The organism is Aeromonas sp. Prich7-2, from assembly GCF_017939255.1.
Lineage (GTDB): Bacteria > Pseudomonadota > Gammaproteobacteria > Enterobacterales > Aeromonadaceae > Aeromonas > Aeromonas caviae.
The window spans coordinates 1-47,404 of record NZ_JAGKRI010000048.1; the positions used below are offsets into that span (position 1 = coordinate 1).

General features: G+C 52.9%; 46 protein-coding genes. 40 read left to right on the top strand and 6 right to left on the bottom strand.

The window, feature by feature from the left end:
• On the top strand, window positions 1-710 hold a 710-nt coding region (locus J9892_RS09835; protein WP_210538242.1), incomplete at its 5' end, for a methyl-accepting chemotaxis protein.
• A 176-nt stretch (window positions 711-886) separates the two neighbouring features.
• Window positions 887-1,717: a hypothetical protein gene (locus J9892_RS25010; RefSeq protein ID WP_270822672.1), complete on the top strand. Its 831-nt coding sequence runs from the start codon at window positions 887-889 to the stop codon at window positions 1,715-1,717.
• A 76-nt stretch (window positions 1,718-1,793) separates the two neighbouring features.
• On the opposite strand, the gene J9892_RS09845 is transcribed toward J9892_RS25010, so the two are convergent.
• A complete protein-coding gene (locus tag J9892_RS09845; protein WP_210538244.1) occupies window positions 1,794-2,603 on the bottom strand; it encodes a hypothetical protein in 810 nt (269 codons plus the stop codon).
• A gap of 301 nt (window positions 2,604-2,904) precedes the next feature.
• Here J9892_RS09845 and J9892_RS09850 point away from each other — a divergent pair, with 301 nt between their 5' ends.
• The 10 genes from J9892_RS09850 to J9892_RS25015 all read left to right on the top strand — a co-directional run bounded on the left by J9892_RS09850 (window position 2,905) and on the right by J9892_RS25015 (window position 11,772).
• Window positions 2,905-3,780, top strand: a complete 876-nt coding sequence (locus J9892_RS09850) for a hypothetical protein (protein WP_210538245.1) — start codon at window positions 2,905-2,907, stop codon at window positions 3,778-3,780.
• Window positions 3,781-3,951: 171 nt separating this feature from the next.
• Window positions 3,952-4,140, top strand: a complete 189-nt coding sequence (locus J9892_RS09855) for a hypothetical protein (protein ID WP_167566866.1) — start codon at window positions 3,952-3,954, stop codon at window positions 4,138-4,140.
• A gap of 230 nt (window positions 4,141-4,370) precedes the next feature.
• Window positions 4,371-5,267, top strand: a complete 897-nt coding sequence (locus J9892_RS09860; RefSeq protein WP_246876657.1) for a hypothetical protein — start codon at window positions 4,371-4,373, stop codon at window positions 5,265-5,267.
• Between the two features lie 177 nt (window positions 5,268-5,444).
• Complete coding sequence (locus J9892_RS09865; RefSeq protein ID WP_210538246.1) at window positions 5,445-6,302, top strand: hypothetical protein; 858 nt, start codon at window positions 5,445-5,447, stop codon at window positions 6,300-6,302.
• 570 nt (window positions 6,303-6,872) lie between these two features.
• Window positions 6,873-7,763, top strand: a complete 891-nt coding sequence (locus J9892_RS09870; protein ID WP_210538247.1) for a hypothetical protein — start codon at window positions 6,873-6,875, stop codon at window positions 7,761-7,763.
• Between the two features lie 342 nt (window positions 7,764-8,105).
• Complete coding sequence (locus J9892_RS09875) at window positions 8,106-8,708, top strand: hypothetical protein (protein WP_210538248.1); 603 nt, start codon at window positions 8,106-8,108, stop codon at window positions 8,706-8,708.
• 117 nt (window positions 8,709-8,825) lie between these two features.
• A complete protein-coding gene (locus J9892_RS09880; protein ID WP_210538249.1) occupies window positions 8,826-9,200 on the top strand; it encodes a hypothetical protein in 375 nt (124 codons plus the stop codon).
• 496 nt (window positions 9,201-9,696) lie between these two features.
• Entirely contained in the window at window positions 9,697-10,605 is a 909-nt protein-coding gene (locus J9892_RS09885) for a DNA replication terminus site-binding protein (RefSeq protein ID WP_210538250.1), read from the top strand.
• 6 nt (window positions 10,606-10,611) lie between these two features.
• Window positions 10,612-11,325 carry a hypothetical protein gene (locus J9892_RS09890; protein WP_210538251.1) on the top strand — a complete coding sequence of 238 codons (714 nt, stop codon included), beginning with the start codon at window positions 10,612-10,614 and terminating at the stop codon, window positions 11,323-11,325.
• Between the two features lie 315 nt (window positions 11,326-11,640).
• Window positions 11,641-11,772 (top strand): hypothetical protein, encoded by a 132-nt coding sequence (locus tag J9892_RS25015; protein ID WP_265216449.1) that lies wholly within the window; start codon window positions 11,641-11,643, stop codon window positions 11,770-11,772.
• Between the two features lie 47 nt (window positions 11,773-11,819).
• On the opposite strand, the gene J9892_RS09895 is transcribed toward J9892_RS25015, so the two are convergent.
• Complete coding sequence (locus tag J9892_RS09895) at window positions 11,820-13,214, bottom strand: hypothetical protein (protein WP_210538252.1); 1,395 nt, start codon at window positions 13,212-13,214, stop codon at window positions 11,820-11,822.
• Window positions 13,215-13,467: 253 nt separating this feature from the next.
• Between J9892_RS09895 and J9892_RS09900 the strand changes: the two genes are divergently transcribed.
• The 14 genes from J9892_RS09900 to J9892_RS09965 all read left to right on the top strand — a co-directional run bounded on the left by J9892_RS09900 (window position 13,468) and on the right by J9892_RS09965 (window position 29,099).
• On the top strand, window positions 13,468-14,016 hold the full coding sequence (locus tag J9892_RS09900; RefSeq protein ID WP_210538253.1) for a hypothetical protein: 549 nt from the start codon (window positions 13,468-13,470) through the stop codon (window positions 14,014-14,016).
• Window positions 13,920-15,929, top strand: a complete 2,010-nt coding sequence (locus J9892_RS25180) for a TraI domain-containing protein (protein WP_210538254.1) — start codon at window positions 13,920-13,922, stop codon at window positions 15,927-15,929. Before J9892_RS09900 ends, J9892_RS25180 begins: the two co-directional genes overlap by 97 nt.
• A gap of 53 nt (window positions 15,930-15,982) precedes the next feature.
• Entirely contained in the window at window positions 15,983-16,822 is an 840-nt protein-coding gene (locus tag J9892_RS09910) for a hypothetical protein (RefSeq protein WP_210538255.1), read from the top strand.
• Window positions 16,823-17,201: 379 nt separating this feature from the next.
• Entirely contained in the window at window positions 17,202-17,792 is a 591-nt protein-coding gene (locus J9892_RS09915; protein WP_210538256.1) for a hypothetical protein, read from the top strand.
• Between the two features lie 23 nt (window positions 17,793-17,815).
• Window positions 17,816-18,658 (top strand): PFL_4669 family integrating conjugative element protein, encoded by an 843-nt coding sequence (locus J9892_RS09920; protein WP_210538257.1) that lies wholly within the window; start codon window positions 17,816-17,818, stop codon window positions 18,656-18,658.
• A gap of 1,404 nt (window positions 18,659-20,062) precedes the next feature.
• Window positions 20,063-20,527 (top strand): hypothetical protein, encoded by a 465-nt coding sequence (locus tag J9892_RS09925; RefSeq protein ID WP_210538258.1) that lies wholly within the window; start codon window positions 20,063-20,065, stop codon window positions 20,525-20,527.
• The gene (locus tag J9892_RS09930) at window positions 20,524-21,873 is read left to right on the top strand and encodes a hypothetical protein (protein ID WP_210538259.1); all 1,350 of its coding nucleotides are present in this window, start codon (window positions 20,524-20,526) and stop codon (window positions 21,871-21,873) included. The genes J9892_RS09925 and J9892_RS09930 overlap by 4 nt, the downstream gene beginning before the upstream one ends.
• 268 nt (window positions 21,874-22,141) lie before the next feature.
• Window positions 22,142-23,011, top strand: a complete 870-nt coding sequence (locus J9892_RS09935; RefSeq protein ID WP_210538260.1) for a hypothetical protein — start codon at window positions 22,142-22,144, stop codon at window positions 23,009-23,011.
• 26 nt (window positions 23,012-23,037) lie between these two features.
• Complete coding sequence (locus J9892_RS09940; RefSeq protein WP_210538261.1) at window positions 23,038-23,616, top strand: transglycosylase SLT domain-containing protein; 579 nt, start codon at window positions 23,038-23,040, stop codon at window positions 23,614-23,616.
• 14 nt (window positions 23,617-23,630) lie between these two features.
• Window positions 23,631-24,167, top strand: coding sequence for a PFL_4695 family integrating conjugative element protein (locus J9892_RS09945; protein WP_210538262.1), 537 nt, complete (start codon window positions 23,631-23,633; stop codon window positions 24,165-24,167).
• A gap of 101 nt (window positions 24,168-24,268) precedes the next feature.
• Window positions 24,269-26,413 carry a type IV conjugative transfer system coupling protein TraD gene (traD, locus tag J9892_RS09950; RefSeq protein ID WP_210538263.1) on the top strand — a complete coding sequence of 715 codons (2,145 nt, stop codon included), beginning with the start codon at window positions 24,269-24,271 and terminating at the stop codon, window positions 26,411-26,413.
• Complete coding sequence (locus tag J9892_RS09955) at window positions 26,413-27,084, top strand: DUF4400 domain-containing protein (protein ID WP_210538264.1); 672 nt, start codon at window positions 26,413-26,415, stop codon at window positions 27,082-27,084. Before traD ends, J9892_RS09955 begins: the two co-directional genes overlap by 1 nt.
• Before the next feature lie 486 nt (window positions 27,085-27,570).
• The gene (locus J9892_RS09960) at window positions 27,571-28,140 is read left to right on the top strand and encodes a restriction endonuclease (RefSeq protein WP_210538265.1); all 570 of its coding nucleotides are present in this window, start codon (window positions 27,571-27,573) and stop codon (window positions 28,138-28,140) included.
• A 719-nt stretch (window positions 28,141-28,859) separates the two neighbouring features.
• Window positions 28,860-29,099 carry a hypothetical protein gene (locus tag J9892_RS09965; RefSeq protein ID WP_160838349.1) on the top strand — a complete coding sequence of 80 codons (240 nt, stop codon included), beginning with the start codon at window positions 28,860-28,862 and terminating at the stop codon, window positions 29,097-29,099.
• Between the two features lie 306 nt (window positions 29,100-29,405).
• Here J9892_RS09965 and J9892_RS09970 read toward each other — a convergent pair whose 3' ends face one another.
• Window positions 29,406-32,411 carry a Tn3-like element Tn3 family transposase gene (locus J9892_RS09970; RefSeq protein ID WP_001143760.1) on the bottom strand — a complete coding sequence of 1,002 codons (3,006 nt, stop codon included), beginning with the start codon at window positions 32,409-32,411 and terminating at the stop codon, window positions 29,406-29,408.
• A 163-nt stretch (window positions 32,412-32,574) separates the two neighbouring features.
• Between J9892_RS09970 and J9892_RS09975 the strand changes: the two genes are divergently transcribed.
• The 12 genes from J9892_RS09975 (at window position 32,575) to J9892_RS10030 (ending at window position 38,978) form a co-directional block, all read left to right on the top strand.
• Window positions 32,575-33,132, top strand: coding sequence for a recombinase family protein (locus tag J9892_RS09975; RefSeq protein ID WP_033147151.1), 558 nt, complete (start codon window positions 32,575-32,577; stop codon window positions 33,130-33,132).
• A 182-nt stretch (window positions 33,133-33,314) separates the two neighbouring features.
• Window positions 33,315-34,175, top strand: a complete 861-nt coding sequence (locus J9892_RS09980; protein WP_000027057.1) for a broad-spectrum class A beta-lactamase TEM-1 — start codon at window positions 33,315-33,317, stop codon at window positions 34,173-34,175.
• Window positions 34,176-34,582: 407 nt separating this feature from the next.
• Window positions 34,583-34,801: a hypothetical protein gene (locus J9892_RS09985; protein WP_210538266.1), complete on the top strand. Its 219-nt coding sequence runs from the start codon at window positions 34,583-34,585 to the stop codon at window positions 34,799-34,801.
• A 20-nt stretch (window positions 34,802-34,821) separates the two neighbouring features.
• Window positions 34,822-35,058: a hypothetical protein gene (locus J9892_RS09990; protein ID WP_210538267.1), complete on the top strand. Its 237-nt coding sequence runs from the start codon at window positions 34,822-34,824 to the stop codon at window positions 35,056-35,058.
• A gap of 54 nt (window positions 35,059-35,112) precedes the next feature.
• Window positions 35,113-35,346 (top strand): hypothetical protein, encoded by a 234-nt coding sequence (locus tag J9892_RS09995; RefSeq protein ID WP_210538268.1) that lies wholly within the window; start codon window positions 35,113-35,115, stop codon window positions 35,344-35,346.
• 224 nt (window positions 35,347-35,570) lie between these two features.
• Window positions 35,571-35,876 (top strand): hypothetical protein, encoded by a 306-nt coding sequence (locus tag J9892_RS10000; RefSeq protein WP_210538269.1) that lies wholly within the window; start codon window positions 35,571-35,573, stop codon window positions 35,874-35,876.
• 15 nt (window positions 35,877-35,891) lie between these two features.
• Window positions 35,892-36,632, top strand: a complete 741-nt coding sequence (locus J9892_RS10005; RefSeq protein WP_210538270.1) for a hypothetical protein — start codon at window positions 35,892-35,894, stop codon at window positions 36,630-36,632.
• 206 nt (window positions 36,633-36,838) lie between these two features.
• The gene (locus J9892_RS10010) at window positions 36,839-37,480 is read left to right on the top strand and encodes an EAL domain-containing protein (protein ID WP_210538271.1); all 642 of its coding nucleotides are present in this window, start codon (window positions 36,839-36,841) and stop codon (window positions 37,478-37,480) included.
• A gap of 114 nt (window positions 37,481-37,594) precedes the next feature.
• On the top strand, window positions 37,595-38,146 hold the full coding sequence (locus J9892_RS10015) for a zinc-finger-containing protein (RefSeq protein WP_210538272.1): 552 nt from the start codon (window positions 37,595-37,597) through the stop codon (window positions 38,144-38,146).
• 25 nt (window positions 38,147-38,171) lie between these two features.
• Window positions 38,172-38,414, top strand: a complete 243-nt coding sequence (locus J9892_RS10020; protein WP_210538273.1) for a hypothetical protein — start codon at window positions 38,172-38,174, stop codon at window positions 38,412-38,414.
• A 58-nt stretch (window positions 38,415-38,472) separates the two neighbouring features.
• Window positions 38,473-38,733, top strand: a complete 261-nt coding sequence (locus tag J9892_RS10025) for a hypothetical protein (RefSeq protein WP_210538274.1) — start codon at window positions 38,473-38,475, stop codon at window positions 38,731-38,733.
• A gap of 2 nt (window positions 38,734-38,735) precedes the next feature.
• A complete protein-coding gene (locus J9892_RS10030) occupies window positions 38,736-38,978 on the top strand; it encodes a hypothetical protein (protein WP_210538275.1) in 243 nt (80 codons plus the stop codon).
• A 115-nt stretch (window positions 38,979-39,093) separates the two neighbouring features.
• Here the strand turns inward: J9892_RS10030 and J9892_RS10035 are convergent, their stop codons facing one another.
• From J9892_RS10035 to J9892_RS10045, 3 genes are all read right to left on the bottom strand, one after another.
• Window positions 39,094-39,465: a hypothetical protein gene (locus J9892_RS10035; protein WP_210538276.1), complete on the bottom strand. Its 372-nt coding sequence runs from the start codon at window positions 39,463-39,465 to the stop codon at window positions 39,094-39,096.
• 79 nt (window positions 39,466-39,544) lie between these two features.
• Window positions 39,545-39,829, bottom strand: a complete 285-nt coding sequence (locus J9892_RS10040) for a hypothetical protein (RefSeq protein WP_210538277.1) — start codon at window positions 39,827-39,829, stop codon at window positions 39,545-39,547.
• Between the two features lie 4 nt (window positions 39,830-39,833).
• Complete coding sequence (locus J9892_RS10045; protein WP_210538278.1) at window positions 39,834-41,423, bottom strand: DUF2235 domain-containing protein; 1,590 nt, start codon at window positions 41,421-41,423, stop codon at window positions 39,834-39,836.
• 878 nt (window positions 41,424-42,301) lie between these two features.
• Between J9892_RS10045 and J9892_RS10050 the strand changes: the two genes are divergently transcribed.
• Complete coding sequence (locus J9892_RS10050) at window positions 42,302-44,275, top strand: hypothetical protein (protein ID WP_210538279.1); 1,974 nt, start codon at window positions 42,302-42,304, stop codon at window positions 44,273-44,275.
• A 536-nt stretch (window positions 44,276-44,811) separates the two neighbouring features.
• A complete protein-coding gene (locus J9892_RS10055) occupies window positions 44,812-45,456 on the top strand; it encodes a hypothetical protein (protein ID WP_210538280.1) in 645 nt (214 codons plus the stop codon).
• Window positions 45,457-47,404 lie beyond the last annotated feature (1,948 nt).

Consider the following 47,404-nt stretch of genomic DNA (forward strand, 5'->3'; position numbering starts at 1 on the left):
TGGCAAGCATTCAAGAGGTTGCGAGCAATGCACAGCATGCTGCAGATGCGGCCGGAAGAGCAGACACTGAGACGGCATCTGGCCAGCGTCTGGTAGCCCACACAAGCCAGTCAATCACTGCCCTTGAAGGTGAAATTAGGCAAGCCGCTCAGGTTATTCATGAGCTTGAAGGTCAAAGTAACGAGATATCAAAAGTTCTTGACGTTATACGAGGGATCGCCGAGCAAACGAATTTGTTGGCACTCAACGCAGCAATTGAGGCCGCGCGTGCTGGTGAGCAGGGGCGTGGTTTTGCTGTTGTCGCCGATGAGGTTCGCAGTCTTGCTGCTCGCACACAGCAATCGACAACGGATATTCAAAGCATGATCAGCGCTCTACAAGAGCGAGCGCAATCCGCTGTTACAGTCATGGAGCAAAGTAGTCGGCAAGCGCACACGAGTGTAGCTCACGCAGAGGAAGCAGCTACAGCTCTTGATGGAATTGGCCAACGCGTTAACGAAATTACCGACATGAACGCGCAAATAGCGACTGCGGTCGAGCAGCAGGGAGCAGTAAGTGAAGACATAAACCGCAGTATTATCAATATACGCGATGCTGCTGATACCAATGTACAGACCGGGCAGAATAATTTGCAAAGTGCGAAATCTGTCGCTCAGTTAACTAGCGCTCTGAGCGAACTGGCAAAACAGTTTTGGGAAAAACGAGGATAACGCTTTTCAGTATCTCGACAGGGATAACTTACTTTACCATCGGTTATCCCTTTTAGCCGCACAAATTTTAGCCATGGCTTTTCAGGAAGTCAGGGCTATCAGAATGGCCTTAGAAAGCCTAGTCAAAGAGCTGTCACGAGAACACCGTTAGCTTAGCGTACGATTTTTTCCGAATTCTGCGGTTCCCCCTAGTGGCGGCCCACCGCCTGCAGTTGCCCGAGTGGGTTACCTGGCTTGGACACGAGCTCAATGGATACGGGCCGGATGATGCCATCCCAGTCTATCGGCATGTGCAAGGAGAAGTCCTGATCGATGGGCACCATGGGCTGAAGGGGGTGGTCTTTCCGTCTGCAGAGGCTGCATTTCGATGGCAACTCTGCCACTTTGACACGCCTGTTGACGAGATTGAGGGGTGGTGCGCTGAATCTGACGATATTCATATGCAATTTTCCCCGCGCGAAGCTGATGCTTTGCGGGCGGCATGTGATACGAACTGTACCCCTCTTCGTCGGTTCACGTTGGCCAGCATGAACCGGATCTTGGGGGCGGTCAGAAATCAGGTCTTGAATTGGGCACTGCAGCTTGAAAAGGAGGGGATCTTGGGGGAAGGTATGAGCTTCACTTCCCAAGAGCGGCAGCAAGCCCAGCAGGTGGCGCCGGTGACCCACATTCACATCAATGGAGATGCTCATGGTCTTCAGGTGATGCAAAACTCGCCCGGCGGTCAGCAACAGCAGACTGTGACCAGTGAACAGAAGGAAGCTGCCCTGGCGGCCTTGTTGCCGTGGCTACAACAGGTGATCGCGCAAGGGCAACTGCAGGGAGAAGCGTGTGCGGAGCTGCAGGCCGAGCTGGATACCCTCAAGGCCCAGGCCGCCTCCCCTAAGCCCAAGTGGCCGGTGATCGGCGCCGTGGCCAACAGTGTGCGGGCGATCCTGGAAGGGGCCGGCAGCGGGGTACTGACGGAAACAGTGTTGGGCAGGCTGGCCGCCTTGAGCGGCAACTGAGCGATATCCGGGGGGTGGGCGGCGCAACGGCATTGCGGTGTATGCTGGGTGAACGGTCAACCCCACGGTTCGCGACCTACTTCTGCCGTGATTTGGCTCTCGCTCGCTCCTTCTGTCGAAAGCTCTTGATGTATTCGGCTGTGACCAAGGAGTCTGCATCGAGCTCCGTGATACAGTTCAGGATGGTGGCCATGGCGCTGTCAGACAGTCTGAGTTTGGATGGAAGTTCGCCGCCGAGTGCGTAGTCATCGAGTTTTGCTTGGAACGCGCGAAGGACGTCGTACTGTGATGGCTTTCTAGATGAGGTGCCAGCCTCCGTTTCCGCATCGTGGGCATACACCTCCGATTGTTCCGCATCGCTTGCGAGCTCACTGAGCAGGTCTTCGATACTCGGCCAATACTTGTGCTCGTATCTGTGCGTAAGGCGTATAAATTCATCCTGGGGGTACAGGGTATAGAGCGGGTTGTGCTCACCCGCACGATCAAATAGCGCCGCCAGACCGGTTTCTCTTTCACACCCAAATCCCGCTCGATTACAGATGTCCTCTCTCTCCCTCAGCAAATCACCCAAGCGAGTTGCGAGATCCGCTATGTCCTCGTTGATTTGGATGAGCCTGCCACGTTCTTCCCTAGCCTTGCGCATGTCATCTTCATCCCAGAAGGTGAATGTGCTGATCAGCGCATCCAAAAAACTCGTCACGTACCGTTCTAGGGGGAGCAGCTCGCAGAGTTCTTCATAAACGGGGGCCATGGTCCGGCTTTGCCGGAGCAGTACCCTGACCGTGGCGTTGATGGAAGGCCATATGTTGTTCTTCTCGTTGTTTTCTATCTCCTTTCTGAGAATACCTTCGCACACTTCGACGGCATCGATTCTTCTCTTGGTCATTGGGCAAGTCTCCTTCATTGAGTCCATGCCTATGGTACTTATGGCAGGAGCCATGTCGGTATCTATAAGAAAAAACAATCAGAAGAAATAGATACCAGCCTGCCAGCTACTATGATCAGTTGCATAGCCAGCTTGACGCGCTGACCTGCTCTCCGACCCGTTTTGCACTATTGGTCAGTGGCCAAAGCCCGCCCCCAATCGGGTCAGCGAGGGCGAGCGGGGTCCGCCCCGCTTGCAGCGCTGCAAGCGAGCAGGCCAAATCGGGTACACTGGGGCTCTTTTGTCGCCTAGGAGCGCCTCGATGCCTGCCCTACTCCCTGAACTCATCGCCCAGGCCAGCGATCCAGCCGTCAAGACCGCCGATCTGCTGCGCAAGGCCAAGGTGATCGCCCACCGGTGCCAGCTATCCGACCAGTTAGCCTGGATCGACCTGGAGCTGCGGGGCTACCGTGAGTCAGATCCTCTTCCTCTATACCGTTTTATCCGTGCCCCGGTGTACCTGCGGGATGTCCAGACAGGCAAATTGACTGATCTGTTTACGTTCCAAGCTGACGGTGAGATTCCCGCTCAGGCTCACCTCTGTTTTGATTCGATCAGCAAGTTGGAGGTTCTGGGGTCACAAGGCTCCCTCTATGTGCAACTCCCCTCTGGGCATCGCGTTTACGATGGCTTGTCAGCGAAAGCCCGCGATCAGTACCAGGTCGTGCATCAACTGGACGCATCACAACTGCATGCCGTCGTAGTTCAAGTCCGTGACAAGGTGTTGGACTGGGCACTCGAGCTGACCAAGGCCGGGATCGAGGGGGACGAGATGCCCTCCCTACCCCAGCCGTTGGTACCGGTGACCGTTCACATCGAGGGCGGAGTCCACGGTGGCCAAGTCATGGTGAGCTCGCCGGGAGGCCAGCAACAGCAAACCGTCACCGGCGAGCAGAAGGCCGCTTGCCCGTCCGGGTTGGCGCAGGGGAACGCGGATGCACCACTGCAGCCGGCAGACCGCGACACGCGGCAGAACGAGCAGGACACCCTCAAGCCCCAGGCCGCCACCGCCAAACGGAAATGGCCGCTGATCGTCGTGCTGGCCGGTAGTAGCGTGCTGGCCGTGCTGCAAGGCGCCGGCGGCGGGGTGCTGAGCGAGCTGGTGCTGAAGTGGCTGGCCAGCTTGAGCGGCGGCTGATCGCTATCGGTCGGGGTATGAACGGGGCTGCGGCCCCGCTTTGTTTTCTGGGCCAACGGCCAAAGTGCCTGGGAAAATGGAAGCTGCCGCGCTGCTGAAATGATGGCATCTGTTCTGCGTCGTGATCGTAGCATTTCGGTGAGTTGAACATCACGTGATAGCGAGGTTTGTATGTTCGTATCAAAGCAGGACTGGATCGCGATAGACGGTGAAGTGGTTGCCGTGTCGCTGCAAGGCAAAGGATCTTCAGTGAAAGTGGTCGGTCTGTTCAGAGGACACTGGATCACCGGCACAGGCTGCACAGAGTCAGCCGCCAAATCATGTTGGAAAAGGAAAGCCGAGTACGAGGCAAATCGTTAAGGGTGAATATCCCTGACCGTCCAGTGCAGATCTGGAGCGCCGATCATATACCTTACTTTAAACGGGTTATGTGATCCGTTATTGAATGACCAAGCCCCGCGTTTGCGGGGCTTAGTTTTCTTGGTCAGCGGCCAAAGCCCGCCCTCAAACCAGCCAGCGAGGGCAAGCGGGATCCTCACCGCTTGCAGGGCGGCTAAACTAGAGACTCTATCGTCGCCCAGGAGCACTCTATGCCCGCCCTCATCCCCGAACTGATTACCCTGGCCAGCGATCCGGGGGGGGCCACCTCTGATCTGGTGCGCCGCGCCCTGGTGGCCGCCAGCCGACTGCAGCAGACCGAGGCGGCCGCTTGGCTACAGCACGAGCTCGATGGCTACGACACCTTTGATGAGCTGCCGGCCTACCGGCGCCCCCGTGGCGTCTTGTATGCCATCCACCCAGGCGGGGACACCACTCCCTTGCTGGTCGAGGATGGAGGGGTAGCAGAACGCCTGTCGATTACCCCCTTGAACAACCCGCTGCGGGAGCTCGAAACATTGATGGCCGCCGGCGCGTCTGTGCGTTTTCGGCGGCCGCCTGATGAGGTACTGCATATCCAGCAGATACTGAGCACTAACTTGGAGCCGGTGATTGCACTGACTCATGGCCAACTTGCCGGCTGCCTCGATGCGATAAAGAACCGGGTGTTGAACTGGGCGTTAGCCTTGGAGGCGGCTGGGATCCAGGGGGAAGGGATGACATTCACCGCCCAGGAGCAGCAACAGGCGCAGCAGGTGCCCTCGATGAGCATTCACATTGGGGGGAATGCCACCGGTGTACAAGTCCAGCTGAACTCGCCTTGGGGCCAGCAACAGCAGACGGTGACCGGCGAGCATAAAACCGAGGCGCTGGCTGCCTTGTTGCCGTGGCTGCAGCAGGTGATAGACGAGGGGAAACTCTCGCCACCGGTGCAGGCCGAGCTGCAGGCCAACCTGACTGCCCTACAGGCGCTGGCCAATGCCTCTACGCAGAGCTGGCCGGTGATTGGGACGCTGACCAACAGTGTGCGGGGGATCTTGGAAGGGGCTGGCGGCGGGGTGCTGGCTGCGCAGGCACTGGGGTGGCTGGCCACCTTGAGCGGCAGCTGATCGATATCGGAGGGCATGGGCGGGGCTGCAGCCCCGCTTTGTTTTCTGGGCCAACGGCCAAAGCCAAACTGAAATCCAGTCAGAGCGGACCGGCTGGATCCGACCCGCTTGCAGCGTTGCAACTAACCGGGCCAGATCGGGTACACTGGGCCTCCCTCGTCGCCCAGGAGCACCTCGATGTCCACCTCGCTATCTGACCTGATTGCCCTGGTCGGTGATCCGGCAGTTAAGACCACCGATCTGCTCCGCAAGGCCAAGGTGGTCGCCCGTATGCTAAAACAGGCTGAGTGGGCTACCTGGATCGACCATGAGCTGCGGGGCTATCCGGATGATGCCAAGCTGCCCTCCTATCGTGTCATACGTTGTGAGTTGAAAGCTCGGAATCCCTTTCGAGGGCTGATCCCAATCATCATCAACCACCCTGAATTCGCAGAAGTTGTCTCGACATGCAGCATTGGTCAGCCCATCAGCGGGTTGGAGGACGTGGCTATTCCCGGGAAAAATGTGAGCATGGTTCTCCCGCCGGAGATGATGGCCATGCTGATGCAAGACCTGAATATCTCAATGGAGCCAGTACGGGTGGTTGGCGGCAATCAGATCCGCGCACTTGTTGATGCGGTCCGGGACCAACTGTTGACCTGGGCGCTCGACCTGGTTGAGGCCGGGATCGAGGGGGATGAAATGCCCTCCTCACCCCAGCCGCTGGCGCCGGTTACCATTCGCATCGAGGGCGGGTTCAACGGTGGTCAACTGATGGTGAGCTCGCCCGGGGGCCAGCAACAGCAAACCATCACCGGCGAGCAGCAGGCTACGGACCAGCCTGGGGTGGCGCAGGAGATGCCACTGCAGCTGGCAAACGGCAATGTGCTTCAGAGCGAGCTGGATACTACTAAGGCCCAGACCGCCGCCCCCAAGTGGAAATGGCCGGTGATCGCTGCGGTGGCCAGCACTGTTGTGGCGATTCTGGAAGGCGCCGGCGGCGGAGTTCTGAGCGAACTGGTGCTGAAGTGGCTGGCAACCCTTAACGGCCACTGAGCAAGTCCGGCAGAGGCAGCAGGCCACGTTTTCTTCGTGCGGCGGGTGGCGTTGCGAGATACAAGCCAGATCAACTGGTGCCGCCCATATTGTGGGCGCGGGGAATACTTCGTAGATAAACAGGGCTGGTCAAGTATTGGGGGGCGAGTGATGTGATACCAGCGTGAGAATTATATTTTATCTGCATGATTTATCTGTAATTTATGAAAAATGTTGGGGGGCATGGCGTATAATGTCAACACGGGCACAAGAGCGAGTCTTTATGGCTAGCCAAGAGGCCAATAACCCACAGGTGAACGGATTCGCCTGATTTGATATGGAGATCTATATGCTATCAAGCATGATTATCGCTAGCGGTTTGATGCTGATCTGCGTGTATCAAGTGAAGATTTCTCTTCACTTTCACCTACACGTAGGCCAGTGAAACTGGTTCAAAAAGTGACTTTTTGGAGGGAGGCTTCGGCCTCCCTTTTTTTTGACTCGGAGCGGATCCTCTCCGCTTGTAGCACTACAACCCGCACGACCGAACCCGGGTATAATGAGGACCCAATATCGCCCAGGAACGCATTGATGCCCGCCCTTATCCCTCAACTAATCACCATGGCCAGTAATCCCGAAGTCAAGACAACCGATCTACTGCGAAACGCACTGGTGGCCGCACGTAAGCTCAAGCAGCCTGACTGGATTAGCTGGATCAAAAACGAACTTGATGGCTACCCAGAGTCGGCTGTTATCCCTCCGTACCGGATTTTGACGGGGCAACTCTACGCCATTAACCCGGGGAAAGGTCTTGTACTGCTACCGGTCATGAATGCAGAGCTTCACGAGGTGATGACAACATGTCCCTTCTATTACCCCATCGATGGAGTGGAACCATTGGCTTCAGGGACAGAATACGTAGTGTTGCCCATGGACCCGTCTCAATCGAAGATGGTAGCGGCTCTCTATAAAATGCCAATCGCACCACAAGTTCGATTTGGAGCAAACCAGGTCCAGCGTTTGATCGGCGCGGTGCGTACTAAGGTCCTTGAATGGGCACTCGATCTGGATGAGTTGGGGATCCAGGGTGAAGGGATGAGCTTTACAACCCAGGAGCAGAAGCAGGCGGAATCGGTGACCAATATTTTCATTGGGGGGGATGTCATCGGAGGTCAAATGATGTTGGGCTCGCCCGGCGGCCAACAAAAACAGACGGTGACAGGCGAGCAGAAGACCGAGGCGCTGGCGGCTTTGTTGCCGTGGCTGCAGCAGGTGATCGCGCAAGGGCAGCTGCAGGGAGAGGCGTGTGCAGAGCTGCAGGCCGATCTGGACACCCTCAAGGCCCAGGCCGCCTCCCCTAACCCCAAATGGCCAGTGATCGGCGCCGTGGTCGGCAGTTTGCGGACGCTCCTGGAGAGCGCCGGCGGAGGGATACTGACGGCGCAGGCACAGAGTTGGATGGCAACCTTGAGGGGTGGCTAATTCGATCAGGAAACTCTGCACATTTGTAGGGGGGCAGTGCCCCCCCATACATTGCTGCTTTGCCTCGCTTAGGGCAACCTAAGTTGATGTTGATGCTGTTGCTCCTGTTCATGATATTCGGTATCCTGCAGTTGTCCTCGGTGCCCACGTGGGGACAGGCCGCCCGGCCAGGCACCAACTTCAACTCTCCCTGCATTCTGCAGGTACCCCACCTGTCATATATCACCCAAGCCCTAGTTGGCTGATTCTGCATGTCCGTTCACCGGAATTTCTCCGGCGTCAGCGCACATGCAGAAACAGCCCAAGGCTGTCTTATGGCACTCGGTCCGCAATGTGCCACTCGTGACCAACATCAACCCGGGCGTAAAGCCCAATTTCAACGAGGTCCAATTTATGAACCAAGCAATCGATGATGTGCTTTTCGCTCATGCGATGGCTCAAGTATTCCCACATATTGATAAACAACAGTGGCTTTCTGCGTACCAAGATCTTCTGAATTCTGTCAAATCAGGCGATTCCCTATGTAGCTATGTGCCTAGCGAAACCTATGAAAACCTCGCTCTTCCAGAGCTTCTAAGGGTCGTTGAGAGTATCGCGTCGTTAATGCGGAACGCAGTAATCGAGGTCATTGCTCTCAGAGACGGAAAATTTCGGATACCGGCAGTCACTGCCGGCCGTATCTGTCACGTGCTGGAAATCAGCATGCCTGAAACCGTCGGAGATTATGACTGCGCATATGACGTCCCGGAGTGGGATTGGGTGCGTGAGCACGCCTCCTTCTCTCATAAGGGCAACCATCACCATGACAACCCAACTTATGAGTTTCTTTTTAATATGGCGAACTACGACGCCCTCGATGAAGGAGTAATCCCAGAACGATTGTGGCCGGTGTTCAGAGATGCCAGCAAAATCGGAGCAGGATATGTTCTTTTCCATAACGAATAGGTCGTCAGTCTGATTTTTTGGGCGGCTATACCTCTATTTCATCAACTAGGCCAACGGCCTTTCGCCTCAACATTCGTTTTGAAGGCTTAACCAGCCCTCTGGGCTTTTGGAATACAAATGCACAACTCATTGCAAGAAACAGCTACTAACACAATGGCTACCAAACCGATGTTCGATAGCACCATGGGTTACCTGCTTGTTAACACTTGGCAATTGCACTTACGCGACCTCTCAATCACGACAGGGGGGGCAAGCGATATAATGGATGCCTTGGTCACTGCCTGTGGCAAAACCTCAGCCTGGCTTGTTGAGCTAGTTGATTACACCCGTCTTGGATGCATCTTCGACTACGATCATGCGAATAACAATGATGGAGATTGCTTGGCTCAAGTTATTCTCGAGTCTGTACTGAATATAGAGTCAGATCAGAATCTGCGTAAGGCGGTACTGAACTGGCTCAGAGTAAAAGGTTTACCTCTCATTGAGGCCTGATCAACATTGGATGCAGTGATAGACTGATATCCAAGAGAGAGCCCCGCATTGCGGGGCTTTTTTATGTCGTGAGTAGGCAGTGATAACCACTAGGTGGTGCCATAGGGTGGTGGGACTTGCAGAGTAGAGCCGGACGAAGGATGTGGCCAAAACAGAAATCTCAACCAACATTCCTATATCCTTAAATGCTACAAGACACCAACCTGCTGAACCGGTGTTCATTTCGTGTAGCCCGAGAACTAAATTAGGATCTCATTTTTCTCTCTTTCTCTTCATTTTCTCCCCCTTTCTCTTCGCGCGAACGCGGCACAGCAGAAGTGTCGGTTCGAGGTCTAACCTGGCACTCGGGGGCAGGTATAGAACAAAATAGCCCAGGGGGAGCTCACAGCCCGAAGGGCTGTGCTCTGGTTGAAAATAGTCACTAGGAATGTTGGTTGAGAAAGTGCCCTCTACTGGTCATAATAACACCAGCTTGAAACCCTCGATGGAATGCCTCATGAATAAACACGAACTGGCTGCACAGCTCCGCGTTCTGGAGCGGCGTCAACACCAGCTGTTGGCCATGCTGCGAGACTTTATAGACGATAGCGAGCTCATCCAAGGCAGCACCTTTGCCCTCCCCCCGCACGATCCGAGGCAGGATACCCGCCACGACACTCCCTCTATTACGGTGACTCCCGCTCACGGTCTTGAGGCTCTGTATGCTGCTCACCATGCCTGGGGCCATCTCTACGCTGACGCTGGTGAAAACACTCGCCTAGTGTACCGCTTGCCGGGAGCAATTCAGATTCACTCCAGGCACAGCGAGGAGCTGTTCGGTATAATTGAGGCCATAAATGCAGACCGAAAAACCTTCCGAGACTTGGTGACAAACTCAGGTCCGATACTCGGGGGACCCAATACCCGGTGGGAGTTCCTGCATAGCAAAGGCATGTTCGAGGGGTTGATCACTTTGCAGTTTTACCGACAAATCACAATCGCCGGCGACACGGCCCGGTCAATTTCGTTCTGTTGGGCTCATAAAAACACCATGCAGAGAATGACCAAACAACAGATCATCGGTACGCTCAGAGCATCACAGGACTCACCCCCGCGCCATGTACTCGATCCAGCTGGTTGGGTCGCACAGCTAGAGGATGAAATTGTGCTGCTATCCGCCCTCTCCGATGATGCTCGCCTTGTCATCCGGCGCCCCAATCCAGTCCACCCACAAGCCTGGTTGGTGGAAGGAAACAGTCGTCGTATGCAAGTAGCATCGACCCCGGTTCTCATTCTCGGAGCTCAGAAAGTGAAGATCGGTCTTCTAAAGAACTACGACATCACCCAAAAACGCCCTCCGCGGCAAGCAAAAACAACCGCCAATGAGCCGCTTATCTCGCGCCTCTGGCTTTACCAGGAGCAGTAGAAAATCATGAGCATCGCATTTGGCCCTCTACGAGGCTTTGTCGTTGGTACAGTGATCAATGATACAGGTCCCATCGGCACCATCGCAGACATCTCCGGCGTCGATTACTTCATTACCCCTCAAAACTGGCTGGGGGAGACCCCCCCCGAAGTCGGCATGATCGTAGAGTTCAGCGCACGAGCCATACAAAAAGGGTATCTGGCGGTCAACATCAAGCCAATCAACGCAACAACCTTATGTACCCCAGGTATGAGTGCCACCAAACTAGAGATGATTGAAGCCGACCGGCGGGCAGAACGAGCACGGCAGCACATCACTAGGCTGCGCCAGTTTGTCTTCGATATGGGTTACTCTCCAGAGCAAGCGATCCTGGAAGTATTCGACATCACCCCTCCAACAGGCATCATTATTCCAGACGGGCCCAGCGACCGTGACCTGCAGTTTATGGAACTGCTGACGCATAATCGCTCACCCAAAGACAAGCATGAAACAAGCCGCAGACTGTGCCAGGCATTTTGCCTCAGCTTCAACGCCTTGATTGGCTTTATGCGCGGTAGTATCACTTATCGCGTCGCGTTGGATCGGGCCGAGCGTGATAGGCAAGAACGTTCCCGCCGACATTTACCAAACAGTGAACAGAGCCATCCCCTGCCCCTGGAGGGGAAACAAGAACCCGGGATGATCAAGAAATTGGTTACAAACATCATGGGCAATAAATAACTGTCGTTGCATGGCGACCGCATATAGGCTAACTTAGCCAAAGTGCTCATTCTCCTTCGGTTTATCCGCATAGCACACGCAGAAATGCATCGGAGTCACCTCAATCACAAAACGCAGCCTTGGCTGCGTTTTGTCGTTCTCAGACTGTCATGTTTGGCCTGAGCACACTCACATGTGCACAGCCCAAACCGCTCTCTCCCGAGAGTGAGTTGACAGGCGATGGCATAACCAGCCTGTACCGCTAACCGCGGCTGCCAACCTCCAATCCGCCCATCTGGGCTACCTCAACCAGGCCTTTCGGCCAAGGATCTCATTATGTGGATCAACATTGTTTTAGCACTTGAAGTCGTCGGCTTAGCCTTTGCAATTCGTTTCTGGTTTATGTGCCGGGAGGATGCAGCCGCTTTTGAGCGGTCACGCATCCTGCGAATTAAGGCCCGAAGTTAAAAAACAAAAAACCACGCCCATAGGCGTGGTTTTTTTTTGCCCGCAGCTCAGTAGTCAGGGTCTTCAATCGTTCGCTCCAACTCTTCATCATAAGGCATGTCATACTCTGGGGTGTCCATCGGCATAGGGGGAATATCTAGATGACCAGCTGAAGTTCGCGATAGTTCCTCACGAATTTCAAGCTCCCTATTCTGCATTCGATAGGTTAACTTCTTCTGTTCTTCCATTGCTTCTAATTCAGCCCGTTCTTTGTCAAGAGCCCGATAATGACTGTCAATCACCCCCTTTCCGATTACAAACATCTCTTGGCATGACTTAGCCAACGTACTGGGGCTATCCAGATCCAAGGTATGGACATGCTCAAAGGTTCGTTTGTAAGCCTCGATATTATCACCCTCTCCCTGGAGCCTGAAGGCTACACGGCAACGCTCACCGCGAAGGTCCTTGGCCATCAACGTGATCGCGGGCTGGATCCAGACCCCAGTCATCCGGTCGACCATTGGCAAAACAGGCTTATGCAACCAGAGCTGGTAACGAGTGCTGATGTTGGGATCAATGTTGTCCAGGCAGCGGGCCATCTCAATGACAATCAGGCGCTCTGGCCAACTGGCAACAGGCAAAGGGGTCTCTGCACTGGCGAGCGGTTGCAACGCCCAACGGAGGATTGAGGGTCCCTCATCGGTTGGCTTATCGTATGCAAAGGTCACAGCCAGCATGAACGGACCATCACCTGACTGCATTCCATTGAGCAACAATGGAGGTCGCTTAGCCTGCCCCAACATTAGTGCAGAGCCGTTGAGCAAGACGCAAGATGCCGCTCCATTAAACAAGGTGTAGTCAGCGATCACGCACAAAAAAAGGAATTGGTGCCGGGTCTTCGGATCGCGTTTATGGGCACGATTCAGTTGGCCAAGCAGCATGTCCAATCCCTGCTCCCCAACAAATGTGAATTGCTGCAAGCATCCAAACCCCTTGAGATTGAGCGGATACGCTGCAGCACGTATCTTCATCTGCAGAGAGTTGATCGAGATCTTCTGCCGGTGATGACGATAGGTACAGAACGAGTCGTCCATCAGTTGCCAAAGGAGTTTGTAAAGAACATCTATCTTCTGAGCGGGGTTCTCAGCCTGAGTTCGTTTCGGTTTGTCCGAATTATCAACGGGTGATATGCCCAATTCATCAAGAGCAGCACTACGCTGTGATTCCGCATCATCAATGACATCCCCATCCAACGAAAGCAGGTCAATTTTGCGGTATGGAGAGATCAAGCGGTACTCCGGCTGCTTCATCGCCGTCGTGTTATCGCCGGCATCAGGGCCGGAGTCCTCCGATGCACCACCCAATCCAAGAGACGTGCGCAGAGGGCAATGCGGGTCGTGGTGACCATGTTCATGATGATTGACTATCAGGTACCTATCATCCGCAACCTGGCGCACAAACATCCTTGCGTCCGGCTTCTTACACCCACAGAGCAGCCAATACTTATTGTGATGCAACGTTGCAAGAAGCTCTTGCGTCTCAAGGCTATCGCGGTTGTCCGGATGCAGGATTATAGACTTCTCGAGACGTCTAATGGGCTGAAGCGTCCCCCCCTTTACAATCCAAACACCCGCCATAAAAACCCCCCTCAAAATTGACAGCCGTTTATTCGTTCTCAGTTGCTAGATAATGCCACAAAACTTAAAGGGGGGTGTTGTGTTGGTTAAAGAGAAAGCGGTGAACCCTTGGGGTGAGTTATACGAATTTCTGACCGGGAAGGACAAACTCAACTTTGCTCTTGAGCCAGAGATGAGAGTCCTTTACACAGCGATCAGAGATTTCTCCGCCCACTGTGCAATTTTTGACTCAGCAACGCCCAGCTCTATGGCCCCCAAAAATGAACTTCCGTTGCTGCTTGTTGCAAGCCATTGCCTGCAAACCGAGAAAACACCGGAAGCCGCCGCCCATATGGCAATAGCAAGCTGTTCATTAGGGAGGCTGCACTTCTACTGCCAGGGGGAAAGCTGGAACCCTGAAGATGAAGCCCTTCACTCTTTCATCGGTCGAATGTACCCAACCCAAGTCCAGAGAAAAGTGATGCCAGAGGCTGACCCCAGAGTGATCAGTGTTTGGAAGAAAATACTACAAGAAGTGAAGGAGAGGCAGGCGTGCGTAATTGGTGGTTCAAATGGACAACAAGGCAACAAGTCGGACAAATCAATAACAAATCACACGCTGAGCCCACACAGCAAGCAAATGCACTAAGCGGTAGCGCCCTCGTCGCAGAGAGCCCTGAGGCCCTGTTAAAACGCCATATGCCCCTGCTGCAGAACTTGAGTGCGTTCACGCAACTCGATGAGACCCGGTTCAATCAAATTTACATGGAGCTCTTTCGAAATCTTGCTGCCTGGTGCCAGCACCTGCCCGCAAGTGAACGACATCATCATGCTCACCTTGGTGGTCTGTTAGAGCACAGTATCGAAGTGGCTGTGTACTCAGCTCGAATCGCAGGTCGATTCTTATACATATCTGATGGAGAGGAACAGATCTCTCAATGGCAGGCCTTGTATATCTTCGCGATGACTTCAGCGGGTGCATTGCACGATATTGGCAAACTCCTCACAGATGTGGATGTTGTGGTTATGAAGGGGTCAAACATGACGCCCTGGTTGCCACACCTCGGCCCCATGGCACCGGGTACCAAGTATATCTACCGATACAATGACCGCCGCCAGCATGGCGTACACGAAGTCGCGAGTCTTCCACTGATATTCCAGATCATGCCAAAAGCAGCGCTGAGTTGGATCTGGAAAAAATCAATCATCCGCGATGAATGGCTTGCCACTATCGGCGGTAAAGCAATGGAGCTAGGGGGAAATATCGGTCGGTGCGTAATTGAGTGCGACTCGCAATCAACAGGCGACGCCATGGCAGATGCCCCAGTTGCAGTAGCCGCACAAGCCACTGTGAATAGCTCTCTTGCAAAAAGGCCGCAAATCCATGCTCTGGCCATCAAGGGAATTACACTGTCACTACGTGACTTTGAGCCGAACAAGAAAAATTCACCCTATTGGGTATCCCAACACTTCATTGCTTGTGTCGCCCCGCGGTTCGTTGAGTGTATCCGATCTGCGCTCGGTACCGAGAACCAGTTCCTGCCGGATAACACCAGCCTGATTTACGACACCATGGGTGACAACGGCATGTTGATCCTGAACGTGAATGGGAAGGCGATGCACTCGCTGATGTTCACGCCAAATCAAAAGCCACTTGCTGTTGTGCTGGTCAAACGCCAGGTACTAGACCCAGATGCAAAGCTTCCGGTCTACACCGGTAGGCTTCTGTGTCCATCTGTCGATGAACAATATCATCATCAGATCCCTGGAGAAGTTAAGCCGGCCAAAACTGGTTCATCAACAAGCGATGCGAAGCCGATTGCTAAACCTGCTCAATCACAAGTTCGTTCGGAACAGAAGGCTACTTCTACTCAGACGACGCCGAAGATCATCACTGCTCCTGATGCCAAGAATCCGAGCATGGAGTTACAGCCTCAACAGCATCATGAGCAGGTCCAGCCTAACCTCACCGGTGATCAGAGCTTCACTGAAGTTGCCGCCAAAGAAGAAGCAGGTATCGTTGAATACCCATTAACAGTCAAAACTACAAGCGACGAATTCAAAAGGTTTGTTCAAGGAACCGAGGCGCCGGGTGCAAGTCAGGAGACGCAGCAATCCGCGGCACCCTCTATTAAAAAATCGATTTCTGGTCGATCTGATACCGCACACCAATTTATTGAGTGGCTACGTGCACAGATCATGACTGGAGCACTCCAGGTAAATGCAAGAGCAGGCGTGGTACACATCGTTTCAGAACGTAGGCTCTGTTTCGTCAGTCCGGGGCTGTTCTACACCTTTCTAGATCAAAATGGCGCAAACAAGAACCTGGATCCAAAAGCGAGACGAGAAGCGGTATCTAAAGTTCAGCATGCCATTGCATCGGTACTGACGTTCGAGCGTTCTATCTTGGGTAGCACAATGATCACAGCTGAGATTGTTGGAATGCGAAAACGAGCTGATCTTCACGTGATGGTGCTAACAGCACAGGGTACTGAGCAGCTAATGCTTGACCTCGACTTTGACAATGCAAACAGATTCATAACACTAGGCGATATCAGATAGATATCGCAAAAAAAAAAGACACAAAATTTGTGGTGATTGCGGGAGGATAATCAGTGAACGGGCTTGAAGAAGAATTGGATCTTAGAAGGCTTGATGGCGGGGAGAGACTGTTAGCAATTGCAGAGCTCTACGGCAACGAGCAGCTTGAAATCCCAATTGATACACCTAGTAGTTACGAAGAGGTGATGGCCTCATCGAAGCGGTTTATTCGCGACTACCGAGCAAGCTGGAACAGCATCGTTAAGTTTGGTGCGGATAAGCTCCGGTCAGCATCTGCCATGGAAATCAAGAACGTGGCCGCTCTTCTCTCGCAGATTTGCGACGGTCCGGATATGTGGGACAACAATCCTGCAAGTCCCATCGAAGGTTACAGTGTTGGCCAAGCCATTTCACTTCTGGTCGCCAAAATGCCGGACATCACGATCACCACGGCACCAGAACATATCTCTGAAGCACAACAAGACCTCACATTTCTTGATCACGCAATCTATCTCACAGCCGAATCAATTTCCTCAACATATGGAATAAAGCTATCAACGCTCACCCATGGTGGCTTCTGTGTTGATCTGCGTAGCGTCACCACCAGAGTGCAAATGGTCAGAGCAATCCCCCTACTTCTACTCGGGGCACAATCATCACGAAGCGAATCACTGGCGGCCGGCCTGGACAAATTAGCTCTTCGAAATGGATATCGCGATGAAAACGAGATGGCAGAGTCAATTCATATGCGATTCAACCTATCACGATCGTCTTGGGCCAACGCCACAATCATCTCCATGATCGATGAATCAAACGACAACACAATTCACGCAGCTTGTGGCAGACTAATGCGGTTGATACGACGCATGTCGATCAGTGTGGCACTAAACAGCGGAGAGTGTGATGTCGAATAAACGGGACAAATTGATCGCATGCTGTGGCTCACTCCTGGCAGAGATAATCAGGCACGCCATCCTACATCGTTCATATGCGACCCCCTTTTCTCACAACCTAACGGGGTATGGGCTTGAGCAATTTTGCCAGAATGAATTCTGGATAAAGACGCTTCAATTCAAACGCCGAGTGATGGATGACATTCATGATGACCCAAGCGGATGCTTTGGGACTATCGATCTTCGCCCAGTATACAGTGCCATCGCCAATGGTATGCCTGCACGCGACGAAGATGCAAATGCTCAGTTCCCCCGAGCCCTTCTACTGCATCTGATCAGCAGCAGCTTCACAAATTGTGATTTCCTAGCTGATGTATGCCTTCTAAAAAGGGATGAACTTATGTCAGTCGTTCAATACTGCAGGATGAATCCAAGCAGGCTGGGCTCACTTGCAACATTGATACTTCCGGAGCACATAAGGTTGTCGCCAGACATCGCTATGATCATCGGGGAGACATCAGAACAGCATAACGAAGTGATCCGAACTCAACAGCTTCTGTCCATGCTAAAGATTCACAGAAAGAAGATAGGGATCATTACAGGCTCACCAATTTCAGCCATTCAGTGGATGGGGACGCAAAACACCCCCGGGCGACCAACGTCGAAAATAGACCCACGTCTTGAAGGGCTTGTGATCCATACTCTGAATCTCTTCCAACCAAATTTCGATGTTATGGACCCTCTGGATCTTTACACGCAGATCGTCAGGTTCATCGTTGAATTTTACCAAGGCGATGAGCGCGAAGAAATTTCACTAAAGCATGCAGGGCAGCATCTCGGCGTACTTATGGGTAGGATTTCAAAGTGGAATCAGGCTGACGTCAGGAGATGTACCAATGCATGTAGTGGCATGGGACTCAACATCACTATCACACCCAGCATCAAAAAAATGGCTACACAGGTATACCACGCTGTCGACATCATCATTTGATCAACAAACGGAGAAATAGAAAAATGAGCAGCAAACTGATTCTTGGAGCCCTCAGCAATGAAGAGGCCTCGAGCACACCGAACAATCGGGTAACCGAACTGGGCAGACTCAGATCACATATCAAAATCGAGATCCATACCTATGAGGGTGCCGCACTGTTCTCCGGCGTAAAGCGTGAATCGGATCAGGACGGTACTGACGACAATGGTCAGAAGAAAAAATTCACCCCACACAATCTGACCATGTTGGCGCAATCAATGATGATCCTTGAAGGGGATATCCGACTCGACAATCCCTACGCAGACTTCTGGTTTGATTCAATCTGGACAGCAATCACAGAGTTCAGAGAAGAGTTGAAAACTAAAAAGCAGTCACTGATTAGCTACATGGAAGACCGGGTACCAGAGAACTTCACCTCATCTGAATCATTTTCCGTGAAACCCATAGTCTACCAGGTTCGTAGTGGTAGCCAGCTCTACTATCAGTTCCTGTATGCAGTCCTGGAAATTGATTCCTTCATTCGTCTTGTCATGCTTGCAAGCCATGTCGCACTGCTGAGCCCGAGTGCAAGAACCACTTACATTCGGGATGTTATGCGGGGTTGCCGAGCACTCATTTCGCGCGCTGCATCCTATCGACACACCCCTGTCACACGAGATGACGTTTCAGCAAATAACGAGAAAGCTCGCATGGCTGCTGAGCGCTATGAGTCGATTGGGATCTCGCCATCGATTGGTCACATGCGTGGTGAAACCCGGCATGAATTTGCCCCTGAAATCCATAACGTTGCTGAAAGGAAAAGCAACCCTGCGGACGCGTATATCGAACCTGAAATCGTGAAGGAAACAGCAGCCGAAGAGGCATGATGAAAGGAATGGGTGGCCTCTGTCTAAACTCTTTGAAGCAGATGAGCGATGACTATATAGAGGCCGAGATTTCAAATATCGTCAATGAGCTTAATTTGAAGATTCGTAATGTTCTTCCATTAATAATAATCCCACATCGGAGTTACAACAGGATTTACCTCAGATGGAAAATTATCGATGGTAGTAACAGAAGGATATCGAATTACAGTGGTTTCGATCTCCAGCTAGATGAAACAGAGAGCACTCTGGCCATAGAAACCCAAACTCAGCTCGACTATATAAACTCTCAACTAAGCCTGTTCGCCAAGCGAACAAGAAGATAGGAAGGACCCGCAATTATTGCGGGTCTTTTTTATTAGGCGGCACAGTAACAGCACGCCGCCCACGCCATTTGGGGTCGCATGCAACTGAAAAAATATGTGACACAGATCACATTCATTGCACTAATAATCCCAGCCGGTGGGGGTTATCGCCACAAGACAAGCGGCCAATAGCACGGAAGTGATCATGAAGAACGGGCCGGCACACCTCCTCAAGTACGTGTTGGCCTCACAAAGTAGACCCCATTGGGGCCACACGGATTGAGCTAAGCAACCCGCCGATTCCCATTCGGAGCCATTTATTGCATATTACGGTCCGCCAGGCTTCTGGAATGGAAGATCGCCGCAAAGTCGAGAAACACGCATAAAACATTAGAATTCAATATGTTATGATAACACGGCAAGCATTGATCGGTCCGCTTACAAGTGCCGGCGGCAATACAAGCCCAATCCGCCCTGGGGATGTGCAGGCCTACGCCAGCGCATTGGTGCTGGGCCCTCTCATTTCCCCCACACCCCCTTTAATGGTTAAGGGCAGCGCAGCCTGCCCCCTTCCTTTCGCCATTCCCCTTGCTCTTTGGTGGTCGATTAGTTCCCTTGATCAGCCCGGAGTGATCCGATAGCATTGGAATCGTCATGGTGAACATGACCTCAACAACGCCGCGCAGATCGTCGGCAAAAACGATCGGCCAGTTAGTCAGAGTAAATCTGGCCCGACGAAAGGCCCAGGGGGTGCCAGAGGCCGGAATGTAAATTCCTCCCCAACATCAAATAAAATGGCCAGGAAAAGAAACCGGCTTTTTAATTTCAAGATAAACACGAATATTATTAGGGCGCCTGGTGGCGCCTTAACTTTACCTGCAATATTGTCTATCCAGCTTTCCTTCCTATATTACTTGTTTCCCCTCCGTAGAACCCATCTCTCGCAATACCCCACTCTGCTAGATGTCGCAGTTCTTTCCGTCAAGGTTCCTCGTATAGCTCATTGCCTATTGCTGAAAAAATCACTGCCAAAACTGCACCCATTTTCCGGTATCACGTCATGGTAAAATTGGCGACTAAAATCAACCATGGACGCATTGAGATGCAGACAGTAAAAAGTGCGCTGGCAGTAGCGACAATCTGGATGATGATTGCGCAGGGTGTCACCGCGGCAACACAAGAAGATCGGTATGCAATTTCGCGTTACACCACTATCGACACCACTCCTGAAGTGCGCCAATCCAATCCGCTTCTTACCGTTGTGAGCTTTTCATTTCCGCCCACCGTTGAGACAGTAGGGCAAGCAATTAACTACACTATTCAGCAGACCGGGTACACGCTGGCCGAGATGTCTAATCTGCCGGAAAGCACGAAGGTGATGCTTACCTTACCCTTGCCAAGCGTGCAAAGAAAATTCTCATACGTCACGGTCCAAGCTGCGCTAAAGACACTTGCTGGAGATGCCTTCCTGCTTCTTGTCGACCCCGTACATCGCGTGGTCACATTTGTCCCATTACTCCATGATGCAGATCCTTCCATTATTGAAGATAACGGTGCACAACCATGAAAAAGGATAGCAATTTCCTCAGTCGAAAGAGCAGCGAGACAGATAACCTTCTTTCTTCATTTGGTGTTAAACCTACTCTTAAAAACAATCAGGACGACGACATATTGGTTAGCAACAACCAGGTTAATGACGATGCCTATCTCCAAACTGACACCGGCAAAGATAAGACAGATGATATCGATGTAGTCCATGAGATCGACCCGATGGATGTTGCCAGAGAACTTATGGGAGAAGATTCAAGTGCGGGTTGGATTGTTGGGGGAGTAGTAGAGAGCACGGAACAGACAGTCACTGATGAACACACCACAGGTACTGCACAGCATCAAGACATTCAACCTGGCAGTGACGAATTCCTTCCAGAGATTTCCCAGGATGCTTCACTCAAGAATAGTGCCGAAGAGTTAGTAGAAAGCCTTGTGCCCGTCGAACCTTCGTTGGAGTCTATTCATGCAGAGTCTAGTGATAGGCAAAAATCAAATGGCAACATCCTCCGTCGAATGAGAAAGGACAAAAAGCCTACGGTGCATCCACTCACGGAACATGAGCCTGAAAACCAATCGACTCAGGAACGTAATCAGGGACACGTACATGAGAGGTATGATGGTGACCCTATTGGTGGAAGAACCATTGCGGCGGCGTATGTCAGTTTGGCTCTTGGAATTTTCAGTTTTGGCTTAGCCAGTTACACATTTCTATCACTCCCAAAGAATCAAGACACTCAACAGATTTTCGATGATCTACGAACTGAGATGGTCGCGAGGATGGATAAAATCGAATCTAACACCGTAAAGAAAACCAATGAAACAGATGCGGTTGTAGGTGAAATTTCGCGGCATGTGCAGCAACAGGCAGCAGATTTGTCAGCTCTTAACTCAGAGCTTAACTCACTAAAGTCATCTACCGAAAAATTGTCAACGGACACCGATCTTAGTTTGACCTGGGCCAGACAGACTCGTCAGATGGTGGACAATATTCAGGAGTCTGTTGATGCATTGAGGGTTAGTCAGGAGGCCTCTCAGGCAGCCATCAATAAGATTAAGAGTGCCGGTAACCAGACTTTACCTCAAGCAGCACGAGCTGCAGAGTCACATCATACCGCCACAAAACTCCAACCAGTCAGCAAACCTGAAGTAGTCAAGGTCATCGATGGCCACACGCTCTTCGATGTTGATGATTGGGGTGGAATCCTGCTTGTCACCATGATGAATGGTGACGAAGTTAAGCGCCTTCAAATTGGTGATGAAATAGGAATGTGGCGTTTGGAGAGCGCTGAACGTCAATCGAGACAGGCTGTATTTATCCAGGGGGATAAGGTTCTCACGATCGTGGCCAGTGGGGGCTACTGATGCCAAAATGGATTTTACTTTCTGCGACAGTCTTGTTGCTGAGTGGGTGCAGCACTATCCAGAACCTTTCAAGTTCGCTAGCAAAAAGCTTCGAAGAGAAGGCTCCTGAGCCGAAGAAAGTAGCTACCGTCCCCGCTTGCTCACCACAAGACATTGCTGGCCTCCGTTCGCTTTATATTGACTCATCAAGGCCCTACTACTCTGGCGGAGCAATCTTCATTTATGGCCGGGATGGCTCGCGCTGCCTTCTACCACTGAGGTACTTACGATGAAATTTAAGCATGCAATCTTATCCGCCACTTTTGCAGGAACACTCAGCATCTCAGCACAAGCCGTAGAACTGAGGTCAGGAGCAAATTCCAATCTCACAACCATTGGCCAATCTACAACACAGCGGGATTCCGTGCCTGCAGTTAACGAAGTGCCGTCGTATCTGCAGTGGACGAATGAGGATCTGCGGCAATCAAAGGCTTGGGGGATGAAACAATCAGAATGGATGGAGTACAAGGAGTTGATGTCCACCGGACCGAATGCTGCCTATTACGCCAATAAGCCAGAACTGACTCCACCCATGGTCATGGGGATCAACGCCAAGACTGATTATGATCGCACCCGATATGCCAAGCTTTCAGTCGAAATGGAACGCGCCCGCCTGGCAAGGGAGGTTCAGTTTGATGAAGCAGTTAATCAATACATTAAGACGCTGATCCCGAACCACCCGGTTTGGATGTCTGATTTGGAGAGAAGAGCTTGGGCCAAACGTAATGCTGAATCTGGGGTGGACAGCGCCAAGGCCGCGGGCTTAAGCAACAACAGTGTAGCGGTACCGATCAAAGACACGAGAACAGTTGCCTATGCTGACGCAGAAAACTGCGATGTCAGGTGCACCGGATTCATCAAGAATCTTGCCACCCGTTCGAGCAAGCTCAACCGCCTTGATCTTTTCGTCATCAACGCCAGATCCGATGAAAATCTGTTGTCCTTCTCTCGTGCTGTCGGGATCTCAACTCAGATGCTGGCTGATGGTAAAGCGACCGTAAACTATGACAGTGGATACTACGCTCGCCTTAAACCCGCCCCAGGGTTGCCGGTGGCATATAGGGTCCAACTCAACAACACGGTTGAGTTGAAGCCATGAGGACTAGGACGATCAGTGCAACAGTCATGCTGGCCATACTCACCTTTGCCAGCCCCTCACAGGGTAGCGCCTCAACCGATGTTCAAGGCCGCCATGCAACGAAACTGGTAAAGGGAACAAAGCCCCAAGTAGCTCCAATTCCACCAGCCTACTATGAAGTAGCCATGATTAAGCGTGTGCCGGCGGATCTTCTGTATTCAATCTCATTGGCCGAAAGCAAGTTGTCGACAAACAAGGGGCGGATCGTGCCTTGGCCATGGACGGCAAACTTCAAGGGGAAAGGGTATAGGTTCAAAACTCGCGTTGCGCTGTATCAGTTTTGCAAACAGCTAATTGACCAGGGACACCGATCCGTAGACATCGGCATTGCCCAGGTGAATTGGCGTTGGCACTCTGGAAGGTTTGGCGGTGACCTTTGGGCGGCCACGGATCCATGGACGAACCTCAACGCGGCTGCTGAGTACCTATCAGAGCATTACCAAAAATCCCGAAACTGGTGGCAGGCAACCGGCCAGTATCACAATCCAAAGGATGCGGCGAAAGCCGCAGCCTATCGCAATTCGGTGTATAAACAATGGCAATATGTAAAGCAAACCATGCAATAACCGTTGTGGGGATCATGCTGGCGATGATCGCTGGCAGTGCACATGCAGAGGTGCCATCTCCAGGGGTTGTGATCTACCAGAATGAGAGTGCCTTCCCTATCAAGAATTGGGTTGATGATCAGTTTTACTCCGACTTGAAGAAACCGGACTCTCTGGATCAAATCAAGTCTAACCTCAAAACTGCCATGGAGAATTTCAAACCCTCATCTGCAGCACTGCCAAGGATCTTCCCTATTGAACCAAAACTCATAAAGCCGGTAGTTCTTCCCGGTACCCAGATGATCAAAGAGTTGCCGGACCTCCCCCAACCACTGTTCGTCATCGGCACCGACGAGTACAGCATTCGCTGGTTCCAGGCAAACCGAAAGGTGTTGGAGCAGTATGGTTCGTCAGGTGTGTTGACGAAGGTAAGGAACCAAACAGAGTGGGAGTACATGCAAAAGCTGGTGGCTCCCATGCAACTCTGGCCAATGAATGCTGATGCACTGGCCGATCAGCTAGGCGCCCCAGGCTACCCGCTTATGATCACCAAGTCTGGTTTTTTTCAGTAGCTAGTCCGAGATGGCAACCCCCCATCTGCCGCCACCATGCCGGAGCCCCTTGCTCACCGGCGGGATCCCCTCCCCCGATATCTCATATATGGAATGCATCCATGACTGCCAAATTTGAAATCGAATCCCTGCTACGCCCGCCTGTTGAGCTCTATAGCTCTGCGATCATGTCCGGGGGAGCAGCACTGTGCATGTGGGCGCCTCACACTCTCATGATGACGCCATCGGTCAGCTATGCCTGTGGCAGCATATTGGCGGCCGGGGCCCTCAGCAGGTTTCACGACGGATGGACCGTCAGCAAGTATCATCGCAACCTTACGCGCCTCAGTTACTACGAGATGAAGCCCCAGGACGTTCCATGTTCGCAACGTCTCAACTGGATCGGCCGCGGTTTTGAGTGGAAGCCCATTCACACACAACGGATGATTGAGGCGCAATCCATCAAGGCGATGAAGTACCTGGAGCCCAGCAATCTAAGTAAGCTGGCCCGCCGGGCAGAAATTACCTTGGAGGGGAAAGGGCTGTTGGCAGAGTCGATCGCCAAAGCGCTTCGCAAAGACAGTCCATGGAACCCTGTCCGCCCCCTCCCCCCCGTTGGGGGATCGCCGATCATGCATGCAGTTGAGCCTCATGAAAGGGATGTCTACGAAGACCTTGGAGAACGGGTTGCTCACAAAATCGTGATTGGTACAACGCGTGTAGGGAAAACCCGAGCCGCCGAGATATATGTCGCATCAGATATTGCCCGCGGCGACGGCTGCACGGTCTTCATGGACCCCAAATCTGACGCAGGCATCCTTAAGCGCCTCTATACGGAAGCCAAGAGGCATAACCGCCCGTTCTACATCTTCCACTTAGGGTTCCCCGACATCAGCTGCCGCTATAACGCCGTGGGCTCATTCGCCAGGATTTCAGAAGTGGCCACCCGAGCCACCAGCCAACTAGCCAGTGAGGGAAACAGTGCTGCATTTGCGGAGTTCTCTTGGCGATTCGTAAACATCGTTGCACAAGCCAGGGTTGCAATGGGTAGTCGGCCGAGTTATGTGCAGATCCAAGGCGATATTGCTGACATGGAGCCGCTATTCAACGACTACAGCGAGTATTACTTCGAGAAGCACCGGATTGCTCGCTGGCGTGAGGATGTGAGCACTATTGAGTTGAACATGAAGGCTCCACCCCGGCACATGCAAAGCCGGACCAAGCGAACAGCAGCCCTGGAAGCCTACATAAAGGGGAAACGTATCTTTGATCCTGTGCTGCTGGCCCTGCTATCCGCAATTCAGTACGACAAGACCTACTTTGACAAGCTGACTGCATCCTTGCTGCCGTTCGTAGAGAAGGTCACATCTGGCCGGCTGGTTGAGCTGGTGGCCCCAACATACGACGCTAAAGACTCTCGACCCATCATCGACTGGATGACCATCATGCGGCAAAAGGCAGTGGTCTATATCGGTTTGGATGCCATGACAGATAAGACCGTAGCTGAAGCCATTGGCGGTTCCATGCTGTCCGACCTGCTCTCTACCTGTGGCTATCTGTATAAATACGGGATGGAGAAGGGGCTTGTGGACGCAAAAAATGGCGTGTTGCCGAAGGTTTACCTCCACTGCGATGAATTCAATGAATTGGCGACAGACTTCGCTATCCCGATTCTCAACAAGTCCGGTGGCTCTGGCGTGAGGTTTACAGCCTACACCCAGTCAGTGTTCGACCTAGAGGCCAAACTAGGCGATGCTGCCAAAGCCCAGCAAATGCTGTCAAACTTCAATGCGATCATCATGCTGCGTGTCAAGACAATAGAAACAGCTGAGCTTCTCACCAACCAGTTGCCAGAGGTCACGATCAGCGAGTTGGGCGCATTGAGCTCTGCACGTGATAACTCCGACGTGACCAGTACCATTCACTTCGAGTCGAACAACTCGGACACCATCGCTACACGCCAGGTTCCACTACTACAACCCTCCGACATTATTCGCCTGCCCAAGGGGCAGGCCTTCGCTCTACTCGATGGCGCCAAGCTCTACAAGCTGCGTTTCCCGCTGATGGATGACAAGAAAGACAACATACCGATCCCGAAAGACGTGGAAGAGATCTGTGCATTGATGGAATCGAACTATCAGACCTCGGATAGCTGGTATAACAACTTGAGATCCTGGAAGAGCATAGACAGGCCAACCGCGGCCAATAACCCGTTTGGTCAGACTGCAGCTGGCCTCCCCGATGAACTGGCTGCGAGGGTTGCCTGATGGCCACACCGAATGAACGGATCGATATCCTCTCGTTTGTCATCATCTCCATCGGAATGGTGGTAGGGGCCACCGTCACCGGCGTCATTATTGAATGGTGCGGCATGATATGGTTCTGGCCTGAGCAAGGAGCCCAGCACGCCCTCAAAATGGTGATCGATGAGGCGGGATATCTGAATGAAGACTTCGTTAATGCAGCGCTGTTTGGTTGGACACCGACTGAGGCTATCCATTACATCACACAGGCCGTAACCGGTTCCCCTATGGGCCCCGATGTTTTAGACCCCGCGAGGTACCGATGGCTCACCTCTTGGTCTGCTTCGATTGCTGTTTTCGAACAGTACCTGCTCGCGGCCATCTACATCACAATCGTCTGCCTAATCCGTGCGGTGATCTTGCTGTTTACGTTGCCACTGTATGGGCTATTCATGTTTGTGGCCTTCTTTGATGGGTTGATGCTCAGGGATCTACGCAAATACGGAGGTGCCCGGGAGTCTGGGTTAAGGCACCACTACGCCAAGCGTATGATTTTACCGTGCATGTGGTGTGGGTGGGGGCTGTACTTGGCCATTCCATTCACAATCCACCCCAACTGGATATTGGTACCGAGTGCAGTGCTGTCCTCTGTATCCCTCTGGTTGGCTGTAAGGTTCTTCAAAAAGCATCTGTAATGGAGGTACCCATGACCAGATCCCAGGTCGTAGCCATCCTATCCAGGGTGAGCAGTCTGGAGACATCGCAAGCATTGGAGTTGCTTGCTGATAGCCACGAATCATCCCTCAGCATGAAAGAGTTGTTGTTTGTCTGGGACCGAATATCTACGTGCCTTGATCATCAGCATGCAGGGAACGACTCGGATGCCCTTCTGCGGCTAGAGCAACTAGGGAAAGTGCGAACAAGTATCCCACGAACAAAAAATGAAAATTTTAGTCATTTAATATCAATGGGTTACCAGTAAATGCTCTCGTGCCATATGACTTATTCGCACCTTCCCTAGAGCAAGAGTTGGCCGCCATCGGTACCTACCAAATCCTGGACGCCGGCGAATAGCGCGATCCGAAACTCACTGCGGGGCAAAATGCCCCGCCTTCTTCTCACATACGGTGCTTGATAGGGGGGGGCCTGCCTTTCGTCAACCACCCACCAATGGTGTTACCATGATTGTTCTTCCTTCCCTACCCTCATTCACTGAGCCGCTTTCCTCTCTTCTTCTACACCTGCAGGCCTGGCCGATTCTGGTTCTACTTGTACTGCTCGTCATGCTCGCATTTGTAAACCCAACCCGCAGGCCAAGGGGTAAAAAAGGAAGACATGAGGTACGGATAGAGCAATCGGGTTCTGTACTGGCAAAAATTCGGGGATTATCGACGTGGCAGGCCCAGATAGCCTACCTCCGCAAGATCGACCCATACACATTTGAGGAGCTCATTCTGAGCGCATTGGAACTGAAGGGAATGATGATCATCCGAAACAAAAGCTATTCCCGAGATGGGGGGGTTGATGGAAAGGCGGTCATAAGCGGTGAACTGGTACTAATCCAGGCAAAACGCTACCAAAAATTCATCAGCACAGACCATGTGAGAGCATTTGCTGAGCAATGCCGGCAGCAGGAATGTAAAGGCCTGTTCATTCACACTGGACGAACGCCGAAATCAGCTTGGCACGCGGTCAAGGGATCCCCTGTCACTATCATCAGCGGCCCACAACTCATCGAGTTTCTCACATAACTGCCGGTGATCCATCAACTGAGAGAGCCAGGGATGGTCCACCAGCCCCCCCTTCTTGCTAGACCTCTTGGGGTTGCGTTGTCCAGCATCATGGTAGGTTCATCCCATCGAAATCAGCCTAGAAGAGGTCGGAGATCATGAGACATGGACCAACGAGTAAAGACATCGCGAAAGCGCATGTAGATGTGATTCCCGGGTGGGTCATTACCATCTCTATCTGTATGGCTGCGGCCATAGTTCGTCTTGCCTGTGGCTTGGATGATGTTTGGCAACATGAAGATTTCGTTGGATACTTTTCTCTCTGGTCAATTCCGTGGCTAATAGCTGCGGTTGGGATCTTGGCGAGCTTGTCACACAACGGAGAAATCAATAAGCGGGCCCGGGAAATTTACCGACATAGAAAGGGCCAGGAATTCGCCGCTCGCTATTAATTGTTGACATCGGAGCTGCGTGCTCTGGCGTGTCCCAGCGCAGCGCAAAGCCCCCATCGTAGGGGCTCGCGCCACCGAGACTTTAGGATGGCCACCCATTAGTGGCCCCCCCCCAACTATCCTTACTCCCCCCCCCCGACATGATCACGACAGCAGATCCTCATTCGTGATTGCGACCTGTCATTCCTAGATTAACCAAGCCGGGAGCGCACCAGGAGTTGCGTCATTCAGCAATATGGTACATTCAACTAATCGAAATATTATCTATCCGACCAAAGAGAGAACATCATGAGCATCAAAGGAATTCCCAAAGTACGAATGCAAGCAAAGGGTCTGTACCATTCCGGAAATGTCGACGCAGCCCAGACCCTGACTGACATGGCCGATGCTTATGAATACCTGGCAGCTGAGTATGGACGGGTCATGGTGCAGGCCGGGTACAGCGCGTCTCGCGAAGAATGCAAGAATGAAGCTCTGGCTTGGCTAGATCCGACAAAGCGCCCGGTAGTTGAAGAAGGTGGTATCTGAATGGCCACAAAGAACGCTCCGTTTTACAGCCTGCGAGCAGGCAAAGACCGTGATATAAAAAGCCACCGAACCCGTGATGCAGCAATTAATGCCGCTAAGGAACATGGACAAATCTGGATAACTCAAACAGGGACTCAGCGGCAAGTTCACGAAATTTCTGGCGGGGGGTGGAGGACTTTTAAGCCTGACGGCCTTGCCCCTGACCTCCGTGCAGAGCTCGAGCGCCTCGGGCTGATTTAATGAGGGGAATATCATGACTGCTGAAACGGATAAGGGGTCTGACGCTCAGTGGAACGAAAACTCACGTTAAGCAACGTTTTCTGCCTCTGACGCCTCTTTTAATGGTCTCAGATGTCCTTTGGTCACCAGTTCTGCCAGCGTGAAGGAATAATGGCCGAGCATATTGATATGTCCGTGGCAAAGCGGGGAGAGGCGTGCGATATCTTCATCATTCAGTGTTTCACCCTGCGCCCGGAGATGATCCAGGGCTGCCTGCATATAAATAGTGTTCCATAACACGACGGCGTTAGTGACCAGCCCCAGTGTGCCCAGTTGATCTTCCTGACCGTCGGTATATCGTTTTCTTATCTCACCTTTTTGACCGTGACAGATGGCTCTGGCAACGGCATGGCGACTTTCTCCCCGATTAAGCTGGGTCAGAATGCGCCGGCGGTAATCTTCATCATCAATATAATTAAGCAGATACAGCGTTTTGTTGATGCGCCCCACTTCAATGATTGCCTGAGTCAGTCCGGAAGGACGTTCACTTTTCAGCAATGAACGGACCAGCACTGAAACCTGTACTTTGCCCAGCTTCAGGGAGCCAGCGGTCCGGATCATTTCGTCCCACTGAAGGACTATTTTTCGGGGATCTGATTGCCCTCTGGCAATATCATTCAGCACGCCATAGTCGGCATCATGGTCCATTCGCCAGAAAACCGAAGCACCGGCATCAGCCAGGCGTGGAGAAAACTGGTATCCCAGCAGCCAGAAAAGGCCAAAGACAAGTTCGCTGGCACCTGCTGTATCGGTCATAATTTCGGTTGGATTCAGCCCGGTCTCCTGTTCCAGAAGACCTTCCAGCACAAAGATAGAGTCCCTCAGCGTCCCCGGTATAACGATGCCATGAAAGCCGGAATACTGATCGGACACAAAGTTGTACCAGGTGATCCCTCTGTTATTACCAAAGTATTTGCGGTTCGGTCCGGCATTGATTGTTCTGACTGGCGTAACAAAGCGCATTCCATCTGCAGATGCCACTTCTCCTCCACCCCATATCTGTGCCAGTGGCAGCGTTGCCTGAAAATCAACCAGTCTGGCATTAGCGCTGGTGATAGTTTCAGCCCGCAGATAGTTCGCTTTTGTCCAGTTCAGCCGGTGTCGGGTCAGTGCAGGAACATTTGATCTGATCAGTGGTTCCAGACCGATATTGCAGGCTTCAGCCATCAGCACGGCGCTGATGCTGACGGGCAGATCATCAACTCTGGCACTGGCTTCACTAGCATGGAAAAACTCATCAGCAAATCCGGTATGGGCGTTAATTTCGAGCAGCAACTCCGTTAAATCCACCGGAGGGAGTAGATCACTGATCATTTTGCTCAGTCGTTTCAGACTGTCCGGCTCATCAAGACTGGCGAGGGGAGAAATTGTCAACCGGGGCTTCGGGCCAGAAACATCGAGTTCGACAGCCTCATTTTCGCAAAGACGTGCAGCAACCTGTCTGTAACGACTATCAAGCTGATGACCCAGAGATTTTATTGCTTCCTGCGGGTCTGTCGGGTGCCCCAAAGAACGATAAACCTTAATCCGGTTTGCCTGCCAGTCAGCACCCTGTAGTAATCTTGCACGAGGATCTCCCCACCGGTTACTGCCGGTAACGTAGACATCCCTCCGCCTCAGACTATCCTGCAGTTTACTGAGAAAGCAGAGCGTGTATCCCCTGCGGGTGATATGTTTTTCCTTGTTAATCACCAGCCGTTTCCATGACCGACTGATAATTTCCGTTGGTGCGTCGTCAAAAAACTGCCGCCGTGAGCTGAACTCCCGGCTGAGGTAGTCACAGGCATTCAGAGTGGTAACCCCGGCAGGTGCGGATGAAAATTTAACGGTATTCAGCAGATGGGGCAGGAAACGACGAACGCGCCCGTACTGCTCCACCATTTCTTCATGAAAATTATCGTCTGAGGGCCGGGCAATTTCACGGACAAGCGTGATGATTTCAGCCAGCTTTTGCCTTGGGATGTAGCTGAACACCTCAGCACGAATCGATTCGTCCGGTGTTTCTTCTTTCAGCAGGTACGAACATGCGCTGGCGAGCGCCAATGCAGATTTATCCAGATCCTTCAGCGAGCGGAGCCGTTTTTTCTGCCCAATCTTTCTGGCGTCACGGATGATAACGGCCAGCATGGCGTCCAGAACGTCCAATGCATCATCCAGCGCCAGCGTTTCCCATGCAAGGACAAAGGCAACCAGAACCGCCATCCTTTTCTGCGGTGACATCCTGGCAATATTGAACACCGAAGTCATACCAGCATAACGTGCGAGATTTTTCAGGCGCACAGCCGGGAGTGTACTCAGGTTTTCAGCATGCAGGCCAAAATCGTTCAGAGTTTTCCAGCGTTCAATTGCTTCATTAAACGCCGGACCACTGATGGTCACAGGGCCCTTTTTCAGTGATTCCAGTAAAGACAGGCGGCTGCAATCAGTTGGCCCCAGCAGCATCTCCAGCTGTGAACGCTGTTCGGCTGACGGTATCAGTGCCAGTTTGTTCCACAGGCGCAACGTCGCCTTTTCCCTTACCTCTGAAATCAACCGGGTCAGCGTAGTGGCTCCGGGGAGAATAATACGATGTTGCATAAGCCACCCTGTCGCCAGATCGAAAAGCAGGCCAGGACGTTCGTTGCTTATCCAGCTCCGGGTATATAAAAGACGGGTAAGGCGAAATGTCCAGGGCCAGGCAAATTCACGATACTGATAGTGCTGACGTATCAGCGCTGCATGCTCACGGCGGGTATTTTCCCTCTGACCGTATTCTGCAAGAACGGTGATATCACGAATCCCGAGCTGTCTGGCGGTAAAATGCCGGACGCCGGAAGGAATATGATTCATATCGGTGAGGAAGGTGCCCAGAAAACGGACACATCCAATTTGCAGGGCAATGCCCAGACGGTTGTGATCACCTCTGCTTTTTCCGATAAATTCCTTGTCTGCTTCATCAAGGTGAAAATATCGTGCCAGCTGAAGCTCATCCGGTTCACCGGTGAATCTGCCATAGCTTTCAGTCTGCTCAGTGGTCAGAAAGTCAACGGGCATATCGGCCTCCCTGCCTGACGGGCATTTAGTAACATTTTTCCAACCGTACGAAATGTTATAAATTATCGGACATCGTAAAACTGTTACATTAATATGTCTATTAAATCGTAAATTTGTAATAATAGACATGAGTTGTCCGATATTCGATTTAAGGTACATTTTTATGCGACTTTTTGGTTACGCTCGGGTCTCAACCAGTCAGCAGTCTCTTGATCTTCAGGTCAGAGCACTCAAAGACGCAGGTGTGAAAGCAAACCGTATATTTACCGATAAGGCATCCGGCAGTTCAACAGACCGGGAAGGGCTGGATTTGCTGAGGATGAAGGTGGAGGAAGGTGATGTCATTCTGGTTAAGAAGCTCGACCGTCTTGGCCGCGACACTGCCGATATGATCCAACTGATAAAGGAATTTGACGCTCAGGGCGTGGCAGTCCGGTTCATTGATGACGGGATCAGTACCGACGGTGATATGGGGCAAATGGTGGTCACCATCCTGTCGGCTGTGGCACAGGCTGAACGCCGGAGGATCCTAGAACGCACGAATGAGGGCCGACAGGAAGCAAAGCTGAAAGGAATCAAATTTGGCCGCAGGCGTACCGTGAACAGGAACGTCGTGCTGACGCTTCATCAGAAGGGCACTGGTGCAACGGAAATTGCTCATCAGCTCAGTATTGCCCGCTCCACGGTTTATAAAATTCTTGAAGACGAAAGGGCCTCGTGATACGCCTATTTTTATAGGTTAATGTCATGATAATAATGGTTTCTTAGACGTCAGGTGGCACTTTTCGGGGAAATGTGCGCGGAACCCCTATTTGTTTATTTTTCTAAATACATTCAAATATGTATCCGCTCATGAGACAATAACCCTGGTAAATGCTTCAATAATATTGAAAAAGGAAGAGTATGAGTATTCAACATTTTCGTGTCGCCCTTATTCCCTTTTTTGCGGCATTTTGCCTTCCTGTTTTTGCTCACCCAGAAACGCTGGTGAAAGTAAAAGATGCTGAAGATCAGTTGGGTGCACGAGTGGGTTACATCGAACTGGATCTCAACAGCGGTAAGATCCTTGAGAGTTTTCGCCCCGAAGAACGTTTTCCAATGATGAGCACTTTTAAAGTTCTGCTATGTGGTGCGGTATTATCCCGTGTTGACGCCGGGCAAGAGCAACTCGGTCGCCGCATACACTATTCTCAGAATGACTTGGTTGAGTACTCACCAGTCACAGAAAAGCATCTTACGGATGGCATGACAGTAAGAGAATTATGCAGTGCTGCCATAACCATGAGTGATAACACTGCTGCCAACTTACTTCTGACAACGATCGGAGGACCGAAGGAGCTAACCGCTTTTTTGCACAACATGGGGGATCATGTAACTCGCCTTGATCGTTGGGAACCGGAGCTGAATGAAGCCATACCAAACGACGAGCGTGACACCACGATGCCTGCAGCAATGGCAACAACGTTGCGCAAACTATTAACTGGCGAACTACTTACTCTAGCTTCCCGGCAACAATTAATAGACTGGATGGAGGCGGATAAAGTTGCAGGACCACTTCTGCGCTCGGCCCTTCCGGCTGGCTGGTTTATTGCTGATAAATCTGGAGCCGGTGAGCGTGGGTCTCGCGGTATCATTGCAGCACTGGGGCCAGATGGTAAGCCCTCCCGTATCGTAGTTATCTACACGACGGGGAGTCAGGCAACTATGGATGAACGAAATAGACAGATCGCTGAGATAGGTGCCTCACTGATTAAGCATTGGTAACTGTCAGACCAAGTTTACTCATATATACTTTAGATTGATTTAAAACTTCATTTTTAATTTAAAAGGATCTAGGTGAAGATCCTTTTTGATAATCTCATGACCAAAATCCCTTAACGTGAGTTTTCGTTCCACTGAGCGTCAGACCCCGATAAGCACTGCCTTGCACCGAATGTTGACCATTATGAATCTGTTCAGACCATTGTCGACACTGATGGTCTGCATCTGTGTTGCGAATGCCATTCAGACGTGTCTTTCACCAGCGAACCGCTGGCTGGCGGGTTTCTCTTCGAATGCCAAGAGTGCGGTCGCTTGTACCACAGCGGGCCTACTCATAGCGACGAAGACATGGTTAGGGTGAACAAGCTTTTGGCAGCGATCAACATAGAGAAGTAAACTGGGGAACAGATATGGAAGTGCGCGACATTATCGAGCTTCTGCGTGCCGGATGGAAACTTGCCAACCGGGGGACGGGGTGGTACCTGTCCTCCCCCCATAAGCCATATCAGAAAAGCGAGCAGCATCTCATTTGCGACGAATTGGTGAATGAAATTGAAAGGGCTGGAGTGATCAAAAAAGCAATGCCGCACAACACCATTCACGCCGTTCTTGTAGATGAACAGAGTTAATCAGGGAGAATAGATTTGCCATGAAGTTCATCACTGATGTTTTACCTGGTGAATGCGTGATTCTGACCCCCTCATTAATTCACTGTCAGTTGCAGATCGTCGACCTGTTCGACAAGGCCGTAGTCATCTTTGAATACTCCCCTCCGGCGGAAGGTTGGACACATGAAAGCCTGTGTGCTCTCGATATCCCCCTGGAGCGGCTTCAGGGAGCGAATGCATACCTTGGCGATGCCTGGGTAGGTTCAACAGAGGTATAGGGAGCAAACGCTTTGCAAACACCCGGGTTTGACATTGTGTACCAGGACGAGACCATGCTGATCCTTCTGGATCTTGACCGCGGCGCAACTATCACCAACAGCGCCGAACAGGTAGTGCGCTTAGTTGATGGGTTGGTCGACGGAATTGGAAAGCGACGTCTGATTTATAGAGATACCGCAGGGCGTTATGACGAAATCCTTGTCGATAGTGGTGTGTTTCGCGGGTTCAAAGCCTGCTCTATCTCACAGCAGGACTTTCTCCGTGGACTGTTACTGAAGTCCCTATAGCATCCCGTTCGCCGAGAACCGCCGGCAGGATGAATTTGACTCCCCCCCCTCCCCGCTCTTCCCATCAATCACACAATCCCAGGCACCGGCCACCACATAGGTCCGGTGCACTCACCAAATCTTTTTGAAGCTGTCCAGGTGCTTGCCGCCCGGGGGGCCCCCCTTGCATTGCAAAAAAGCACTTTATCCTGTCACCAACTTATCAAAAACAATGGGGGGACCCTATGGACTTCAGCAAAGCAATCGCCACCACCATAGACCTGCCGGTGCAGGTTAGCGAACGGGAAAAAATTCTGAACTACGCAGAGTGCAAGCCACTGACGTTGGCTCAGCGTGATGATTTCCTATCAAAATGCCGGCACTTCCCAGGTGATATTTTCATTATCAACGACCACTGTTTCTCCATTATCTGTCATTCAGACGTGGAGTGGGTATTGGTGCCGTTGAACCAACAGGCCAGCGAGCTATACCGGCATCGATACTTGATCGACTCCAGCGAACTGCACCATCGCAGCCTTACTATTCACTAATGTTGAGAGGAATAAATGACCGCAATACACGCACTACCCAACACCACTGACCAGGGGGATTCAAGGGTCAGAGCTGGTTCCCTGTGGCTTACTAAGAACGGCTTTGTCGTCATGGTGCACAACATCATATACCTCGATGGCCGGCCGCTCGTAACTTACTCCTACTCTGACGCAGACGATGCGGAACTGAAGTCCCATCCCTTGGCCACCTGGCATAAGGAACTCATTCCTCACAGACCACTGACTGCTTGTGTACGAGCAGTTCACGCCTCGTATCAACTGATCCTGATGTCCATTGAGGAGCAAATCAAGAACGACGTGTTGCAACAACTGGGTGATCAGGGGGCTGGGTATTCCCAGGAGTTTCTGAATTCAATGCTGGAAAGAATCGAGAAAATCTCGAGTGACTTGTCCTGCCAGGCCGGTTCCGTCATTGCACCATATTTTGGCCACAACATAGGCTCAACTCTGGATGCATTTCCGGAACTGGCCTTTGAGTCCATATCGCGGCTGGCTTTGATCTACGATGCCATTCATGACGCTGCCAGGCTGCCCGATTTCAATCACTCCTTTGACATTTTATCCGCGGCGCGTAATGGCGAAAGCTGTTGCACCGAGGTGGTTGGTTTCACGGCTTTGGCTACCAACCTAATCAAGCTGCAAATAGCTCTTGGCCGGGCAGCACAATCTGAATATGAAGACCTGCTTGCGGATGTCATGACCTGGCCTCTTACCGGCTTCCCTGGTGCTAGATAACCCATATCAACGGCGCTGCAGCTAAGTGCTGCCAGTAATGCAGTCCTGGCAATGGCTGCAGCGAACTGTCCACACGTTCGCAGGATACTTATCCAGCAATTCTGTGGATAACTAACACCAGAAATAGGTCACGATTTCACCATAGGATTTACTCGGCGTCAGAGGGGTAGACTCTCTCGCGGCAATTTCAGAGGGGACCAAAGTTAATGCTCATTGCTAGGCAACCAGTGTTCGACACAGAGAAGCAGGCGATTCATGCCTATGAGTTGCTTGCGAGAAATAGTGGCCTATCAAGGTTCTCCCCTCCTACCTCCGATTACCACTCTTGGTTCGACATCGATAAAGCCGTTCTCGAGCTCGCAGACCAGCTCCTTAAGGGAGAATTAAAACTACTGGTCAATGTGAGTGAGCATACCTTGGCAATTGAGCACCAGTTCCATCAATGGCGCACTCTGATCCTCAAGCTGGCCCGCAAGCACCACATTTTGGTAGAAGTCACCGAGCTGGTCACAGCCTCTACGCTCCAAAAACGATGGGATAGCCTTAGATCGATGGGTGTCGAACTTGTCATGGATGATTTCGGCACGAAATACTCCACGCTTACACGACTGCATGATTTTGAATGGGACATAGTGAAGTTTGAGTGTGGGCAAACGCACGGCTACCCCCCCTCTATGCTGGAAGGGATTGATGCCTGTATGAAGAAGGGGATCCCCATCATCGCTGAACGCATCGAAACCTACAACCAAGCGATCTCATCTCAAATACTCGGATTCAATCTGCAGCAGGGGTATTTTTGGGCTAAACCCGAGATTGTTTTGCACTCCCAACTTCACACCCAGGTGTAGACCCCCTTACCCATGCCTAGTATGAGTTATCACAGCCGGCCTGGCTGCAACTCAAACTTGCATTCCTGAGTACCACGAGACAATGGCTACAACCCTCTCATCAGGATTGTGCATATGGCTCGCAACACAGCATATAGTCATTTTCATCCAAAGGACTGCCGGTTTTGTGGCTCTCCTCTGGAGCTCGTCAGCAAACAGGTGGTGTATCCTGCCGCTCCGGCTAAAACGATGATCTACCGTTGCAACCGTGATGCCTGCGATAGCTACATTAGCTGCAGAGAAGGGACTGACATCGCGATCGGTTCTGTTGCCAACAGAGATACCCGATTGGCTAGACGCGAGGCGCATGCCAGCATCAACACCCTGGTCGACTCCGGCAGAATGAATAAGCACGAAGCCTATGCATGGATGCAGCACCTTCTTAGCCTGCCATATACTCGTCGGGGCATCGGCTGGCTTGATGAGCACGAGTGTAAGGTTGTTGTCCGTGAAGTAAGGGAAATCCTGAGGCGGTCTCGATATGAAGCCTCCCAGAGAGGCATAGCCAGCTTGAGAGCGCTTTTTGATAAGAATAATATAGAACTGGATGACTCCTCTCAGAGCCAGGATAGCAAAGCTCAGAGATTATTGGGTCGCCTCCAGCTTCTGAACCGCTTCAGCGCTTGATTTTTACGAGGAACAAACGCCACAAATGAACAGAATGATTGCCAGACTTCGAGCCCATGGCATTGTAACTGCCAGCCACATGATCGGCATCAGCATCATGCTTCTGGTTCTTGGTCTAGCAAACTATGGGTCAAATCCATGGCTGTCTGCAGTCGTTGCCGCGGCGGGGCTTTTGTCTTCCGTCCGTATTCATATCGCTGCGGTTCGTTACCAAAACGCGATGGTTGGATATACCGCTTCCGGGTTGGATGATGAGAATCAGAGCTAATTGATCACGAATATGTACTCCTACGCCGATGCGGACGAGTTAGACCAAAGGAGTAGTGATGGCCAAGGTATTTTCTGAACATGTCGAGAAGGCGGTGACCGAGGCCAGCGCTTGCCGGGTTGCGGTTTATCCGCGCCTCCATGGCTGGGTCTCTGAGCGCATTCAGCTGGAGTTGGGTGATTCGATGGCGCAACTGGGGGAGACGACCCCTAGTCGCGGCGGTGGTCATTACCTAGTGGAGGGGATTACCGCCGAGGAAGCCGCCAAAGCGGCCAGAAAGCTGCGCGGCAAACCGGTAGAAGTAGTTCGGATGGAATAACGATGCCATCAGATAGCAAGCTGGCCACTCAATGGCGGCAGGAGCAGGGCTATACAGGCCGTGGCGGCGTGGTTGTGGTCTATCGAGGCGAGGTGCAGGGTTGGGTGAACGAGTTGCGTGATCCTGCTCATTGGGTCGCGGGCTGTGTCGCTGTTGATGAGGCTGGCCAGCAGTGGCAAGCCATCGCTTGTAACGAGGCCGCTGGTGCCATGATGTGGCAGCCCCTGGACAACCACGACAAGTAAGAGGAAAAACAGGAGGCTGAACAGAACTGAGGTTGTTGTGGGTCTCGGTTTGAGCCCCTGAATGGGCAGGATGCCGCGAGCGGTGAGACATGGGCGCCACAAAGACGCCCTTTTCTCATTCATCAAGCCCCAGCGTTCTCATTAGGGCTTCGCCGTTCTCCATGGCCTGCCGCTCCCATATGGCATACGCGCGGGTAGGCTTCTTGGCCAGCTCGATGGCTCCGGCCAGCTCATCATGGCTGCCTATGAACGTGGGACGGTCCCATGCGCCGCCATCGAGGCATCTAATCTCCCAGTGCCCTCTTTTGTTCCATTGCAAGTACGGCTGGCGCCACCAAAGTATCAGCTCTTCGGTTTCGCGCTCGTCATTCTTGATGTCTCTGGCTGGTGGATCGGCAGGATTGACCGGTATCCCGTCTATGACGCCGGACAGTTCAGTTGGTTCAATGGCCTGGGCGGCCTCAAGGGTGATCGCAGTAAAGGACATTGCTTGCCCTCCGTGTTGATTGATTAGTTCATCATTGCAGCTTGCCGCTCAGGTGTCACCAGTATCCGCCCGCGAGCTCTCATTTATCTACACCAGCAGCCTCGCTTGGCTTGCCCTCTTGTTTGCTGATAGTGGTATCTTCCCAGCGATCCTCTGGGAGAGTCACCTTAAAGCCCGGACTATCAACTGGTGTGCCAGGTGGAGTGTAGTTGGGGTCTGGCTTCCCAAACAGGACTCCAAGCCCATGGGCTGGCTCACTGATCACCTGTTCTTCTGGAGGCTTGCGGTGCTGCTGCTTCTCCTGGGCATCTCCACAAGCCACCAGCGTGATGGAAAGGGCTATGGCAATCGCTATTCGCTTCATCGTGTCACTTCCCCGGTGATTGCTGGTAGATGCGACGAACCCGGCCAGGGGCGGGGGCGTTCACGTAGAGGGGGCCGACCGGCGTCCAGTTATCGGAGCAGTGAACATACTCCGTCATCAGCAGCTCGGTTTGTTCCTTGGATAGGGTGATGTCACCGCTCCCATGCCACAGATCAAGGTACTTGCTGAACAGAAAGGCCAGTTCCCCAGGTACCGGGTCTGATAGAGGGGAAAGCGGCGCTCCGCTCTCCTGCGCTATGGTCTGCATGAGGTGGCCGGCAAGAAGCTGCAGATCCGGTTTGACTGTGCGAGTCATGATCGCATTGGCTACATAGCCCACCATTGGCGCATCGCTCTTGGAGACAACGGAGAAAGTGCCGATGGTCGGCTTGATCTGGCTGCTGTCTTTCACGTACTCCATGTATTGGGCAGCAGCATCTTGGAGCCTAGCATTGGCTGCTGCCTCGAATCTCTTGTAGGCCACATCGTCCCCAAACTTTAGGACGGCATCGAGGGGGCGCATGATCGGCGTCTTTTCGACTTGGGCCAGGTAGCCGCCACCAATATCGCTATGGGTACCGAAAAGCGTGAGTTCCGTGTGCTCTGGCTGTACAGAGTTAAGCGCAAAGTTGAGCCGGTACTCGTCCTTGGCTGCCAACTGGACAACCCTCTCCGCCGCCCCTGGGGCAATGTAGAGGCGAACCGGCGCATTGTCGTCATCAGTGGTGTCCAGGCCAATTGCTGCCACGGTATCGAAGAGGCCGACGAAGGCGACGCGCACCTCGCGCCCCTGGTTGGATTCCAGAAGGATGTTGACGAAGTGCCGAGCTGCGGCAGCACCCCGGCTAAAGCCGAAAACATCCACCGCCACCGGGCCGGACGAGAGGCCGGCGATCATGGTGCTGATCTTGGCCAGGCCTTCCTCTGACCTGGATATGACGCCAGTTGCGCCAGTGCCGAAGGCCATGTCTAAATTCGAGTCGGCTTTGCCGGTACTGGTGCCGATCCCCTCGATGTAGATTGCTGAGCCGCTATAGACCTGATGCAGACGGGCTACGTTGGTGGCGCCGCCGTCGTATGACGATCCCTTGCCTATCAGCTTCTCTATTGATTGGCAGGCCGCGGTGCTTGCCTCTTCACACTGCTCCCTGAGCTTGCTGTTGTACCGGTTGTTCTGGGTGCCATCAAAGAAGATGCCGATCCGATGTTCCGTGGGGTCAACCAGCGGGACAAGAGGGGTCGCCGGCGAACTGGTGGGAGCTGGTGCCGATGGTTCTGCGGGGACGCTGGCTGCTCCCGCTCGGGGCCCTTGATTGTCGCCGACGGTCGTCCCCTGGGCGGGGAGTATGGTGTTGCTCATTGGTGGACAGCTGCAGGCGACATAATCACCCTGCAGCGCTACCGGCCCGCCCGGGCCGATGATGGAGCGGGGGCCAACGGCGACGATAGGGCCCTGTCCGACTTTGCAAGCAGGGCAGTTCGCCATCATCCCGATATATGTGGTTGGGGAGCCTTCGCTGATCCAGCTGCTGTCCCCGTCTTGGATCTCGCCACCAGTGCTGGTGGGATCGCCTTTCCTTGCTACGTTTCTCATAACATGCCTCCGCACCGAAAGTTGTATGTTAACCCCATCGGATCTTACGAATGCTGAATGAGACCAAGTTTTGAACTTAGGGCGCCTGTTTTTGTCGCTCCAGATCGTCGAGCTTTGTCATACCCTGTCAAGGATCGAACCCAGAGTATTGGATTTACGTGTCTTGGATCCATTTCGGGTGGTTTTAACTCAACGATTAGCAATTGGTTATTGATGAGATGAGATAAACAAGGCCTGTTAAAAAACGGATCAACCATAGATCCAGTGGATCCATTTGGTGGATCCAATAGGATGGGACTGTTTTTTAAGCAGATTTGCACCTATCCATAAAATCGCAGGAATGGCGGTTTTTAGGGCGTTCGTAGCCGGGGTATGCCAAGGCATTGCCTCAGGCCCAACCCTCCACCAGAGCGCTGTATAGGGGCTAATTTTAGCTCGCTTGGGGGCTGCAACCCGATTCTGAGTCCGAAAAATGACTCCATCGAGAAGAGAACGATAGCACCTTATTATAGATCATTGATCTCTTTCTTTATGATCTCTTGATCTAGTGATCTTTTAATATCTTTGATCTGTTTAAGATCTTTAAAGATGGGGGTTGGCATAACATCATGATGTAATTAGATTTTTTTTGCTCTATGTTATATGCCGTTAACTCGTATGTTATATGCCGTGTTCTCCTATCTACTATGCCGTGTTCTCCTATCTACTATGCCGTGATGCTCTATGTTATATGCCGTGATATGCTATCTACTATGCCGTGGTCTCTTATCTACTATGCCGTAAAGCCTCTAATGAGGCTGAAATTGTAGATAGCAACAGCTTACGAACAGCTTTTAAACAGGTTGTGCTCAGCATATGCACAGGTGAGGGTGACAGACATGAGTGTTGATAAAATTGGCTGCGCAAACGCGATTTTAGGGGCGTATTTAACCAAGCAGGGCTTCCCTGCTGACGTTATTAAAGTGATGGCTCCCCCGCTTTTACCAAAAATTAACAAATCGGCGGTGTCAATGCTGCTGAATTTCGTGTCGACGGCACCGGAACTGTCAGTAGAGCAAGCCCTGGAGATCATTTGGCCGGCAATGGACAAAATGACGTTGCTGGTGGATGAGGCCAATGAATCGACTGTGGGGGGGGCTGAAGAAAAGGGACCGCCTGAAGTCACTGTCGTGGCGAACTCAAGAGCACCGGTTGTGATCGAACACGATACGGACTTCTTGGTTGAGTACGATAAGTTTCAAGCCCGTTCCTTGTACCCAGATCGAAGCCCTCCCCCGGAGAACATTGATTTGCACCTGGATATGACCTTGAAAACGGGGATGTTCCGAGTGTTAGCAAGCGGGAAGACGCCACCTGCATTGGATGAGCATAGAATTTACCACCTGACCACTCCGCTTAGCAGTGGTCACGCCTATATGTCTTTGAGGGGGCCAACGCTCAACACTCAGATGGATTTGGTCTCTTATATCTGCATCACGCATTGGTTGGGGCGTCTGTCTAAGGAGAGGTTTGAACAGGCCATCATCAAGCCTATTCGTATGACCATAGAGCGATTTTTTTCACCGATTCCTGAGGATATGCGGCCATCGGATTACCTGTTGGACAAAAAAATCGTGGACTCGCTTGCAAGACTCAAGAGCGTTGCCCTGCTCTTTTACCCAACGCTTGATGATGCCGATGAGACTACCCGTAAGAGATCGGTCATGATTGCGAATATCGTTGGTACTCTGAGGTTAGAACCTGATGGGACCATAGAGATATCTCCGACTCCAGAACTGCGGACCTTGTACCTGAGCACTAAAAAGCTCGTGCCAATAAACCGAAGCGCAGTCATTCAGTTGAACTCACAGATGGCCCGGCTGCTAGCGTTATGGATCGCAGCCAGGCCGGGCAAGCTAATTGGACGCCGGGTGTTTCTGAATCTACGGCCTATGACGGTTCTGGAGCTCCTGCGAGAGATTCATCCACGTGAGACCGGTCGACACAACCACAACGATCGCCGGCAACTCTCACTGGCCCTTAACGAGCTGCTGAGTGCGGGACTGATAGATGTAGATATTAATTATCGCAACGTAAAGTCAAAGGACAGCGACGAACGGCTCACTCTGGCTACGGAAGTTCACTTCAAATCGCATTCAATTGGGGATGCTCGGTCCGTAGCGAATACGGATCTTGCACTTCCAGTAATCGATGTGCCCAAAAAACGGGGCCGCGGTAAGGCGTATAGCACTGAGGTGGCGGAGGAACTGCAGGGGCTCAGTTTCACGGCATCAAGTACGAGTCCATCAGCCAGAACCAAGCCTAAAGAGTGGTTATCAACCAACTTGGATGTTGTTGAGCGGATAATGTCAGGATTGCGAAAGGCTGCCAAGAAGTCACCGGCCGGCGCTCGGCTCCTGCTCAAGGGGGGCGATGATCGCAAATTGACCAGCCTAGCTAAGGTGTTTGAGTCGGTGGAGCGTGATGCCGATGCCGCGCTGCTGCGTCAGATCGCGAGCCATGATCCACGTAAAAGCAAACAGTCAGAATTTGAAACGATACTCCGCTCTATACCGCTTAAACCGGCTCATCTTCGAGTCACTTTCTGGTATAGAGATAACGCAGAAACTATCGCCATCTTGAAAAAGATGCTCTCTTCTTCTCGATCGCCGCTTGAAGTTGCGGCTCAGATTCACAAGAGGGTGTATTTTTCGCGCTTGGTGACCCCCTTAATCGCTGTTGGTCGAATAGATGATGCCAACTTTTTCAGCGGAACATGGGAAGCAGGAAGGGAATCAATTGAGAGCAATAAGCGGGATGACTGGAACCGGGCGGCTGCGGGTAGTCGTAGGAAAAAGGTCATGAAGCTTTAGGGCCAAACATCGTTGTTCTAGGGGAGGTACAAGTGAGTCAAATGCGGTATGTTCCAGTTATCTTGTTGGCCGGAGGGTGTTGGCTATGGATGGCGATAGGGGTCATCCATTTAGGGGTGAAATGGCACTCTGTTGGCTTTGTTCGCCACAATGTTGAAGTCGTGCTTCCGAATGATATAACTCTTTCAGGTGACCTCTCTATTGACTGGGCTGGGGCTTATTTTCTGACTGATGCGGACGGAAAATCGACGAAATTCAAAAACTTCAAGATAATGTCTATTCCGCCGACGAGCATGGTTCCTAGCACCTACCCATATCGGACGGTGCTGCCCTTCCTACTCTACTGCCTGGGGTCCCTGGGAGCTTGTTATTACCTTCGGCTCAAATGCACTAGGCCTCGGGATAAAATAAGTCGGTGATTTGCCTGACATAGTTCGTTTTGGTCGTCCTGCCCCTCTTTGCGGGGCTTTGTCTATTCTTATGGAGAGTGGTAGAGTAGGCGTGAATCAAATATGAGCAATCAACTACGAGACGCTATGCCGCAACTCATTATCGATGCAAACAAGGTCACAGAAACATTCCGTGATCTGGAAGTGACCGCAACCAACGGGGCTATGTATCAAGCTCTGGTGGGGCATGAGCACATCCAGGAGATTGCGCCGGAGTTGGGGCTCGCTCTACCGCCCGGCTACCGCCTAGTCTGTGTGACTACTCGACTCGGTGGTGACAAGTTCGAGATCGCCTTGGTCAATGATCAGACGGCTGAGGTCGCCTATTACAACCAGGTGATCATCGTTCACTATGAAGACTTGAAATGTCGCCCAGCCACCCAGCAACGGGTTTGGCGCTCGTTCAATCAGCACCACAAGGCAGCTCTTCGAGACCTGCCGTCAGCGGTATTTTTCGGCTATATACTCGCCCGTTACGATGTGATCCTGAGTGATAACATGCAGACTGGGGAGGGTATGCACTTCTGGAAGGCCAGAATGTCCGAGGCGCTTTATCGTCGGCTGTACGTGTACCACTATCAACTGATGACCGGCGAACTGCACCAGATCCGTTCAGATGAAGAGTTGGCCTCATTGTCAGATCAGATATGGGGTAGCCCTCAGCACCATGAATGGCAGCTCGCAATCATCGCCTGTAAGCCGTTGCCGCGCCCAGTTAAGATCTCTACATAGACATATGACAGACGCAAGATCCAAACAGCCCCGCCTCGCGGGGCTTTTTGTTGATGGAATGTCGGAGATATCTTAGAGATAAGGGGCTACATCAGTAGTTTCTACCGCATTAGCCGCGTCAGTGTCGCAGCATTGATAGATTCGCCGGCTCTTGCCTATTACTTCGCGTTACTCTAATGCTTCCCTTCCCTTCCCTTCCCTTCCCTTCCCTTCCCTTCCCTTCCCTTCCCTTCCCTTCCTCTGGTGGTGGCCAATACTTTTCGGTGGCCATCAGACTTGATATTCAATCACTGGATCCACGTTCGGCTAGATGATCATCAGCTTTGGATCCTTACTGACTATCCAGATTGGGAGTCCGTTATGGTTCGTAGCCCAAGACTGCGAGCACAGGTGCAGATGAGTTGGTGAGTGGCGGTAGGCGTAGCCGGCGCCGTGGGCCGCCCTGAGATGGGTTGGCGCTAACGGGCCTTAGCTGCTGTCGAACTCGAGGCCCAGGGCAGCCAGCTCCAACGGTTGTGCTCAGCTCGATGTCCTTGGTCGACACCGCTGGTGGTTTTGTTCGGGCCGCAGGACGGTTCGATATCCTGGGTGGCTTGCTCTTTGCCGGGGACCAGGTGTGCGGCGGGCCCCGGGCAGGTGCCGGGATGTGGTGCCCCGGGTCACCGCCGAGCTCGGGACTCATGGTGGCCACCGGCGGCGGTGCTGTGTCCAGCTGGCCGGTGCCGGTGATCCGGTGCGTAGTGGGCCCCAGGCCGCCGACGAGCTCGGGGCCCAGGGCGGCTACTGCCGGCCGCCAGGTTGGTGATCCGGTACTACAGGTGGCCAATGCCGGTGACCGGGCGGGTGATCCGGTGCTGCAGGTGGCCCCGGGCCGCCGACGAGCTCAGGGCCCAGGGTGGCCACCGGTGGCGGTGCCAGTACGCAGTGGGCCCCCGGGCCGGTGCCGGGATCTGGCCCCCCGGGTCACCGCCGAGCTCGGCGCTCAAGGTGGCCACTGCCGGCCGCTGGGTGGGTGATCCGGTGGGCCCCCGGCCGGCGCCGGGGAGCGGAGGGGCCTGGGTGGTGGTGGGGTTTTGTCGGTGTGCATGCTGAGTACGGGATCCCGGGTCGCCGCCGAGCTCGGCGCCCAGGCAGGTGAACCGGTGCTGCAGGTGGCCCCGGGCCGCCGACGAGCTCAGGGCCCAGGGTGGCTACTGCCGGTGGCCGGGCAGGTGAACCGGTGCTGCAGGTGGCCCCAGGCCGCCGACGAGCTCAGGGCCCAGGGTGGCCACTGCCGGTGGCCGGGCGGGTGAACCGGTGCTGCAGGTGGCCCCCGGGCCGGTGCCGGGATCCGGTGTCCAAGGTGGCCCGCGGCGGCGGGTGGGTGATCTGGTGCGCGGTGGGCCCCGGACCGCCGCGGGCTCGGTGCCCAAGGTGACCAATGCCGGTGGCCGGGCGGAGGATCCGGTGCTGCAGGTGGCCCCCGGCCCGCCGACGAGCTCAGGGCCCAGGGTGGCCACTGCCGGTGGCCGGGCGGGTGAACCGGTGTTGCAGGTGGCCCCCGGGCGGGGGGCGGGACCTGGTGCCCAGGGTCGCCGATGAGCTCGAGGCCTAGGGTGTCCGGTGCTGTAGATGTCCAGCTGGCCAGTGCCGGTGATCCGGTACGTAGTGGGCCCGCGGGCCGGTACCGGGACCTGGTGCCCCGGGTCACCGCCGAGCTCGGCGCTCAAGGTGGCCACTGCCGGCCGCTGGGTGGGTTATCCGGTGGGCCCCCGGCCGGCCCCGGGATCCGGTGCCCTGGGTCGTCGACGAGCTCGGGGCCAAAGGTGGCCACTGCCGGCGGTCAGGCAGGTGAACCGGTGCTGCAGGTGGCCCCCGGGCCGGTGCCGGGATCTGGTCCCCCGGGTCACCCCCGAGCTCGGCGCCCAAGGTGGCCACTGCCGGCGGTCAGGCAGGTGAACCGGTGCTG

Excerpts from the sequence above, each read along its gene's own strand:
- J9892_RS10025 (WP_210538274.1), top strand. The coding sequence starts at position 38,473 with ATGGCCAAGGTATTTTCTGAACATGTCGAGAAGGCGGTGACCGAGGCC.
- J9892_RS10040 (WP_210538277.1), bottom strand. The coding sequence starts at position 39,829 with ATGAAGCGAATAGCGATTGCCATAGCCCTTTCCATCACGCTGGTGGCT.
- J9892_RS09880 (WP_210538249.1), top strand. The coding sequence starts at position 8,826 with ATGCACAACTCATTGCAAGAAACAGCTACTAACACAATGGCTACCAAA.
- J9892_RS09855 (WP_167566866.1), top strand. The coding sequence starts at position 3,952 with ATGTTCGTATCAAAGCAGGACTGGATCGCGATAGACGGTGAAGTGGTT.
- J9892_RS10015 (WP_210538272.1), top strand. The coding sequence starts at position 37,595 with ATGGCTCGCAACACAGCATATAGTCATTTTCATCCAAAGGACTGCCGG.
- J9892_RS09885 (WP_210538250.1), top strand. The coding sequence starts at position 9,697 with ATGAATAAACACGAACTGGCTGCACAGCTCCGCGTTCTGGAGCGGCGT.
- J9892_RS09930 (WP_210538259.1), top strand. The coding sequence starts at position 20,524 with ATGAAAAAGGATAGCAATTTCCTCAGTCGAAAGAGCAGCGAGACAGAT.
- J9892_RS10005 (WP_210538270.1), top strand. The coding sequence starts at position 35,892 with ATGACCGCAATACACGCACTACCCAACACCACTGACCAGGGGGATTCA.
- J9892_RS09935 (WP_210538260.1), top strand. The coding sequence starts at position 22,142 with ATGAAATTTAAGCATGCAATCTTATCCGCCACTTTTGCAGGAACACTC.
- J9892_RS10050 (WP_210538279.1), top strand. The coding sequence starts at position 42,302 with ATGAGTGTTGATAAAATTGGCTGCGCAAACGCGATTTTAGGGGCGTAT.
- J9892_RS10000 (WP_210538269.1), top strand. The coding sequence starts at position 35,571 with ATGGACTTCAGCAAAGCAATCGCCACCACCATAGACCTGCCGGTGCAG.
- J9892_RS09955 (WP_210538264.1), top strand. The coding sequence starts at position 26,413 with ATGGCCACACCGAATGAACGGATCGATATCCTCTCGTTTGTCATCATC.
- J9892_RS09965 (WP_160838349.1), top strand. The coding sequence starts at position 28,860 with ATGAGCATCAAAGGAATTCCCAAAGTACGAATGCAAGCAAAGGGTCTG.
- J9892_RS09850 (WP_210538245.1), top strand. The coding sequence starts at position 2,905 with ATGCCTGCCCTACTCCCTGAACTCATCGCCCAGGCCAGCGATCCAGCC.
- traD (WP_210538263.1), top strand. The coding sequence starts at position 24,269 with ATGACTGCCAAATTTGAAATCGAATCCCTGCTACGCCCGCCTGTTGAG.
- J9892_RS09845 (WP_210538244.1), bottom strand. The coding sequence starts at position 2,603 with ATGACCAAGAGAAGAATCGATGCCGTCGAAGTGTGCGAAGGTATTCTC.
- J9892_RS10055 (WP_210538280.1), top strand. The coding sequence starts at position 44,812 with ATGCCGCAACTCATTATCGATGCAAACAAGGTCACAGAAACATTCCGT.
- J9892_RS09975 (WP_033147151.1), top strand. The coding sequence starts at position 32,575 with ATGCGACTTTTTGGTTACGCTCGGGTCTCAACCAGTCAGCAGTCTCTT.
- J9892_RS09920 (WP_210538257.1), top strand. The coding sequence starts at position 17,816 with ATGAGCAGCAAACTGATTCTTGGAGCCCTCAGCAATGAAGAGGCCTCG.
- J9892_RS10020 (WP_210538273.1), top strand. The coding sequence starts at position 38,172 with ATGAACAGAATGATTGCCAGACTTCGAGCCCATGGCATTGTAACTGCC.
- J9892_RS09870 (WP_210538247.1), top strand. The coding sequence starts at position 6,873 with ATGCCCGCCCTTATCCCTCAACTAATCACCATGGCCAGTAATCCCGAA.
- J9892_RS25015 (WP_265216449.1), top strand. The coding sequence starts at position 11,641 with ATGTGGATCAACATTGTTTTAGCACTTGAAGTCGTCGGCTTAGCCTTT.
- J9892_RS09890 (WP_210538251.1), top strand. The coding sequence starts at position 10,612 with ATGAGCATCGCATTTGGCCCTCTACGAGGCTTTGTCGTTGGTACAGTG.
- J9892_RS09895 (WP_210538252.1), bottom strand. The coding sequence starts at position 13,214 with ATGTTTGTGCGCCAGGTTGCGGATGATAGGTACCTGATAGTCAATCAT.
- J9892_RS09985 (WP_210538266.1), top strand. The coding sequence starts at position 34,583 with ATGGAAGTGCGCGACATTATCGAGCTTCTGCGTGCCGGATGGAAACTT.
- J9892_RS09990 (WP_210538267.1), top strand. The coding sequence starts at position 34,822 with ATGAAGTTCATCACTGATGTTTTACCTGGTGAATGCGTGATTCTGACC.
- J9892_RS10010 (WP_210538271.1), top strand. The coding sequence starts at position 36,839 with ATGCTCATTGCTAGGCAACCAGTGTTCGACACAGAGAAGCAGGCGATT.
- J9892_RS09995 (WP_210538268.1), top strand. The coding sequence starts at position 35,113 with ATGCTGATCCTTCTGGATCTTGACCGCGGCGCAACTATCACCAACAGC.
- J9892_RS09860 (WP_246876657.1), top strand. The coding sequence starts at position 4,371 with ATGCCCGCCCTCATCCCCGAACTGATTACCCTGGCCAGCGATCCGGGG.
- J9892_RS09960 (WP_210538265.1), top strand. The coding sequence starts at position 27,571 with ATGATTGTTCTTCCTTCCCTACCCTCATTCACTGAGCCGCTTTCCTCT.
- J9892_RS10045 (WP_210538278.1), bottom strand. The coding sequence starts at position 41,423 with ATGAGAAACGTAGCAAGGAAAGGCGATCCCACCAGCACTGGTGGCGAG.
- J9892_RS09925 (WP_210538258.1), top strand. The coding sequence starts at position 20,063 with ATGCAGACAGTAAAAAGTGCGCTGGCAGTAGCGACAATCTGGATGATG.
- J9892_RS09865 (WP_210538246.1), top strand. The coding sequence starts at position 5,445 with ATGTCCACCTCGCTATCTGACCTGATTGCCCTGGTCGGTGATCCGGCA.
- J9892_RS09915 (WP_210538256.1), top strand. The coding sequence starts at position 17,202 with ATGTCAGTCGTTCAATACTGCAGGATGAATCCAAGCAGGCTGGGCTCA.
- J9892_RS09940 (WP_210538261.1), top strand. The coding sequence starts at position 23,038 with ATGCTGGCCATACTCACCTTTGCCAGCCCCTCACAGGGTAGCGCCTCA.
- J9892_RS10035 (WP_210538276.1), bottom strand. The coding sequence starts at position 39,465 with ATGTCCTTTACTGCGATCACCCTTGAGGCCGCCCAGGCCATTGAACCA.
- J9892_RS09945 (WP_210538262.1), top strand. The coding sequence starts at position 23,631 with ATGCTGGCGATGATCGCTGGCAGTGCACATGCAGAGGTGCCATCTCCA.
- J9892_RS09980 (WP_000027057.1), top strand. The coding sequence starts at position 33,315 with ATGAGTATTCAACATTTTCGTGTCGCCCTTATTCCCTTTTTTGCGGCA.
- J9892_RS09970 (WP_001143760.1), bottom strand. The coding sequence starts at position 32,411 with ATGCCCGTTGACTTTCTGACCACTGAGCAGACTGAAAGCTATGGCAGA.
- J9892_RS10030 (WP_210538275.1), top strand. The coding sequence starts at position 38,736 with ATGCCATCAGATAGCAAGCTGGCCACTCAATGGCGGCAGGAGCAGGGC.